The organism is Saccharopolyspora terrae (assembly GCF_004348435.1).
Taxonomy (GTDB): domain Bacteria; phylum Actinomycetota; class Actinomycetes; order Mycobacteriales; family Pseudonocardiaceae; genus Saccharopolyspora; species Saccharopolyspora endophytica.
In genome coordinates, this window is the sequence record NZ_SMKS01000047.1 from 1 (window position 1) to 46,440 (window position 46,440).

General features: G+C 70.8%; 41 protein-coding genes and 1 tRNA gene. 28 read left to right on the forward strand and 14 right to left on the reverse strand.

What is annotated here, in order from left to right; all coding sequences use genetic code 11:
* The first annotated feature begins 44 nt into the window (after nt 1–44).
* Entirely contained in the window at nt 45–1,847 is a 1,803-nt protein-coding gene (locus E1181_RS22345) for a gamma-glutamyltransferase family protein (protein WP_132677613.1), read from the forward strand.
* Between the two features lie 2 nt (nt 1,848–1,849).
* Here the strand turns inward: E1181_RS22345 and E1181_RS22350 are convergent, their stop codons facing one another.
* From E1181_RS22350 to E1181_RS22375, 6 genes are all read right to left on the reverse strand, one after another.
* The gene (locus E1181_RS22350; protein WP_132677614.1) at nt 1,850–2,986 is read right to left on the reverse strand and encodes a glycerate kinase family protein; all 1,137 of its coding nucleotides are present in this window, start codon (nt 2,984–2,986) and stop codon (nt 1,850–1,852) included.
* A 19-nt stretch (nt 2,987–3,005) separates the two neighbouring features.
* The gene (locus tag E1181_RS22355; RefSeq protein WP_235876954.1) at nt 3,006–4,427 is read right to left on the reverse strand and encodes an SLC13 family permease; all 1,422 of its coding nucleotides are present in this window, start codon (nt 4,425–4,427) and stop codon (nt 3,006–3,008) included.
* A 183-nt stretch (nt 4,428–4,610) separates the two neighbouring features.
* Nucleotides 4,611–5,513 (reverse strand): DMT family transporter, encoded by a 903-nt coding sequence (locus E1181_RS22360; RefSeq protein ID WP_165944718.1) that lies wholly within the window; start codon nt 5,511–5,513, stop codon nt 4,611–4,613.
* A gap of 164 nt (nt 5,514–5,677) precedes the next feature.
* On the reverse strand, nt 5,678–6,340 hold the full coding sequence (locus tag E1181_RS22365; RefSeq protein WP_132677615.1) for a response regulator transcription factor: 663 nt from the start codon (nt 6,338–6,340) through the stop codon (nt 5,678–5,680).
* Complete coding sequence (locus E1181_RS22370; protein ID WP_132677616.1) at nt 6,337–7,794, reverse strand: sensor histidine kinase; 1,458 nt, start codon at nt 7,792–7,794, stop codon at nt 6,337–6,339. The genes E1181_RS22365 and E1181_RS22370 overlap by 4 nt, the downstream gene beginning before the upstream one ends.
* The gene (locus E1181_RS22375; protein ID WP_132677617.1) at nt 7,784–8,086 is read right to left on the reverse strand and encodes a hypothetical protein; all 303 of its coding nucleotides are present in this window, start codon (nt 8,084–8,086) and stop codon (nt 7,784–7,786) included. Before E1181_RS22375 ends, E1181_RS22370 begins: the two co-directional genes overlap by 11 nt.
* Before the next feature lie 139 nt (nt 8,087–8,225).
* On the opposite strand from E1181_RS22375, the gene E1181_RS22380 reads away from it, so the two are divergent.
* Nucleotides 8,226–11,441 carry a glycosyltransferase gene (locus tag E1181_RS22380; protein WP_132677618.1) on the forward strand — a complete coding sequence of 1,072 codons (3,216 nt, stop codon included), beginning with the start codon at nt 8,226–8,228 and terminating at the stop codon, nt 11,439–11,441.
* A gap of 77 nt (nt 11,442–11,518) precedes the next feature.
* On the opposite strand, the gene E1181_RS22385 is transcribed toward E1181_RS22380, so the two are convergent.
* On the reverse strand, nt 11,519–12,769 hold the full coding sequence (locus E1181_RS22385; RefSeq protein ID WP_132677619.1) for a hypothetical protein: 1,251 nt from the start codon (nt 12,767–12,769) through the stop codon (nt 11,519–11,521).
* A 221-nt stretch (nt 12,770–12,990) separates the two neighbouring features.
* Here E1181_RS22385 and E1181_RS22390 point away from each other — a divergent pair, with 221 nt between their 5' ends.
* On the forward strand, nt 12,991–14,403 hold the full coding sequence (locus E1181_RS22390) for an acyltransferase family protein (RefSeq protein ID WP_235876955.1): 1,413 nt from the start codon (nt 12,991–12,993) through the stop codon (nt 14,401–14,403).
* Nucleotides 14,404–14,423: 20 nt separating this feature from the next.
* On the forward strand, nt 14,424–15,080 hold the full coding sequence (gene msrA / locus E1181_RS22395) for a peptide-methionine (S)-S-oxide reductase MsrA (RefSeq protein ID WP_132677620.1): 657 nt from the start codon (nt 14,424–14,426) through the stop codon (nt 15,078–15,080).
* A 210-nt stretch (nt 15,081–15,290) separates the two neighbouring features.
* On the opposite strand, the gene E1181_RS22400 is transcribed toward msrA, so the two are convergent.
* Both E1181_RS22400 and E1181_RS22405 read right to left on the reverse strand, forming a co-directional pair.
* Nucleotides 15,291–15,363 (reverse strand) — tRNA-Gly (locus tag E1181_RS22400).
* A 102-nt stretch (nt 15,364–15,465) separates the two neighbouring features.
* Nucleotides 15,466–15,864: a PPOX class F420-dependent oxidoreductase gene (locus E1181_RS22405; RefSeq protein WP_132677621.1), complete on the reverse strand. Its 399-nt coding sequence runs from the start codon at nt 15,862–15,864 to the stop codon at nt 15,466–15,468.
* 248 nt (nt 15,865–16,112) lie between these two features.
* Between E1181_RS22405 and E1181_RS22410 the strand changes: the two genes are divergently transcribed.
* From E1181_RS22410 to E1181_RS22480, 15 genes are all read left to right on the forward strand, one after another.
* Nucleotides 16,113–16,550, forward strand: a complete 438-nt coding sequence (locus E1181_RS22410) for a cytochrome d ubiquinol oxidase subunit II (protein WP_165944719.1) — start codon at nt 16,113–16,115, stop codon at nt 16,548–16,550.
* Between the two features lie 86 nt (nt 16,551–16,636).
* Complete coding sequence (locus tag E1181_RS22415; protein WP_132677623.1) at nt 16,637–17,488, forward strand: Fpg/Nei family DNA glycosylase; 852 nt, start codon at nt 16,637–16,639, stop codon at nt 17,486–17,488.
* 167 nt (nt 17,489–17,655) lie between these two features.
* Nucleotides 17,656–18,909, forward strand: coding sequence for a histidine kinase (locus E1181_RS22420; RefSeq protein ID WP_132677624.1), 1,254 nt, complete (start codon nt 17,656–17,658; stop codon nt 18,907–18,909).
* Nucleotides 18,910–18,918: 9 nt separating this feature from the next.
* Nucleotides 18,919–19,830: a S49 family peptidase gene (locus E1181_RS22425; protein ID WP_132677625.1), complete on the forward strand. Its 912-nt coding sequence runs from the start codon at nt 18,919–18,921 to the stop codon at nt 19,828–19,830.
* Between the two features lie 300 nt (nt 19,831–20,130).
* Nucleotides 20,131–20,967, forward strand: a complete 837-nt coding sequence (locus tag E1181_RS22430) for a LytR/AlgR family response regulator transcription factor (RefSeq protein ID WP_132677626.1) — start codon at nt 20,131–20,133, stop codon at nt 20,965–20,967.
* 10 nt (nt 20,968–20,977) lie between these two features.
* On the forward strand, nt 20,978–21,382 hold the full coding sequence (locus tag E1181_RS22435) for a hypothetical protein (protein ID WP_132677627.1): 405 nt from the start codon (nt 20,978–20,980) through the stop codon (nt 21,380–21,382).
* A gap of 268 nt (nt 21,383–21,650) precedes the next feature.
* Nucleotides 21,651–23,393, forward strand: coding sequence for a sodium/solute symporter (locus E1181_RS22440; protein WP_132677628.1), 1,743 nt, complete (start codon nt 21,651–21,653; stop codon nt 23,391–23,393).
* 316 nt (nt 23,394–23,709) lie between these two features.
* Nucleotides 23,710–24,060, forward strand: a complete 351-nt coding sequence (locus tag E1181_RS22445; protein WP_132677629.1) for a DUF485 domain-containing protein — start codon at nt 23,710–23,712, stop codon at nt 24,058–24,060.
* Between the two features lie 104 nt (nt 24,061–24,164).
* Nucleotides 24,165–25,688, forward strand: a complete 1,524-nt coding sequence (locus tag E1181_RS22450) for a solute symporter family protein (protein WP_235876961.1) — start codon at nt 24,165–24,167, stop codon at nt 25,686–25,688.
* Between the two features lie 179 nt (nt 25,689–25,867).
* On the forward strand, nt 25,868–26,224 hold the full coding sequence (locus tag E1181_RS22455) for a rhodanese-like domain-containing protein (RefSeq protein WP_408010419.1): 357 nt from the start codon (nt 25,868–25,870) through the stop codon (nt 26,222–26,224).
* Nucleotides 26,221–27,132 carry a DUF4328 domain-containing protein gene (locus E1181_RS22460; protein WP_235876956.1) on the forward strand — a complete coding sequence of 304 codons (912 nt, stop codon included), beginning with the start codon at nt 26,221–26,223 and terminating at the stop codon, nt 27,130–27,132. The genes E1181_RS22455 and E1181_RS22460 overlap by 4 nt, the downstream gene beginning before the upstream one ends.
* A 51-nt stretch (nt 27,133–27,183) precedes the next feature.
* Nucleotides 27,184–27,969 carry a glycerophosphodiester phosphodiesterase gene (locus tag E1181_RS22465; RefSeq protein ID WP_132677630.1) on the forward strand — a complete coding sequence of 262 codons (786 nt, stop codon included), beginning with the start codon at nt 27,184–27,186 and terminating at the stop codon, nt 27,967–27,969.
* A gap of 24 nt (nt 27,970–27,993) precedes the next feature.
* Nucleotides 27,994–28,941 carry a DUF5926 family protein gene (locus E1181_RS22470; protein ID WP_132677631.1) on the forward strand — a complete coding sequence of 316 codons (948 nt, stop codon included), beginning with the start codon at nt 27,994–27,996 and terminating at the stop codon, nt 28,939–28,941.
* Nucleotides 28,942–29,231: 290 nt separating this feature from the next.
* A complete protein-coding gene (locus E1181_RS22475) occupies nt 29,232–29,810 on the forward strand; it encodes a SigE family RNA polymerase sigma factor (protein WP_408010422.1) in 579 nt (192 codons plus the stop codon).
* The gene (locus E1181_RS22480) at nt 29,810–30,337 is read left to right on the forward strand and encodes a superantigen-like protein SSL4 (protein ID WP_132677633.1); all 528 of its coding nucleotides are present in this window, start codon (nt 29,810–29,812) and stop codon (nt 30,335–30,337) included. Before E1181_RS22475 ends, E1181_RS22480 begins: the two co-directional genes overlap by 1 nt.
* A 27-nt stretch (nt 30,338–30,364) precedes the next feature.
* Here E1181_RS22480 and E1181_RS22485 read toward each other — a convergent pair whose 3' ends face one another.
* From E1181_RS22485 to E1181_RS22495, 3 genes are all read right to left on the reverse strand, one after another.
* On the reverse strand, nt 30,365–30,925 hold the full coding sequence (locus E1181_RS22485) for a ferritin (protein WP_132677634.1): 561 nt from the start codon (nt 30,923–30,925) through the stop codon (nt 30,365–30,367).
* Between the two features lie 269 nt (nt 30,926–31,194).
* Nucleotides 31,195–32,412 (reverse strand): arginine deiminase, encoded by a 1,218-nt coding sequence (locus E1181_RS22490; protein ID WP_132677635.1) that lies wholly within the window; start codon nt 32,410–32,412, stop codon nt 31,195–31,197.
* Nucleotides 32,413–32,531: 119 nt separating this feature from the next.
* Nucleotides 32,532–33,341, reverse strand: coding sequence for a CPBP family intramembrane glutamic endopeptidase (locus E1181_RS22495; RefSeq protein WP_235876957.1), 810 nt, complete (start codon nt 33,339–33,341; stop codon nt 32,532–32,534).
* Nucleotides 33,342–33,475: 134 nt separating this feature from the next.
* Here E1181_RS22495 and E1181_RS22500 point away from each other — a divergent pair, with 134 nt between their 5' ends.
* The gene (locus E1181_RS22500; protein WP_132677637.1) at nt 33,476–33,853 is read left to right on the forward strand and encodes a hypothetical protein; all 378 of its coding nucleotides are present in this window, start codon (nt 33,476–33,478) and stop codon (nt 33,851–33,853) included.
* Between the two features lie 86 nt (nt 33,854–33,939).
* Here E1181_RS22500 and E1181_RS22505 read toward each other — a convergent pair whose 3' ends face one another.
* A complete protein-coding gene (locus E1181_RS22505) occupies nt 33,940–34,722 on the reverse strand; it encodes a DUF2470 domain-containing protein (RefSeq protein ID WP_132677638.1) in 783 nt (260 codons plus the stop codon).
* Between the two features lie 334 nt (nt 34,723–35,056).
* Between E1181_RS22505 and E1181_RS22510 the strand changes: the two genes are divergently transcribed.
* The 7 genes from E1181_RS22510 to E1181_RS22540 all read left to right on the forward strand — a co-directional run bounded on the left by E1181_RS22510 (nt 35,057) and on the right by E1181_RS22540 (nt 44,986).
* A complete protein-coding gene (locus tag E1181_RS22510) occupies nt 35,057–35,938 on the forward strand; it encodes a hypothetical protein (protein ID WP_268952492.1) in 882 nt (293 codons plus the stop codon).
* A complete protein-coding gene (locus E1181_RS22515) occupies nt 35,935–37,140 on the forward strand; it encodes a fumarylacetoacetate hydrolase family protein (RefSeq protein ID WP_132677639.1) in 1,206 nt (401 codons plus the stop codon). Before E1181_RS22510 ends, E1181_RS22515 begins: the two co-directional genes overlap by 4 nt.
* A 4-nt stretch (nt 37,141–37,144) precedes the next feature.
* Nucleotides 37,145–37,831: an IclR family transcriptional regulator gene (locus E1181_RS22520; RefSeq protein WP_132677640.1), complete on the forward strand. Its 687-nt coding sequence runs from the start codon at nt 37,145–37,147 to the stop codon at nt 37,829–37,831.
* A gap of 173 nt (nt 37,832–38,004) precedes the next feature.
* Complete coding sequence (locus E1181_RS22525) at nt 38,005–39,522, forward strand: cytochrome ubiquinol oxidase subunit I (protein ID WP_132677641.1); 1,518 nt, start codon at nt 38,005–38,007, stop codon at nt 39,520–39,522.
* Nucleotides 39,523–39,531: 9 nt separating this feature from the next.
* On the forward strand, nt 39,532–40,554 hold the full coding sequence (cydB, locus tag E1181_RS22530; protein WP_132677642.1) for a cytochrome d ubiquinol oxidase subunit II: 1,023 nt from the start codon (nt 39,532–39,534) through the stop codon (nt 40,552–40,554).
* Nucleotides 40,551–43,781: a thiol reductant ABC exporter subunit CydD gene (cydD, locus tag E1181_RS22535; protein WP_235876958.1), complete on the forward strand. Its 3,231-nt coding sequence runs from the start codon at nt 40,551–40,553 to the stop codon at nt 43,779–43,781. Before cydB ends, cydD begins: the two co-directional genes overlap by 4 nt.
* A 56-nt stretch (nt 43,782–43,837) precedes the next feature.
* Nucleotides 43,838–44,986: a GAF domain-containing sensor histidine kinase gene (locus E1181_RS22540; protein WP_132677643.1), complete on the forward strand. Its 1,149-nt coding sequence runs from the start codon at nt 43,838–43,840 to the stop codon at nt 44,984–44,986.
* Here E1181_RS22540 and E1181_RS22545 read toward each other — a convergent pair.
* Complete coding sequence (locus E1181_RS22545) at nt 44,983–45,378, reverse strand: Rv3235 family protein (RefSeq protein ID WP_235876959.1); 396 nt, start codon at nt 45,376–45,378, stop codon at nt 44,983–44,985. The two genes, E1181_RS22540 and E1181_RS22545, sit on opposite strands and share 4 nt — an antisense overlap.
* Before the next feature lie 111 nt (nt 45,379–45,489).
* On the opposite strand from E1181_RS22545, the gene E1181_RS22550 reads away from it, so the two are divergent.
* Nucleotides 45,490–45,873, forward strand: a complete 384-nt coding sequence (locus E1181_RS22550; protein WP_235876960.1) for an HAD-IA family hydrolase — start codon at nt 45,490–45,492, stop codon at nt 45,871–45,873.
* Nucleotides 45,874–46,440: the final 567 nt, after the last annotated feature.

The following is a 46,440-nucleotide window of genomic DNA, read 5'->3' on the forward strand; positions in this document are numbered from 1 at the left end:
GTCGAACCCTCGTCACGGGGGTGTCGGAGATCTAGGGTGGGCGGGTGTTCACGACTCGCCCGGAGCTCGCCGGTACTCATGGGATGGTCGCCTCGACGCACTGGCTCGCCTCGGCGGCGGGGATGGCGGTGCTGGAGGACGATGGGAACGCCTTCGACGCGGCCGTGGCGGCCGGGTTCGTGCTGCAGGTCGTCGAACCGCACCTCAACGGGCCGGGTGGTGAGGTCCCGGCGCTGTTCGCCACCGCCGCCGACCCGCGACCGCGCGCGCTGTGCGGGCAGGGACCGGCGCCGTCCGGGGCGACGATCGAGCACTACCGCGACGAACTCGGCCTCGACCTGATCCCGGGCACGGGACTGCTGGCCACCACGGTGCCCGGCGCCTGGGACGGCTGGCTGACGCTGCTGCGCGACCACGGCACCAAGACGCTGCGCGAGGTGCTGACCTACGCGATCGGCTACGCGCGCGGCGGATGTCCGATCGTGCCGCGCATCAGCGACACCATCGGCCTGGTCGCCGACATGTTCCGGCAGCACTGGCCGACCTCGGCGCAGCGCTGGCTCGACGCCGGCGGCTCGGTGCCGGAACCGGGTTCCGTGGTGCGCAATCCCGTGCTCGCCGACACCTGGGAGCGGCTGCTGTCCGAGGCCGAGTCGGTGACCGGCCGGGAGGCGCAGATCGACGCCGGGCGCCGGGCGTGGTCGCAGGGGTTCGTGGCCGAAGCCGTCGAGAAGTTCGCGCGGATCCCGCACCGGGACAACTCGGGCCGCGATCACGCGGGCGTGCTCACCGCGCAGGACATGGCGGAGTTCGAGACGACCTACGAGCAGCCGCTGACCGTCGACCTGCCGGGCGGATGGACGCTGGCGAAGTTCGGCATCTGGTCGCAGGGACCGGCGCTCGCCCAGCAGCTGAAGCTGCTGGAAGGCCTCCCGGTGTCCTACGTGGACGGTGTTCCGCCGGTCGACGTGGTGCACGCGGCGGTGGAGGCCACCAAGCTCGCGTTCGCCGACCGCGAAGCGTGGTACGGCGACTCCGCCGACCCCGGTGTGCTCGCCGACCTCGTCTCCGACGAGTACGCCGCGCAACGCCGGGACCTGATCGGCGCGACGGCGTCGCTGGACCTGCGGCCCGGTTCGCCCGGCGGACGCACGCCCGGGTTACCGGCGTTCGTCGCCGAGAGCCGCGGCGTCGGCGGGCTGTCGGATCCGAGCGGTGTCGGCATCGGCGAGCCGACCGTGCTGCCCAACGGGGAGAGCCGCGGCGACACGGTGCACATCGACGTCGTGGACCGCTGGGGAAACATGATCTCGGCGACCCCGTCCGGCGGGTGGTTGCAGTCCTCGCCGACCATCCCCGAACTCGGGTTCTGCCTGGGCAGTCGCGCCCAGATGTTCTGGCTGGAGGAGGGGCTGCCGAACTCGTTGGTGCCGGGCAAGCGCCCGCGCATCACGTTGAGCCCGTCGCTGGCGCTGCGCGGCGGCGTTCCCGCGCTGGCCTTCGGGACCCCCGGCGGGGACCAGCAGGACCAGTGGCAGCTGTGCTTCTGGCTGGCCCACGTCCACGGCGGGCTCGACCTGCAGGCCGCCATCGACGCCCCCGCCTGGCACAGCACCGCGTTCCCCCGCTCGTTCTACCCGCGCGAGTGGGAACCCGGTGCTGTGGCGGTGGAATCCCGCCTCGGTGCCGACACCATCGCCGCGCTGGAATCCCGGGGACACCTGGTGGAGGACAACGGCCCGTGGTCCCTCGGCCGCCTCTCCGCGGTGTCCAGGGATCCGGAGTCGGGCCTGCTCAAGGCCGCCGCCAACCCGCGCGGTGCCCAGGGGTACGCGGCGGGCCGCTGAGCTCACGCGGCCGGGAGGGTGGTCCCGAGCAGCAGCATCCGCAGGGTTCGCGCGGTCGCGTCGGTGATGAGCGCCGGTGCTCTGGTGATGGCGTCGGGCAGCGCCACCGGACCGGTGAGGATTCCGGTGATGGCGTCGATCCCGTGCTCGTAGCTGGTGTCGGCGCCCGGCCCGATGGTGCCGCACAGCGCGATGACCGGTTTGCCGTGCCGCTTGGCGCGGCGCGCGACCTCGGTGGGGATCTTGCCGAGCGCGGTGGACGCGTCGATGGCGCCCTCGGCGGTGATCACCAGATCGGCGGTGCGCAGCCGCTGCTCCAGATCGGTGCTGGTCAGGAACACGTCGAAGCGGGATTCCAGGCGCGCTCCGAGGACTCCGGCGAGCCCGGCGGCCAGTCCGCCCGAGGCACCGGCGCCGGGCAGCTCGGCCAGGTCGGGGTCCAGCAGCCGCGCCCAGTTCGACATCGCCGAGGACAGCAGCTCGACGTCCTGCGCCGAAGCGCCCTTCTGCGGGCCGTAGCGGCGGGCCACCCCGTCCGGACCGCACAGCGCGTTGCGCGGGTTGACCGCGACCGTCATGTCCACTTCGGACAACCGGGGGTCGAGGCCGGAGGCGTCGACGCGGTGGGCGCGCAGCAGCTCAGCGCCACCGGGCCCGATCTCCCGGCCGGCTTCGTCGGTGATCCGCACGCCCAGCGCCTGCAGCGCTCCGGCGCCGCCGTCGCAGATGCCCGAGTCGCCGCAGCCGACGACGACGTGCCGAGCGCCGGTTTCCAGCGCCGCGCGGATCAGCTCGCCGACGCCCCGGCTCGTGGTGCGGCCGGGATCGCGTCTGCTGGGCGGGACGAGCGATAAGCCCGCCGCGGCGGCCATCTCGACGAACGCGGTGTCGTCGTCGAGCAGCGCGAAGTGGGCCGTGACCGGATCGCCGATCGGACCGGTGACGGTCACCGGCACGAGCGTGCCGCCGGTGGCGCGGGCGAGCAGCCGGGCCGAACCCTCGCCGCCGTCGATCAGCGGCACGGTGTCGACCACGCTTCCGGGGATGACCCGACGGATGCCCGCCTGGATGGCGTCGGCGACCTGCTCAGCGTCCAGGCATTCCTTGAAACCGCTCGGCGCGACGACGATGCGGAACATTTCTTTCCTCCACGGTGGACTAGACGGACAAACCCAGCAGGGGCCAGACGAGCAGGGAGAACAGCAGCACGAGCGCGGCCGTCAGCGGCCCCAGGACGACGGCGAGCCTGCGCAGCTCGCGCGGCTCGTAGTGCTCGGCGAACATCGCGAGGGGCTTCGCCGAGGACGGCAGCGTGTGGCAGAAGCCGGCCGCCGCGGTCGAGGCGAACGCCACCGCCATCGGGTTGGCCCCGACGGCCAGCGCCGCGGGCACCAGCAGCGGGATCAGCACCGCCGACCGCGCCGACCGGGACGCGACCAGCAGGTGCAGCGCGGTGCTCAGCGCCACGACCGCGACCAGCAGCGTCACCGGGCTGTCGCCGACCAGCGCGTGACCGGCGATCCAGCTCGCCGCACCGGAGTCGGTCAGCGCGGTGCCCAGCGCACCGGTCGCGGCCATGAACAGCAGCAGCGACCAGGGGATCTCGCCGACGGCCGCCTTCATCGGCACGGTCCCGAAGCGGGGAGAGGTGACCAGCAGCGCCGCGCCCAGGGCGATCAGCGCGGGCGGCAGCCCGTGCCAGGATTCGGTGCTCCACAGCAGCACCACGACCCCCAGCAGCGCTCCGGTGCGGATCTCGGCCGGCCGCATCCGCTCGGGCACGTCCAGCTGGGCGCGCAGCTCGGCCACGTCCACGCGCAGCGGTGTCCGCCGGTCCGCACCGCCGGTCCGCAGCACCAGTTCGGCGGCCAGGTGCGAGCTGACCAGCGCGAACGGCAGTCCCCAGCACAGCCACCAGCCGAACGGGATGCCTTCGCCGGTGGTCGCCGCGAGCACCTGGCTGGTGATCAGGTGCGCTCCGGCGCCGGTGAGGGTGGCGACGGCGGACAGCAGGATCACCACCGGCACCAGCAGGCCGACGGTCCGGACCAACCGGTCCGGCAGGGCGGACGCCAGCCCCCGGTGCAGCGGCACGGCCATCGCGGCCCGGCCGCTGGTGCTGGGGATCAGCAGCGCGGTGCCGACCAGGCCGAGCGTGAGCAGGTGGCACAGCGACCGGGGCGATCGCGCCCGGCCGGCCAGTCCGAGGGCCAGCCGCGCGGGCAGTCCGGTCCGGTTGATCCCGGCGGCCAGCATGAACGCGGCCACCAGCAGCCAGATCTGGTCCTCGCCGAGCGCGGCGAACAGCCGCTCGGACTCCAGCACCCCGAGCACCGCGAGCACGGCGGCGGCCAGCAGCGCGACGAAGGTGTCGTCGACCTTCGCGCGCGTCCACCCGATGACGGCCGCGCCGAACACCACCAGCGTCAGCACCGCGTCGCGGCTCAGCGACCCGTCGAGCCCTTGGGCCGGGACGGTGAGCACGGCCAGGACCCCGAAGACGCCGACGCCGGCGAGGGTGAACGCCACGGCCCATCCCCACCCGGCGACCGGGTCTGCTTCCACGCTGTTGACCTGCACGAGGAAGACTCTCCGGGGTGGGCCTGAGACTTCCGTGAACCTCCGGTGAGAGCGCCTTCATCCAGGGTTTTCCACAAGCCTGTGGATGAAGTTATCCACAGGGCTGTGAGCTGCGCTGATAGGCACGCTCAGGCGTGGTTATGCACAGTTGTGGACAGACTTATCCACAACTGTGCACATCCGTCAGCGGCGCAGGCTCACCAGCACCAGCGCGAGACCGATCAACCCGATCCCGCACCACGCGCCCAGGCCGAGCCGCTCACCGACGACCAGCACGCCCAGCAGCGCCGCGACCAGCGGCTCCAGCAGGCTCAACGTGGTCGCCACGGTGGTGGAGGTGCGTCGCAGCCCGGCGCCGAAGAGCACGTAGGCCAGGCACATCGGCACCACCGCCAGGTACCCGGCCACCACCAGCCCGGAGGCCGAGGACAGCAGCGGGCCACCGGTGAAGGCCAGCACCGGCAGCAGCACCAGCGCTCCGGTCCCGAACAGCGCGCCCATGACGGCGCGGGAACGGCAACCGCGCCGCATCAACCGCGTCGCGGTCCACGAGTAGCCGACGTAGGCGGCGCCACCGAGCAGTCCGAGCAGCGACCCGAGCACAGTGGAGGTCGAGTCCGCGCCTGAATCGCCACCGGTGATCAGCACCAGCCCGAGCACGGCCAGCGACGCCGCACCGGCCCACCGGAGATCCAGCCGGATCCCGTCGGCGACCCTCTCCAGCACCGCCGCGAACAACGGCGCCGAACCCAGCGTCACCACGGTTCCCACGGCGACCCCGGCCAGATCCATCGACGAGTAGAACGCCAGCGGGTACACCGCCACCGACAACCCGCCCACGACCAGCGACGACCCGCCGGAACGCACCACGGCCAACGCTGACCGGCCACCGATGAGCAGCAAGAACAACCCACCGATACCCATGGTCGCGGCACCGATGGACAACGGGCTGGCGGCATCGGGAGCGAAGCTCGCCGCCGTCCCGGTGGTGCCCCACAGCGCCGCGGCCAGCAGCACGGGCAACGGCCCGAGCAGGAACGCGCGCCGGCCCGACACCGAGACGGCCTCAACAGACTCAACGGACAAGATGAACTCTTCCCCTCGAACGACCAGGACGCGTCGAACGGGAGGCGCCTACCCGAGCGAGAACCCGACGATTCTCACCGGAATCGTCGTGGAGGAACTGCGCCGCCCGTCAGCGGGCCGGCGGCGGGGTGACGCGGTGGAAGTAGGAGTTCACGGCCGACACCCTAGCCGCCGAGCCGGTAGCCCATGCCGCGCACGGTTCCGATGTGGCCGTTGCCGATCTTGCGGCGCAGCGCGCGGACGTAGACGTCGACGACGTTGGAACCGGGGTCGAAGTCGTAGCCCCAGACGTGGGAGAGGATCTGCTCGCGGCTGAGCACCTGGCCGGGATGCCGCAGGAACAGCTCCAGCAGCGAGAACTCGCGCGCCGTCAGGTCCACCGTGCCCGTGGGCACCTGGGCGCGGCGGGTGCGCAGGTCCAGCGACAGCTCCCCGTCGCGCAGCACCGTGATCTCCTCGGCCCGCTCCGCCGAGCGCAGCCGCAGCCGGATGCGGGCCAGCAGCTCCTCGAAGCGGAACGGCTTGGTCATGTAGTCGTCCGCGCCGCCCTCCAGACCGGCGACCGTGTCGTGCACGGTGTCGCGCGCGGTGAGGATGACCACCGGCAGCGTCGCCCTCTTCGCGCGCACCTCGCGCAGCACCGCGAACCCGTCGCGGCCGGGAAGCCCCAGGTCCAGCACGGCCAGGTCGTACCCGCCGTCGACCAGGTGGTGCAGCGCGGTGTCCCCGTCGGCGACGACGGTGGTGGTGAACCCGTTGGCGCGCAGGCCCTTCTCGATGAACGCCGCGATGCGCTCCTCGTCCTCGACGATCAGGATCTTGCTCATGCCTCGTCTCCCGTGGTCTTCGCGGGCAGTTCCAGCCGGAAGGTCGCTCCCGAGCCGGGCGCGGAGCGGACCACGACCCGGCCGTGGTGCGCGTCGGCGATCGCCCGGACGATCGCCAAGCCCAGCCCGGCCCCGCCCTTGCGGCCGCTGCCGTGGCTGAAGCGCTCGAAGATCTTCTCCACCTCGCCAGGATCGACGCCCGGCCCCTCGTCGCTGACCCACAGCTCGACGGTGCCGTCGCCGACGGCGGAGCCGATGCGGATCGTCGACCCGGGCGAGGTGTGCTGCACCGCGTTCTGCGCCAGCTGCACCATCGCCTGGGTGATCCGCTGCCCGTCGAGCGAGAACTCGCCTTCGCCCATCTCCGCCAGCACCCACCGCCGGTCGCCCAGCGACCGCACCTTCGCGTCGATGTCGCTGGTCAGCTCGGCCAGCGACACCTCGGTGGGGGAGACGAAGTCCGGCCGGTCGGCCTTGGCCAGCACCAGCAGGTCGTTGACGATCCGCGTCATCCGGTCCAGCTCGTCGGTGCACAGCCGCACCACCTCGTCGCGCTCGGCGGGATCGACGCCGATCAGCTCCAGGTTGCCGCGCACGATCGTGATCGGGGTGCGCAGCTCGTGGCCGGCGTCGTCGACGAACTGCCGCTGGATGCGGAACGCGTCCTCCAGCCGGTCCAGCATCGCGTTGAACTGGTCGGCCAGCGCGGCGATGTCGTCGCGGCCCTCCACCGGGATGCGCCTGGTCAGGTCGTGCTCGGTGATCTCGGCGGCGGCCTGCCGCACGGCCCGCACCGGCGCCAGGATCAATCCGGCCACCACCCAGGCGATCAACGCGGCCAGCACCACGCCCAGGGCGCTGACCAGCAGCAGGACCCGGACGCTGCGGTCGACCTCGGCGGTCTCGGCGGCGATGTGGTGCTCGACGACGAACCAGGCGCTGCCGCCCTGCGCGGTCTCGGCGCGCACCTTCACCCAGCGCACCGGGCCGGCCGCGGTGTCCAGATCGCCGTGCGCTCGCGGGTCGTCGATGATCCGCTGCAGCACCGCCCGGTCGTGCGCGACGGCCTTGATCGGCTCGGTCTGCTCCTGCGAGACGACGCCGAGACCGCCCGCGACCGGCCACGCGCCGATCAGCGCCTCGTCGGTGTCCGGGTACTGGTGGCCGAGGTAGTTGTGCAGCAGCGTTCCCGGGTCGCCCAGCATCCGGCCGCTGACCGGGTCCTGCCCGTTCTCGGCGAAGGCCACGAACTCCTTCGCCTCCTGCTCCAGCGAGTTGGTGACCCGGCGGTCGACCTCGTCGTGCAGGTACTCGCGGACGATCACGATGACCGTCAGCAGCACCAGGACCAGCACCAGCAGCAGCCAGCCCATGATCTGGGCCCGGGCGGGCACGCGGGTGCCGCGGCGACCGCCGAGCCTGGTGAGCGGGCGGGTGGGCAGATCAGTCGTCATGGCCGTCCGTCGCGTCATCGTCGTCGTCATCGTTGGGCGCGGGCGGCGGCAGCTCGGCGGGCGGCGGCAGCTCGGCCGGCGGGGGCGGCGCGTCGGACGGACCGGGGACGACGGGCACCGGCACGTCCGCCGACGGTCCGGGGCTGCTCGGGCTGGGCGTGCTACCGACGCGCACGCTCTCCGGGATCTCGGGCGAGCGCGCCCCGCCGGTCAGCGCGAAGCTGATCAGCACGGCGACGATGGGCAGTGCGAGGGCCGCGAGCAGCAGGACTCCCCGGGGAACGGAACGCATGGACCCACTCTGACCTCTCGGGGACAACCGCAGGTGAAACCGGGATGAGAAGGTCCTCATGTTCCTCTCCCGAACCGGCCGCAGCAGCCTGCCGAGGGGCGATAACCTGCGAGCGGATTCACAACTCGGTGAGGGGCGCATGGACGAGCGGCTGATCGACTGGACCGGGGAGCGCTGCGTTCCCTGGACCGAAGACGTGCAGGTGGTTTACGAGCACTACCACCGGTACGCCCTGGCAGCCCCGTTCGCGCGGGGCAAGCGGGTCCTCGACCTCGCCTGCGGCGAGGGCTACGGCGCCGCGCTGCTGGCCGCCGGGGGAGCCGAGGTCGTCGGCGTCGACATCGACGAGCGGACCATCGCGCACGCCCGGCACAACTACGCGGGCCGCGACGTCAGCTTCGAGGTGGGTTCGATCACCGACCCCGACCTGCTCGCCGACGCCAAGCCGTTCGACGTCGTGGTGTGCTTCGAGGCCATCGAGCACGTCTCCGACCACGCGGCGGTGCTGCGGCTGGTCCGGTCGCGGATGAAGCAGGGCGGGCTGTTCCTGTCCAGCACCCCCGACACCGCCGTCTACAGCCACGAGCACGGCAACGACAACCCGTTCCACGTCAAGGAGCTCAGCGCCCGCGAGTACGAGTCGATGCTGGAGGAGTCCTTCCGGCACGTGGCGGTGCTCAAGCAGAACGTCACCGTCGGATCGCTGGTGGTGCCCGCCGACCACGGCGACCGCGACACCGCGATCGAAGGCGTCCGGCTGCAGACCATCGAGCGCAACGAGGCCGGCGACTGGGCGGTCAGCCAGGGCGTCCCGCACACCTACCTGCTGGGCGTGGCCTCCGACAAGCACCTGCCGAAGCTCCCCGCGGCGGCGGTGCTCACCGACGCGAAGCTGACCCTGGCCCGCGCGGGCGACACGGCCGCGCTGATCGAGCAGCGCGACGAAGCGGTCGCCGACGTGGCCAAGCTCAACGAGCTCTACCAGCGCAGTCGCGGCGAGGCCGAGGAGCTCAAGGGCGCCATCGCGCGGCTGGAGGAGCTGCGCAAGTCCGAGGAGCAGCGCGCCGACGTCCACCACCGGGAGCTCGCCGAACTCCGCGAGCAGCTGCGCGAACGCGGCCTGCAGGCGCAGCGCGACGCCGCCCGCGTGGAGTGGCTGCGCGACACCGCCGCCCGACTCGAGAGCAAGCTCGCCGACGCCGAGAGCCGCGCGGAGCGGCTCACCGCCGAGAACGCGGAGCTGTCGGCGCAGAACTCGGCGCTGGTGCAGCGCGCGGTCGGCAAGTACCGCCAGGTCGTCGAGCGGGTCGCCCCGCGCGGCACCACCCGTCGCGACGCCTACGAGATCGCGCTGGGCCGCAAGCCCGGCGTCCCGGCGGTAGCCGAGCAGGCCGAGACCGGGCCTCTGCCGGTGCCCTTCAGCGATGCGCCGCTGGTCAGCGTGATCGTTCCGGTGCACGGCAAGTGGTCCTACACCCGCCAGTGCCTGCGGTTCCTCGGCGGCCACCTGGTGTCGGTGCCGTTCGAGGTGATCGTCGTCGACGACGCCTCACCGGACGACAGCGCCGAGAAGCTCGCCGCCTGCGAGGGAGTGCGGTTGGTGCGGGCCGAGCGCAACCTCGGGTTCATCGGCGCCTGCAACCTCGGCGCCGAGCACGCGCGCGGCGAGTACCTGTTCTTCCTCAACAACGACGCCGAGGTCACCGAGTCCTGGCTGGACGTCCTGGTCGACACCATCACCTCCGATCCCCGGATCGGGATGGTCGGCGCCAAGCTGGTGTACCCGGACGGGCGGCTGCAGGAGTGCGGCGGCATCGTCTGGGCCGACGGCACCGGCTGGAACTACGGGAGGGGGACGGACGGCAGCGGCGCGGAGTTCAACGTGCTGCGCGACGTCGACTACTGCTCCGGCGCGGCGATCCTGGTGCGCGAGGAGCTGTTCCGCCAGGTCGGCGGCTTCGACACGAGGTTCGCGCCCGCGTACTACGAGGACACCGACCTGGCGTTCGCGATCCGCGCCGCCGGCTACCGCACCGTCGTGCAGCCCAAGGCCGTGGTCGTGCACCACGAAGGCGTCTCCAACGGCACCGACATCGGTTCCGGGGTGAAGAAGCACCAGGAGCTCAACCGGCAGGTCTTCGCCGAGAAGTGGGCGGACGTGCTGCGCGCCGAGCACCTCCCGGAGGCGTCTCCGCGCAACCTGTGGCTGGCGCGCCAGCGCGGCGCGCGCGGTCACCACGGGCCGATCGTGCTGGTCAAGGACCACCAGGTGCCGCGACCGGACTTCGACTCGGGTTCGGTGCGGATCTTCCGGGTGCTGCAGCAGCTGGTGGAGCTGGGGTACCGGGTGGTGTTCTTCCCCGCCAACCACGCGCCGCTGCAGCCCTACACCGAGAACCTGCAGCAGATCGGCGTGACGGTGCTGCCGCAGCCGGAGCTCCAGCAGGCGTTCCTGCACGAGGCCGGGTCGGAGATCTCCCTCGCGCTGCTGTCGCGCCCGCAGGTCGCGTGGAGCCTGGTCGAGGAGCTGCGCACCCGCGCACCGCAGGCCGTCATCGCCTACGACACCGTCGACGTGCACTTCCTGCGGCTGGAGCGGGAGGCCGAGCTCGCCGAGCGGCAGGGCAAGACCGACCGCGCGGAGGCGCTGCGCCGCAAGGCGTTCGCGTCCAAGCAGATGGAACTGGGCCTGACCAGGGCCTGCGACGTGACGCTGGTGGTCTCCGAGACCGAGCGCACGCTGCTGGGCGAGCTGGTGCCCGAGGCCGACGTGCGGGTGCTGTCCAACGTGCACGAGATCGACCGCGCGCCCGTGCACGTCGAGGGGCGCCGCGACGTGATGTTCGTCGGCAGCTTCGACCACCCGCCGAACGTGGACGCGGCTCGCTGGGCCGCCCGCGAGATCATGCCGCTGGTCCGCGAACAGTGCCCGGACGCGGTCCTGCACGTCATCGGCAGCAACCCGACCGACGAGGTCCGCGCCCTGCAGGGGCCGGGGGTCGAGGTGCACGGCTGGGTCGAGTCGCTGGAGCCGCACTACGCGCAGGCCCGGGTCACGATCGCACCGCTGCGCTTCGGCGCGGGGGTGAAGGGCAAGGTCGGCGAGAGCCTCGCGGTCGGCGTCCCGGTGGTGGGCACCTCGGTCGCGATCGAGGGCATGCACCTCAAGCCGGGGCAGGACGTCCTGGTCGCCGACGACGAGGAGTCCTTCTCCGTCGCGGTGACCCGGCTCCTCACCGAGGACGAGACCTGGTCGGCCCTCGCCGAATCGGGTCGCACCGCCATCGAGGCCCAGTTCGGCCCGGCGGCGTCGCGAACGGCGCTCCAGTCGCTGCTCACCAAGCTCGACACCTGACCCGGAGTCGCGCCTGAGCAAGAAGAACGGCCGCTCACCTCGGAGTTCGAGGGGAGCGGCCGTTCCCGCGCTGCGGGTTATCCGGTGACCGTGGGCGGCGTCTGAGCGAGCTGCTGGTCGAGGACGGCCTTGAAGGACTGCTGGGCCGCGTCCTTCTGCTCCGGCGGGCCGCTGACGTCGATGATCACCGCGTAGTTGTGCGCCACGTAGGCGGTGCGGAACGTCGCGCCCGTGGAGACCACCGAAACGCCCTGGTAGGACAGGTCTTTTATCTCGGAGAGGCCCTGCTGCGCGGCCAGGTACTTCTCGACGACGGTCTGGGCGGCGTTGGTGTCGGGCATCTTCAGCGCGAGCAGCGTCGTTTTCGGCTGCGCGCCTTCGGTGCCGTTGAACCAGCCCTCGACCAGGCCGTTCTGGAACGCGGTGTCGAGCACGGTCTTCGGCTGCAGCAGTCCGCCCTTGGCGCCCTGCAGGTTGGGCAGGTCCAGCAGCCCGACCCACGGGTGCGCCGGGCCGTTCGCTGCCACCAGCACCTCCTGCGTCGTCGCCGGCGGCGCCTTGGCCGCGGGCGGTGCCGGCAGCTGCGAGGTGGTCGGCGCGGGCGGCGGGGGAGCGGCGGTCTCGCCCTCGGGCTGGCCACCGCCGCTGCTGCTGGTGAAGTAGAAGACCACCGCGACGATCACGACGACCAGCAGCACGGCACCGATGGACAGACCGGCGATCAGCTTGCCCTTGCCGGACTTGCCCGCGGATTCGAAGACCTCCGGGCCCTGCCGCATCCAGGACGCCTCGCCGGAGTCGCCGGAGCCGGGCAGGTCATCGCCCCACGGCGTGCCGGTGGTCTCCACCGGGCCCCAACCCTGCGGGCCCTGCTGCTGACCGGCCCACGGCGGCTGCGACTGGCCCCACTGCTGTTGCTGCTGCGGGGTTTGCGGCACGCTGACGATCTGGGTGCTGTTGGAGTCCGCGGGCGGCTGCTGCTGTTGCTGCTGGTGGAACGGGTTCGGCACGACCTGCGTGGCGTCGTCGCCACCCTGCTGCGGCTGCTGCTTGGCGGCGTCGCCCCAGCTGAACGCGGGCGGGAACGGGCTCGACGGCTGCTGTTGCTGCGGGGCGGGCTGCTGCTGCGGGAACCCCCCGGACGAGGGATCAGCCTGTTGTGTCTGGTCCTGCTGCGGGAACCCGTCCGGGTTCGACTGCGGTGGCCCGGTCTGGCCGCCCTGCGCCCTGCCCAGCACGGTGTCCCTGCGCTGTCGGTACTCTTCGGCGGAAATTCGTCCCGCCGCGAGTTCGGCGTCGAGGTTCTGCAACTCGTCTTGCCAGGTCACCGATAGCGCCCTTTCCGGATTTCCATGAACGCCGCTGCTGCGAACGACGCCATTCTGGCACTGGGCGACACGTTCGCGGTGCACCGGCCGAATAACGATACGGTCTGCGGTCTGGTCCGGACGGGTGTCCGGGTTGTAAAGGGTCCCGAACCGCGGGGGCCCCGGCTAGGCTACGCAGCGTTGACGTCCGAGTCGGGCGCGAATCGATGGGGTGATCCGGGTTGAGTGTTGCGCGCGTCGTGCACGCTCGCCCTGAGTTGTTCGCCGCCCCGAACCACGGCTTCGCCTGGATCCGCATGATCGGTGCGCTGCTGGTCATCTACGGTCACAGCTCCCCGCTGGTGGGCAGCGGCGAGCTGTTCCCGCCGGAATGGCCGGTGCAGCCCGACGAGGGCGTGCTGATGGGGTTCTTCGCGCTCAGCGGTTTCCAGATCACCGAGAGCTGGATGCGCGATCCGCACGCGCTGCGCTTCGCGGTCAAGCGGGTGCTGCGGCTGTGGCCGCCGATGCTCACGGTGTCGGTCGGCATGGCCCTGATCGTCGGACCGATGATCACCACGCTGCCGCTCGGCGAGTACTTCCGCGCGCACGAAACCTGGGGCTACATAGTCAACAACGCGGGTCTGCTGACGTTGCGGCACGACCTGCCGGGGGTTTTCGAGGACAACCCGTGGCCGGACGCGGTCAACGGCTCGCTGTGGACGCTGCCGATGGAGCTGCTGGCCTACGGCGGCCTGTTCGCGCTGCTGCTGCTGGGCACGGCCAAGAAGGACTTCCGCTGGTTGACGGTGGTCGCGCTGATCGGCCTGATCGCCTGGGACCGGCACCTGGAGCAGACCCCGGGCGCGGAGTCGGCGGGTTCGCTGCTGAGCGTTCCGGTCGAGTCGCTGGTGGCGTTCCTGGTGGCCTTCGCGCTGGGCGTGCTGCTGAACCTCTACCGGATCCCGCTGTCGCCGCTGGCCGCGGGCGCGGGCCTGGTCGTGCTGGTGGTGATGGGCAACAACATCACCGCCTCGGCGTTCATGGCCTTCGCGGTCAGCTACGCGGTGATCGTGGCGGGGCACTTCTGGCCGGCACGGCTGACGGTTCCGGGAGTGTGGGTCAACGGCAGCTACGGCGTGTACGTCTGGGGTTTCCCGGTGCAGCAGCTGCTGGCGATGGCCGGGATCGGTGACCAGTGGCTCATGCTGCTCTGCGCCGCTCCGATCGCCTACGTCCTGGGCACCCTGTCGTGGAAGTACGTCGAGGACCCCACGATGCGGCTGCGCCACCTTCTCGACCCCGCGCCTGCGAAGAAGCGCGAACCGGACCCCGTTCCCGAGGACGTCCCGACCGAGAAGTCCCTGCCCCTGCCCGAACCGGCGGTTCCGAGGGCACCGGAGAGGCCCGAGCGCCCGCGGCACGCGTCGCCGCGCCCGCCGGTGGGCGGTGCGCAGCGGCCGGTCGGGCCACCGCCGGGCCGGGCGTTCCCGCCGGACCGGGGATTCCCGCGTCGCCTGCCGCCGGAGGAGTCGCCGTTGTCGCGGCGGCTGTCCGGTGAGATCGACGAGCCGCCGCAGGGCAGGCACGCGCGCCGGCCGATGCCGCCGGAGGCGGGGCGCCGCGGCGATCCCAACCGGCTGGATCGCCGGTGACCACCGCGTACCCTGGAAACATGTTCGGTGCGAAGCTGAAGATGATCGACCCGTCGTCGGCGCTGCCCGGCCGTGACACGCCGATGCCGGTGGACGAGCGGCACGCGGTGTTCCCGGAGCGTCGCATCGTTCCGCCGTTCCCGGAGGGCCTGGCCACCGCGGTGGTCGGCATGGGCTGCTTCTGGGGCGCGGAGCGCGTGTTCTGGCAGACCGAGGGCGTGTGGACCACGGCGGTCGGCTACGCGGGCGGCTACACGCCGAACCCCAGCTACGAAGAGGTCTGCTCCGGGCTGACCGGTCACACCGAGGCCGTCCTGGTGGTCTTCGACACGAAGAAGATCAGCTACGCGCAGGTGCTCAAGGAGTTCTGGGAGAACCACGACCCGACCCAGGGCATGCGCCAGGGCAACGACCTCGGCACCCAGTACCGCTCGGCGATCTACGTCTCCGACGACCAGCAGCTCGCTGAGGCGGAAGCCAGCCGCGACGCCTTCCAGCAGGCGCTGACGGCGGCGGGCAAGGGCGAGATCACCACCGAGATCGCCCCGCTGAAGGACTTCTACTACGCCGAGAGCTACCACCAGCAGTACCTCTCGGACGCCAAGAACCCCAACGGCTACTGCGGCCTCGGCGGCACCGGCGTCTCCTGCCCGATCGGCCTCGGCGTCGAGAGCTGACCCGGCGGAGCCCAGCGGGGGCAGTGTGGTCCGAACCGCGTCGCCCGGACCGTTCAGACCACGACTGCCCGCTATCCCCGAAGCAGCTGTCCGGACGCGGGATCAGCGGTGCGCAGCGAACATCGCTGCGTTCCACTCGTTCCGCGATGGGTCCTCAGCCGTGAAAAAGCAGTGGGGCCGAGGTGGAAAAACCTCGGCCCCACTGCTGCGAGCGGATGACGGGACTCGAACCCGCGACCCTCACCTTGGCAAGGTGATGCGCTACCAGCTGCGCTACATCCGCGTATTCATCGCCTCCCGGTGACTTCCGCCCCGGTGGGCTGTTGGTGAATACTTTAGCCCACGGTTCGGAGGCCGTTCACCGGGGGGCCCCTTCCGCGTCCGGTCAGCCGACCGCGCGGGTGGGGGTGAGCCGAAGCAGCACCCGGTTCTCCGAGCGCATGGCCTCGCGGTAGGACTCCCAGTTCTCGTGCTCGCCGGAGATCGAGCGGTAGTAGTCCTCCAGCAGCGGCAGGGCCTCCGGCAGTTCGACGATCTCGACGTCGGCGTTGACCTGGAACCAGCGCCCGAAGAACGCGTCCGGCAGCACGCACAGCCAGGCGCGCGGGTCGCGGCGGAGGTTGCGGACCTTGCCCGAACCGGACTTGGTGCTGATCACCACCCGGCCCTGCTCGTCCACGGTCGCCAGGACCGGTGTCATCAGCGGTGTTCCGTCGGTGCGCAGGGTTCCCAGCACGGCGCGGTGCTGGTCGCGGATCAGCTCGCGGGCCTCGTCGACGTCCATCCGGCACCTCCCGAATCAGATGTGCTCGGAGCGTAGTGGTTCAGCCGGGTTGTTTCCGGCCCGGAGGGTTGGCTCGGGCCCCGGACATGATCGACAATGAGCGGGGTGTTGGTGGCCCGTTCCGTGCGTGCCATCACCCTCCGGGCCGATGACAGGAGCGGTACCGTGGCACCACGCTCGGTGACAGGTGTGGTTCGAGTGGCGAGTTGGCGTTCGAGTGACCAGCCCGGGTGGGCGGGGAGGCGACGATGAACCGGGTGGTTCGAGGCTCCGACGGCCGGGAGTGGACGATCAGGGCGAACCTGGAGTGGTCCAACCCGATCGTGGTGGACGAGTTCGAGCACGACGTCAACGGCGGTTCGACGCCGGCGATCGTGGTGGGCGCGGCGCTCGCGGCCCTGGTGGTGGTGTTCATCGCCTGGACGCCCGCCGAGGTCATCATCCCGACCTGGCTGATCGCGATCATCGTGCTCGCGATCCTGTTCTTCCCCATCCGCTGGGTGCTGCACCGCCCGTGGACCCTCACCGCGTCCACCCCGGGTGACGCGGACGAGAACCCGCCGGAGACCTGGGTGGGCGTCGTGCGCGGGTTCATCGAGGTGCGCACCGAGGTCTCGCAGGTGGCTCGCCACATCGAGCTGTACGCGGAGCCGGACATGAACGGCAGGCTCCAGCCGACGGAGTGAGGCTCCGGCGGTGCGGGCAGCGGACTCCGCGCGCCGCTGCCGGTGAACACCGCCGTTTCGCTCCTCTTCTGCGGCACACTGGGGTCGTGCCCGAACTTCCCGAGGTGGAGGCGCTGGCCCAGCACCTCCGCGACCACGCCGCGGGGCGGACGGTGGCGCGCGTCGACGTCGCCTCGATGAGCGTGCTCAAGACCGCCGACCCGCCGTGGACCGCGCTGCACGGACGCGAGGTCACCGGTGCGGTCAGGCACGGCAAGTACCTCGACCTGGACTGCGGTGGCCTGCACCTCGTCTGCCACCTGGCGCGCGCCGGCTGGCTGCGCTGGTCGGACAAGCTCGCCGCGACCCCGCCGAAGCCGGGCCGCGGGCCGATCGCGCTGCGCGTCAACCTCGGCGGCGTGGGCTTCGACCTGACCGAGGCGGGCACCCAGAAGAGCCTCGCCGCCTGGATCGTCGACGACCCGGCCGTGGTCCCCGGGATCGCGAAGCTGGGGCCGGACGCGCTGGAGCTCGACGCCGACGGGCTGGCCGCGCTGCTGGACGGGCGGACCGAGCGGATCAAGACCGTGCTCACCGAGCAGTCCACGATCGCGGGAATCGGAAACGCCTATTCGGATGAGGTCCTGCACGCCGCCAAGCTCTCCCCGTTCGCCACGGCCGGCAGGCTCGACGCCGCGGCCGTGACCCGGCTGCACGCCTGCGTCCAGGAGATCCTCCGCGACGCGGTGGAGCGTTCGCTGAACCAGGACGCCGCGCGGCTCAAGGCGGAGAAGCGGTCGGGGATGCGGGTGCACGGCCGCACCGGTTTGCCGTGCCCGGTGTGCGGTGACACGGTTCGGGAAGTCTCCTTCGCGGACCGGTCGATGCAGTACTGCCCGACGTGCCAGACCGGCGGGAAGCAGCTGGCGGATCGCAGAATGTCCCGGCTGCTCAAATAGTTGTCCACAGGTTGTGGACAAGTGCTGGGGTTGTGCACAGGCCGCACCTGCCGAACGGGCGAGCGGATTCCGCTGAATGGAACGGATCTGTACCGTTCACCGACGGAAACCCCGCACTGGCCGTAGCCGTCTTGATTCACAGCGTGCCGCTCGGGCAGATTGATGTTGTGGCGGAGTTGTTGACAGAGCGGACGGTCCTGACCACGCTGGCTGCGCTCGCCGTGCTGGGCATGTTCGTGCTGTTGTGCCGGGCGCGTCGGGTGAGCACTTCGGTGGAGGACGCCACGCTGGCGGCTCTGCACCGGGTGACCAGAGCGGCGCCCTACCTGCGCGAGGGCCTGAACCAGGAGTCGGCGGACAAGACCGGTCCGCATCTGCGGGAACTGCTGGCCTGCGTCGCCGTCGGCATCGTCGACGGCGATGGAACCCTGCTGACCTGGGACGGCGAGGCCAACCACCACTACGCCGACCTGCGCACCAAGATCGAGCAGGTGCTGCGCACCGGCAAGCGCGACTTCCTCGACCACGGCGACGTGGTCTGCGAGCAGCGGCCGTGCCCGATGCGCCACGCGGCCGTGGTGCCGCTGGAGGTCGAGGGCCACGTCCGCGGGGTCCTGACGGTCATCGCCGACGGCGACCGCAAGCGGCTCCTGCGCGCCGCCGCCGAGGTCGCCCACCACGTGTCCACCCAGCTCGAACTCGCCGAGCTGCAGGAGTCCAAGGAGCGCCTGGCCCAGGCCGAGGTGCGCGCGCTGCGGGCGCAGATCTCCCCGCACTTCATCTACAACGCGCTGAACACGATCTCCTCGCTGATCCGCACCGACCCGGAGCACGCGCGCGACCTGCTGCAGGAGTTCGCCGACTTCACCCGCTACTCGTTCCGCAACAGCGGGCTCTACACGACGCTGGCCGACGAGATCCGCAACATCGACCGGTACCTGACGCTGGAGAGCGCGCGCTTCGGCCCGGACCGGCTCAACGTGCAGCTCAAGATCGCCCCCGAGGTACTGCCGGTGGTGGTGCCGTTCCTGGCGCTGCAGCCGCTGGTGGAGAACGCCGTCCGGCACGGCCTGGCCAACAAGCCCGGTGGCGGGACGGTCTCGGTGACCGCCGAGGACAACGGCTCCGAGGCGCTGATCAGCGTTGACGACGACGGCATCGGGATGGATCCGGAGCTGCTGGACGCCGAGCTCGCCAACGCGCACCTCACCGGCGCGCACGTCGGTCTGGGCAACATCAACAACCGGATGCGCGCCACCTTCGGCAACGACTACGGGCTCGTGGTGGAGACCGAGAAGGGCGCCGGCATGAAGGTCATCATGCGCGTGCCCAAGTTCGCCCCCGGTGTCCGGCCCGAGCCGCTGGCGCCCGTGGACGAGCCCGGCGTGGGTTTGGCCGCCGGACCCGCCGCGGGCCGGTAGCGTCGAGGTATGGACGAGAAGGCACCCCAGAAGTTCGTCGACGCGGTCACGGCCAAGCTGCCCAAGGAGCTGACCGAGAAGTTCGGCGGAAAGCTGCCCGGCATGAACGAGCGCGGCCCGGTCGTGGCGGTGGTCAAGCTGCACGGCGTCATCACGCCGCAGCCGTCGCCGATGGGGCGGCCCTCGATCTCGCTGCAGAACGTGGACTCCGCGCTCAACCGGGCGTTCTCGCACGACCGCCTCAGCGCGGTGGTGCTGTCGATCAACTCGCCGGGCGGTGCGCCCACCCAGTCCGCGCTGGTCGCGGACCGGATCCGCGGCCTGGCGGCGGAGAAGGACGTTCCGGTGATGGCGTACTGCGAGGACGTCGCCGCCTCCGGTGGTTACTGGCTGGCCTGCGCCGCCGACGAGATCTACGCGCACCAGACCTCGCTGGTCGGCTCGGTCGGCGTGGTCAGCGCCAGCTTCGGGATGACCGGGCTGCTGGACAAGCTGGGCGTCGAGCGCCGGGTCTACACCGCCGGTGAGAACAAGGTGCGGCTCGACCCGTTCCGCCCGGAGAAGGCCGAGGACGTGCAGTGGCTGCGCGGCCTGCAGGAAGAGCTGCACGGGCAGTTCCGGGACTGGGTGCGCGAGCGTCGCGGCGACAAGCTGTCCGGCGGCGAGGAGGAGCTGTTCTCCGGTGAGGTCTGGACCGGCGCGAAGGCCGCTGAGCTCGGGCTGATCGACGGCGTCGGCACGCTGCGCGAGATCATCGAGCGCAAGTACCCGAACGCCCAGGTGCAGACCGTGGAGGGCCGCAAACCGCTGCTGGCGCGCCTCGGGATGTCCTCGGGCGTGTCCAGAAACCCCGTGGCGAACCTGGTTTCCGGGCTCGATGCGCTCGAACACCGCGCCATGTGGGATCGTTTCGGCCTGTAGAGGCTCGTGCTTCGGGTCCCTGCCGGGGAAGGCTCGGCGGGGACCCGTTTTGCGCGGTGTTGCGGACAGAACTGATCCGGTTCGGGTAGGGGTCATCGCTCGATCAGCCCCGCGCGTTGATCCATTCGGGCGAAAATCGGCTCCGCGAGACAGATTCTTGCCGCTGGCCCCTCGTGGAGAACCCTCGTGCTGCGCTAACAACTAGGGTTCTGCGGCCACGTTCGCGGGATCGGCGGGAGGCCGGATGGGACATCGGGACATGGACAGTGCGCCGAAGGCGCGGCACGATATGGCGTTGCATTGAGTACACGTGAGAACCCCGCCGGGCTCGTCGTCCTCGCAGTCGATGACGAGCGGGCCGGGCTTGACGAGATGAAATTCCTGCTCGGCAGCAACCCTCGCGTCGGGCGGGTGCTGACGGCGTTCGACGCCGCCGAGGCGCTTCGCCTGCTGCGCAGCGACGACCCGGAGCTGATCGGCCGCCGCGACGAGGACGAGTCCATTGTGGACGCCGTGTTCGCGGACGTCTCGATGCCGGGTCTGTCGGGGATGGAACTGGCCCGGGTGCTCACCGCGTTCCGCAACCCGCCCGCGCTGGTGTTCATCACCGGGCACGAGGAGAACGCCCTGGAGGCGTTCGAGGTCGGGGCGCTGGACTACATCATGAAGCCCGCCAACGCCGACCGCGTCGACCGCGCGCTGCGCGGCATCGAGAAGAACAAGCAGCAGTCCGGCAAGAGCGGCTCACCCCAGCCGCTCGAAGCCCCCACGCCCGAGGACGACGAGGTCATCCCGGTCGAACTCGCCGGCACCACGCGGATGATCCCGCGCAAGGAGGTCCGCTGGGTCGAGGCACAGGGCGACTACGCGCGGCTGCACACCACCGAGGGCTCCCACCTGGTCCGGATTCCGCTGGCGCAGCTGGAGGAGCGCTGGGGCGAAGCCGGGTTCCTGCGCATCCACCGGTCGTTCCTGGTCTCGCTCGCGCTGGTCACCGAACTGCGGATGTCCTCGTCCGGCTACTCGGTGGTCCTCGGCGGCGGGCCGCCCAAGGAACTGCCCGTGTCCCGCAGGCACACCAGGGAGCTCAAGGACCGCCTGGTGAAGGCGCCGCGCGACAACTGGGGCCAGCAGTGAGCGGAAACGGATGAGCCCGGAGGGCTTCGACGTCCGCGCCCGGCTGAGCGAGCACTCGCCCCGGCCGAGGCGCAAGCGCGTCGTGCTCGCCGACCGCCGCGGACCGCACGTCCCCCGGGTCCGCGTCGAGGTCGAGGAGCAGACCGGAGCGCTGGAGGGGCTGGTCAGGGACCTCGTCGAGAAGCAGCTGCGGGCGGCGTTGCTGCTGTCCGGCGTCGTCGGCGCGGTGCTGCTCGGCTTGCCGCTGGCGTTCTGGTTGGTGCCGTCCCTCGGTGATGTCGAGGTCTTCGGGCTGCGGCTGCCGTGGCTGGCCCTCGGCGTCCTGGCATACCCGTTCCTGGTGGTCGTCGGCCTGCTGTTCACCCGCAAAGCGGAGCGCAACGAAGAGGACTTCCTAGGAATGCTGGAGGAATAGATTTCCGATGTGCTCTCCTCCTGCTCAGCGGTGCGGGTAGCGGAACCTCAGACGTCCTCCGGCTCCGGGATCCGAGACTGATGTATGTCCAATGCACGGCGCTACGGCTGTCCTCCCCGGAGAACGTCTGAGAACCCGCGGCGGTGCGAGTTGCTCGGGTGGGGTGAGGAGAAAGCGACTTCGTCGCTTGCCTGACGGCTGCTTCGGGTGCGAACGCTGCTCTGCGTAAGGTGGGTGCGATTCTTCAGACGCCAGGTGGCGGGGTGAGATGTTCTCGAATCTGTGGTCCTTGGGCGGCGTCGTACTGATCGTCGTCGCGACGCTGGGCATCGGCCTGTGGGGCTCGCGCTCGGCCCGGACCACCGATTTCTCCGCTGCTCGCAAGCCGGTTCGGGAAGAGCGCAACGCCGCGGCCATCTCCGGCGAGTACCTGTCGGCAGCGTCGTTCCTGGGCGTGGCGGGCCTGGTGCTCAAGGACGGCGTCGACGCGCTCTGGTACCCGATCGGTTTCGCGGCCGGCTACCTGGCGCTGATGCTGTTCGTCGTGGCGCCGATGCGCCGATCCGGCGCCTACACGATGCCGGACTTCGTCGAGGCGCGGCTGAACTCGCTGGACCTGCGCTCGTTGTCCACGGTGATCGTGGTGGTCATCGGCTGGCTGTACCTGGTGCCTCAGCTGCAGGCGGCCGGGATGACGCTGGGTGCCATCGTCGGGTTCGAGTACCACGCGGGAATCGTCGTGGTCGCGGTGATCGTGCACGTCAGCGTGGTCAGCGGCGCGCTGCGCGCGGTGACGCTGGTGCAGGCGTTCCAGTACTGGGTGAAGCTGTTCGCGATCACGCTGCCCGCGTTCGCGCTGCTGATGGTGTTCCTGGTCGGCGGGCAGCAGCAGGCGCTGGACGAGCCGCGCACGCCGTTCTTCCAGCAGGACACCACCGTTCGCGTCGAGACCGACGTGGTGCTCCAGGTGAGCGAACCGGTCTGGCTCACCACCGTCGAGGGCTTGGGGCAGCCGGGCGCGATGTACCTGCAGCGGGGCGAGCACCCGGTGCCGGCGGGAAGCGAACTGCGCTTCCCGGCGGGTGCGGCCGTTCCGGTGGTGACCGGGGCGGTGCCGGACAACGCGAGCTGGCTTCGACCCCAGCAGGACGGGCTGACCGGACTGCTGGAGACCTACTCGGTGCTGATCGCGACGTTCCTGGGCACGATGGGCCTGCCGCACGTGCTGGCCCGCTTCTACGCCAACCCGTCGGGCGCGGGCGCGCGCCGGACCGCGCTCTACGTGCTGGGACTGCTCGGGGCGTTCTACCTGTTCCCGACGATCTTCGGACTGCTGTCCCGGCTGTACGTGCCGCAGCTGCTGGTCACCGGCCAGACGGATGCGGCGGTGCTGCTGCTGCCGCACGCGATGCTGGGCAACTGGGTCGGCGGGCTGCTGGCCGCGATCACCGCGGCGGGTGCGTTCGCGGCGTTCCTGTCCACCTCGTCGGGCCTGGTCATGAGCCTGGCCGGGGTGCTGTCCGCGCGGGACGTGCTGTGGGGCCGGACGATGCGCTTCCGGTCGGCGGCGGTGCTGTCCTGCGCGGTTCCGGTGGTGCTGGCGCTGGCGTTCGACGACCACGACCTCGCGCGCAGCGTGGGCCTGGCGTTCGCGATGGCCGCGTCGACGTTCTGCCCGGTCCTCGTGCTGGGCATCTGGTGGCGCGGGCTGACCGCGGCCGGAGCGGCGTGCGGCATGGTCACCGGCGGATCGCTGGTGCTGATCTCGGCCTCCGCCTCGCACTTCGCCGGGCACACCGGCTGGTGGGCCCAGCTCGCGTCGCAGCCCGCGCTGTTCACGGTGCCGCTGGCGTTCGCGGTGACCTACCTGGTCAGCCTGGCGACCCGGGCTCGTGTGCCGGGCGGTGTCTCGCGGCTGATGCTGCGGCTGCACGCGCCGGACCGGCTGGGCTTCGTCGACAGCAGGCCGACCTCCGAACCGGTTTCCAAGCACGGCCGCCACGAGCGCTGAGGCCGCGGAATCAATTGCTCCGCTGAACGCTGCCCATGCGGCCAACCGTGTAGTTGAGGACGCAATTTCATTACTTTCCGTCGATCTTCTCGGCGGAACTCCGGACGATCAATACTCCGTACGAATGAAAAGCTTCCCAATCGGCACAATTCGATGCCTCCTGTTGAGGCGTCAACTTCACTCGATCGTTAGCACGCATACTCCCAACGGGCCTACCCAGCGCTACGTCAGGTTCCGTAGCGTTCCGGCGTTGTGTGATTCAGGCTCATGCTTGGCGATAACGCGAAGCTGAGCCTTTCTTTGTGGAAGGAGAGCCGTGAGCGCCACGGACCAAAACGGGTCCGGGTCCGGTATTGACGCCGAAACCTGGGCCGCTGCGCAAAGCAGTCCCGAATTCGCCCAACTGCGCAAGCGACTGCGCAACTTCGTGTTCCCCGTGTCGGCGTTGTTCCTGGTCTGGTACCTCGTGTACGTGTTGCTCGCCGACTACGCGCACGGCTTCATGAGCATCAAGCTGGTCGGCAACATCAACGTCGGACTTGTGCTCGGCCTGCTTCAGTTCGTGTCCACCTTCGTGATCACGACCTGGTACGTCCGCTACGCCAACAAGAACCTGGACCCGGTCGCCGAAAAGATCCGGGAAGACGTTGAGGGGGGCGGCAAGTGAGCACGTTCCAAGCTGTTTCCGCCGCCCAACCGATCGCTCAGGAAGCGGCCGGTGGCAACTCGCTGCTGAACATCGGAATCTTCGCGATCTTCGTGGCGGTCACGATGGTGATCGTGTTCCGGGCGAGCCGGAACACCAAGACCGCCTCGGACTACTACGCCGCCGGGCACGCGTTCAGCGGGCCGCAGAACGGAATCGCGATCTCCGGCGACTACCTGTCGGCGGCATCCTTCCTCGGCATCGCGGGCGCCATCGCGGTCAACGGGTACGACGGGTTCCTGTACTCCATTGGCTTCCTGGTGGCCTGGCTGGTCGCCCTGCTGCTGGTGGCGGAGCTGCTGCGCAACACCGGTCGCTACACGATGGGTGACGTGCTCAGCTTCCGGATGCGGGAGCGCCCGGTGCGCACGGCGGCCTCGCTGTCCACGCTGGTGGTGAGCTTCTTCTACCTGCTGGCCCAGATGGCCGGTGCCGGTGGCCTGATCGCCCTGCTGCTGGGCATCACCGACAAGGGCGGACAGGCCATCGTGATCGCCGTGGTCGGCGCGCTGATGATCCTCTACGTCCTGGTCGGCGGCATGCGCGGCACGACCTGGGTGCAGATCATCAAGGCGGCGCTGCTGATCGCCGGTGCCTTCGTGATGACGATCTGGGTCCTCGGCCTGTACGGGTTCAACCTCTCGGCGCTGCTCGGCCACGCGGCCGAGGTCGCCGGCGACAAGGTCCTCAACCCGGGCGCGCAGTACGGCAAGACGGAGACCAGCAAGCTGGACTTCATCTCGCTGGGCATCGCCCTGGTGCTGGGCACCGCCGGTCTGCCGCACGTGCTGATGCGCTTCTACACCGTGCCGACCGCCAAGGAGGCGCGTCGTTCGGTGGTCTGGGCGATCTGGCTGATCGGCCTGTTCTACCTGTTCACGCTGGTCCTGGGCTACGGCGCCGGTGCGCTGGTGGGACCGGACGCGATCAAGGACGCCCCGGGCGGGGTGAACTCGGCGGCTCCGCTGCTGGCCTCCTACCTGGGCGGTCCGCTGCTGCTGGGCTTCATCTCCGCGGTCGCCTTCGCGACGATCCTGGCGGTGGTGGCCGGTCTGACGATCACGGCCTCGGCCTCGTTCGCGCACGACATCTACGCGAACGTGATCAAGAAGGGCAAGGTCGACGACAAGCAGCAGGAGGTCCGCGTCGCGCGGATCACCGCGGTGGTCATCGGCGTCGTGTCGATCCTGGGCGGCATCGCGGCCAACGGGCAGAACGTGGCCTTCCTGGTCGCGCTGGCCTTCGCCGTCGCGGCCTCGGCGAACCTGCCGACGCTGCTGTACTCGCTGTTCTGGAAGCGGTTCAACACCACCGGTGCGCTGTTCAGCATCTACGGCGGTCTGGTGATCACCATCGTGCTGATCATCTTCTCGCCGGCGGTCTCCGGTGACAAGGAAGCGATGTTCCCGTCGATGGACTTCGCGCTGTTCCCGCTGAAGAACCCGGGCCTGGTGTCGATCCCGCTGTCGTTCCTGCTCGGTTACATCGGAACGATCCTGAGCAAGGACGAGAACGGCGGCGAGAAGTACGCCGAGATGGAGGTCCGCTCCCTCACGGGCGCGGGCGCGGAGAAGGCGGTCCAGCACTGACCCGATCCACCTCCTGACGAAGCGCCCCGGACCTGCCCAGGTCCGGGGCGCTTCGTTCGAGGCAGGGGCGGTTCTGGTCCGAACCGGCCGGGCGAACGCGACATCGATCATGATCGGTTCGGAACACAACCGGCCGCACCCTCACACCGAAGAGACGCCCGGCGTGGCAGCATCGGGGCGTGACTACTCCACCTCCTGGACAGGTGCCCGGCGTCGAGCCGGCGGAACTGCCCGAGAAGCTGCCGCAGGGCAGCGTGCTGCTGGACGTCCGCGAGGACGACGAGTGGCAGGCCGGGCACGCCCCCGAGGCCGTGCACATCCCGATGAGCAAGCTCGTCGAGCGACTCGACGACATCCCGGAGGCCGACCAGCTCTTCGTGGTGTGCCGCTCGGGCGGTCGTTCGGCGAAGGTCACCGCGTACCTCAACGCCAACGGCTGGGACGCGGTCAACGTCGAGCGCGGCATGAACGGCTGGTCGGCCATCGGCCGCCCGCTGGTGTCCGATGAGTCCGACGGCGAGCCGTACGTGCTGTGACACCTCCGCCCCAGCACGACCGGATGGAGTGGGTCGCCACTCCGCCCGGCGGTCCGCGCCGCGCGAGGCAGCGGCGACGGCCGCGCCCGTACACCGGCCCGCCGTCCTATCCGGCGCCTCCGCGCTGGGGTTTCCCGCTGCTGGCCTGGCGCTGGCCGCTGGCGCTGCCCACGAACAGCCGGGTCGACCAGGCCGAACGCGCCGGGACCACCGCCGCCACCGCGATCGCCGCCCTGTGGGTGACCGCGGGCGTCGCGGCGCTGGCGACCTTCGCCGAGGCGTGGCGCTACGTGCTGCTGCTGTTCAGCAGGGGTGAGGCGCTCTCGCGGACCGTGCTGGCGATCTCCGACGCCCTGGTCGGCACCACGGGCTTGATCCTGGTGCTGATGGGCGTGCTGACCGGTGTGTTCGTCGTGCTGTGGGGCCTGCGCGCGCGGGCCGCGGCGGCCGAGCGGATCGGCGTCCGCAGCGCCCGGCCGGACTGGCAGGTCGTGGCCGGGGTGCTGATCCCGGGCGCGAACCTGCTGATCCCGGGCGCGGCCGTGGCCGAGCTGGAGCACTCGCTGCTGGTCGCCGAGGGCGATCGTGAGAAGGACGCGCGCCCGTGGCCGAGCCTGCGGGTCCGGTTCTGGTGGGCGCTGTGGGCGGCGACCGTGGTGGTCGGCCTGCTCACCTTCGGCTGGACGTTCCGCGACGGGGTCCAGGCCCTGGCCGACGGCGTCGTGCTGCACGCGGTCAACAACGCGCTGGTCACGGTGCTGGCGGTGGTCACCGCGCGGCTCATCGACCACTTCATGCGGCTGCTGCTGCCGCCGGACCCGGCCGAGCTGAGCCGGCAGCGGGTCCACGCGGTCCGCGCCGCTCCTCCGCCGCCGCGTGCCGCGCGCCCGGACACGGCCCGCCGCTGAGGTGGGTCACAAGTGACGGCGGTGTTCGCATCCGGTCCGGATACTGGTGGTGTGGCGGAGATTCCTGAGGTCGTCGCGCACCGGGGCGCGTCGGCGGACCGCGCCGAGCACACCCGGTCCGCCTACGAGCTGGCGCTGGAGCAGGGCGCGGACGCCCTGGAGTGCGACGTCCGGGTCACCCGCGACGGTCATCTGGTCTGCGTGCACGACCGCCGCATCGACCGGACGTCCAGCGGACGCGGCGTGGTCAGCGCCCTGACCGTGGCCGCGATGGCGGAGGTCGACTTCGGCCGCTCCGCCGCCGAGTACGGCGTGCTCACCCTCGACGAACTGCTCGGCATGGCGCGCGCGAGCGGGCGCCCGACGAGGCTGTTCGTGGAGACCAAGCACCCGGTCCGCTACGGCGGTCTGGTCGAGCACAAGCTGGTCGCGCTGCTGGCCAGGCACGGACTGGCCGCGCCGGACGACCCGCGCGACTCCCCGGTCTTCATGATGTCCTTCGCGCCCGCGGCGGTCCGCCGCTTCAAGGAGGCCGCGCCCCGGGTGCCGACGGTGCTGCTGTTCTCGCGGTTCACCGGGACCCGCCGAGGTGGCGTGCTGCCGCCGTGGGCGGACCTGGCCGGACCCGACGTGCGGCTGCTGCGCGACGACCCGGGGTTCGTGTCGCGCGCCGCCGCGCTCGGCCGCGACACCTACTGCTGGACGGTCGACGCGCCCGCCGACATCGACCTGTGCCGGAGCGCGGGCGTGCGGTACCTCGCGACGAACTCGCCCGGGGGAACCCGGCTCCACCTGGCTGATCCCGATTCCGCCCAATTCGGTAGCGTCACGGGGTAGTCACCGCCAGCGATTGGAACAGCCGTGTCGAAGCGAGCCGCGACCAAGCCAGCCCAGCCCGAAGGCGCCGTCGGTCCCCGCCAGCCCTGCCCGTGCGGGTCGGGCAAGCGCTACAAGGCCTGCCACGGCAAGGCCGGTGGCTCAGCGGACGTGATCGTGACCCGGCCGTTCGAGGGCCTGGCCGCCGAGTGCGAGCTGGTCGCCCTGCGCGAGTTCGTCCCGTCGGCGATCGCGAAGCTGCCGATGCGCGACGGCTCGGAGATCACCCTGGCGACGGTGCTGCCGATGGCGGCCGCCGCGCTGCACCGCAACGACGGCGTGCGCTTCGTGGGTCTCCAGGTGCAGACGCACTCCGGCGACATCAGCCGCGACGTGGCCCGCGCGATCGAGTGGGTGAAGGAGGCCGAGACCGGCCAGTCCCTGTCGGTCGTGGGCCCGGAAACCGCCGAGGTGGGCGCCGTTCCGACCCGGCTGCAGGACCTGATCGACCCGGACGCCGCCCTCGACGTCGAGCTGCACGCCGACTTCGGTTGGTGGCTGCCGGAGGACGTGGACCCGGCCGGTGAGGTCGCGCTGTCGCTGGAACGCGCCAACGCCGCGATCATGCCCACCGACCGCCTCAAGGGCGTGACCTCGGCCTACTGGGTCGACGCGGGCGAGAAGGCGCACCTGCGCTGGGTCCGCCCCGAGCCGGAGGAGCAGCTGCTGGCCGCGCTGGCCCGGCTGTCGGCCCGCGGTGAGCTGGCCCTCGGCGAGGAGAGCCGCTACGCGGGCTCGTTCCGCGCGCACGGCCTGCTGGTCCCGGTCTGGGACCTCGACCGCGAACTGCACGCCCGCGAGTGGGACGAACCGGCGGTCGCCCTCGGCCAGCGCATCGACGAAGCCCTCGCCTCCCTGGAGAACGAGCCGCTGACCAGCTCGGAACGACGAGCCCGAGACGGACTACGAGGCCGCCAGGTCACCATCCGCTGACGGTTGCGCTCGTCTTGCTCAGCGGTGCGGGTGGGGGAACCTGAGCGGCTCCGTGGACTCCGCGCGCCACTTCTGATGTATGTCCAACACGGCGTCGCGGCGTGCTCGCCACGAAGCCGCTCAGAACCCCCGGCGGTGCGAGCTGCTCAGGTGGTGAAAGAGAAAACGGCTTCGCCGCTTGCCTGGCGTCACGTGCTCCGTTCGAGTGATCTCGGTTGCGGGTGGCAACGAAGTGGCGGCTACTTGCGTATCCCTCCACAGTGGTACCCGGCGTCGAGGGGGGTGGAGGGGTGACCGCGCACTCGCCTGCCGTGCCGGCCGCTGCCGAGGCGTCCGGAGTACCTGTGGGGCAGGCGCGCCGGGGGGACATGGCTGCGACAGAAGACGATTTCGCCGAATTCGTCCGGGTGGCTCTGCCTGGGCTGATGCGCTACGGCCACGCGCTCACCGGCAATCCGCACGACGCCGCGGACCTGGTGCAGACGGTGCTGGAGAAGGTCGGCGCGCGCTGGAACAAGATCAGCCGCACCACCGACGACCCCACCGCCTACGTGCGCAAGGCGATGGCGAACGCGCACATCAGCCGCTGGCGCCGCACCCGTCGCGAGACCCTGCTCGCCGAGTTCCCCGACGTCCCGGCCATCCCGCAGCAGGACCGGCTGGAGAACGAGCCGGTGTGGCAGGCGCTGCGGGATCTGCCGCCGAGGCAACGCGCGGTGGTCGTGCTGCGTTACTACGAAGGTCTTTCCGAACTGGAGATCGCCGACACCCTCGGCGTCAGCTGCGGAACCGTGAAGAGCCAGGCGAGCAAGGCGCTCACCTCCTTGCGGAAGCGGCTCGGCGAGACCGTCGAGGGAGGTGACGTGTGATGGATCTGGACGATGAGCTGCAGCGCCTGCTGCGCGACGACCGGCTGGACGTTCCGGTCCGCACCGGCGCGGAGTGGTCGCTGGTCGCCGCCGCGCGTCGTCGCCGCCAGCGCAACGGGGTGCTCGCCGCCACGGCCGCCGCGATCGGATCGGCGCTGCTGGTGGGCGGGGGAGTGGCGCTGGTCAGCCACGAACCCGCGCCGCTGCAGCCCGCCCGGCCGCCGGTGGTCCAGCAGCCCGGCCCGCAGGTGCCGCCTCCGCTGCCGTCGAGCGGGTCGGTCGCGCCGCCGCCCAGCGGGCACGTCCTCCCGCCGCCGTCGCAGCCGGACACCCGGTGGCCGCAGTCGAACCCGCAGGAGCCGGACCCCTCGGTCAGCGAGTCGTTCGACCCGTCGATCCTGCGCACCGCGCCTTCCCAGACGGCGGATCCGGAGACCTCCCAGCAACCGGACCCGGAGACGTCTCAGCAGCCCGCGCCGTCGGAGCAGAGCCCGCCGAGCGAAATGCACATCACCCCGAGCGGCTGAGCCACCCGGGGTGATGGGGACGGGGCGTCAGAGCGCGCCGCCGGCGGCCTTGGGGGCCGTGGGGTCGGTGCCCTCGTCGCCCACCGATTCGCGGGCGAGGAAGTTCTCGACGTCGAAGAGGTTGCCCTTGGAGCGGTCCACGACGTTGAGCAGCGTGGACATCGAGGCGACCTCCTCGACCTGCTCCTTGAGGAACCACTGCATGAACTGCTCGCCGAGGTAGTCGCCCTCATCGCGGGCGGTCTTGGCCAGCGTCTCGATCTCCCGGGTGACCTCGCGCTCCTGCTCCAGGGCCAGCGCGATCAGCTCGCGGGTCTCGGAGAAGTCGTTGCGGACCTGCTCGATGGCCGGAATCTGCGGCTTGATGCTGTTGTCCATGAGGTACTGGACGATCATCATCGCGTGGTTCCGCTCTTCGAGCGCCTGCTTGTAGAAGTGCGACGCCAGCCGCGGCAGATCGTTGTCGTCGAACCAGACCGCGACCGCGATGTACTGCTGCGAGGCGGTGAACTCGTTCTTGACCTGTTCCTGCAGCAAGTGTTCGAACTTCGATTCCTTGTGCTGAATCTTCTTCGCGGTGACAGCCATGCCACCAATATAACCTTGAATTGGTCCAGTTACATTCCAGGCGAACCTAATTATGATATGGGTAGCCTTAGTTCTCGGGCGGCCGAAGAAAGGCTACTCAATTAATCAAGCCAAGCCATACCTTGCTGTTTGCGCTGGTGGGAGCGCTGCTAGCAGGGAAGATGCGGGAAGTTGTCGATTCGGCGGCCGAGTGAACGCATACGCGTCCGCGAATCTGTCCGCCGAAGATCTTCGACTTGTTCTCGATCACACCCGAAATGTTCGCCCGATCAGGTGGCCGGGATTCCCGTGCCGCTCAGTTGCGCCCTGCTGATCGGACACGACATGCACCGCGGGCCGCCCCGGCCGGAACCCAGTTCCGAACCGCTGATGCGCAGCACCTCGATGCCGGCCTCCTCCAGCCGCGCGTTCGTCTCCGCGTTGCGCTCGTAGGCCACCACCACGCCGGGCGCGACCGCGAGGGTGTTGTTGCCGTCCTCCCACTGCTCGCGCTCCGCGGTGACGGGGTCGAGCCCGGTGTCGATGACCCGCAGCCGGTCGATGCCCATCGCCTCGGCCGCCGCGTCCAGGAACGGTTCCGGGCCGGACACGTCCAGCTCGCCGTCCTTGGGGCGCAGCGCGTAGGCGCGCAGCGAGTGCTGGATCGCCGGGTACATCACCACGGCGTCCCGGTCGACCATCGTGCACACCGTGTCCAGGTGCATCGACGCGCGCGTCTGCTCGATCGGCACCGCGAGAACCGTGTGCGCGAGGTCGTCGGCGAACATCGAGCGGGCCAGCGACTCGGCGCCCGCGGGGGTGGTGCGCTCGCCGACGCCGATCGCGACCACGCCGGGGGCCAGCAGCAGCACGTCGCCGCCCTCCACCGGCGCGGAGTGGGCGCCGTACGCGCGGGCCGCGTGCGAGAACCTCGGGTGGTAGGCGTAGATCAGATCGGTGATCGCCGACTCGCGCCGCCGGGCCGGCATCGCCAGCGCCGCGATCGCCACCCGGTCGCCGATCCACACCGACGAGTCGCGGGTGAACAGCAGGTTCGGCAGCGGTTCGATCGCGAAGTCGTGCGGGCGGTGCATCCGCCGCACCAGCGAGCCTTCGGCGTGGGGCAGCTCCTCGAAGGTCATGCCGCCGATGAGCACCTCGGCCAGCGTCGCGTCGGTGGCGCCGGACAGGTGCGAGCGCAGCGCGTCCGCCACGTCGCCGCCGAGCCTGAGCTCGTCGACACCGGCGTGCACGGCCGCGGCTCGCGCGCGGGCGTCGGCCAGCGCCTCGGTGAGCAGGTCGCGCAGCAGCAGCACCTCGACGCCGCGTCCGCGCAGCGCCTCCGCGAAGGCGTCGTGCTCCTCCTGCGCCCGGTCGACCCAGGGGATCGCGTCGAACAGCAGCTGGTCGTTGTTGCGCGGGGTGAGGCGCTTGAGCTCGGAACCGGGCCGGTGCAGCACCACCGAGTTCAGCGGTCCGACTTCGCTCTGGACATGCGGTCGAGTCACATCCCGAAGCCTAGCCCGGGCGAACAGAATCGTCGCTGATCACGCACATTTTCGATGGAACATGAACTTTCTCGGCCACTGAACCATCGATGTGTTGCGTCTGGTGCGGGATTCCAAGATCACGGGAGCCATCCGACGTGGCCGCGCAGCGCCGAGTAGCCGACGAACGCCACGACGTCGATCAGCGTGTGCCCGACGATGAGCGGGACCAGCCGGTTGGTGCGCTGCCAGATCCGCCCGTAGACCAGGCCCATCACGACGTTGCCCACGAACCCGCCGAAGCCCTGGTACAGGTGGTAGCTGCCGCGCAGCACCGCCGCCAGCCACAGCGACCGGTTCTCGCTCCAGCCGAGCTGCCGCAACCGGGTCAGCACGTAGCCGACGACCAGCACCTCCTCGGCGAAGGCGTTGCCGAACGCGGCGAGCGCGAGAACCGGTGCCCGCCACCACGCGTCGGTCAGCGTCGAGGGCTGCACGGTCAGGCTCAGGCCCAGCGCGTGCGCCAGCAGGTACAGCCCGAGGCCGGGAACCCCGATGAGCGCGGCGAGTCCGGCGCCGCGCAGCACGTCCCCGCCGAGCCGGGTGCGGTCCAGGCCGATCCGCCACAGCGCCATGCCGCCGCGCCACAGCAGGAACGCGCCCAGCGCGCCCCACGCCACCAGGCGCAGCACGTTGACCAGTTGCGCCAGCATGTCGAGCAGCCCGAGATCGGCCTGCGGCTGGTTGATCGCGACCTGCTGCTGCGCCAGCGGCGTCGTCTGCAGGAGCGCGTCCAGCAGCGAGATCAGGCTCTGCAACCCCGACATCCCCAGGGTCACCGCGAACACCACGAGCAGTTCGATACCGATCGCCTTGCGCTCCGCCGGATCGGTGAACTCCTCGGGATCACCGGGGCGTGTTGGGCTCAGCCAGGCGCGCAGGGTGCTCACCGGACGAACCGTACCCGTCGTCGTGTTGCCGCCACCCGGATGTCGCGCCGCGTAGTGGAGGGAGAGATTTCGGTTGGAACCGCGGGAGGCCCGCATCCCGTCGTACGAGTGGTCGCCGACGCCGGAGGGTGGGCGTGGACGTTTACGTGTGGGGCACGCAGGAAGCCGAGCCCATGGCCGAGACATTGCCGGCACTGGCCATGCGCGTGCTGCGGGAGGTTCGGGAGTTCGATTCGATCAACTGCGCGCTGGGCGTGACTGATTTCTTCGGGATCCGCGACGGCGTGTTGGTGGAGTTCCAGTACGCGGATCCGGGCGGCCTGCAGGTCCGCTTCTCCGACGGGCTCCGCGAGGGCCGGGCGTGGTCGGTGGCGCACGCGTTCCTGTGGCTGGTGACGCGACAGACCCAGGTCGCCGAAGCCGTCCTCCTCGGCGGGGACGACGGTTCGCTGCGGTTCCGCCACGGGCGGATCACGCGTGCGGCGACGTGGTTCTCGGACGAGCTCTCCTGAGCGCGGGGCGGTTCTCGGTCCGAACCGATCGTGGTCGAAGTCCACTTCGTCCGGTCGATTCGGACCGGCACCGCCCGCTGCCGAGCTCAGGAGCCCTTGCGCTGCTCGGCGAGGAAGGGGCAGCCGACGAGGCGGCGGAGTTCGAAGCCGAGGCGCTCGGTGGTGTCGGCCGGGCGGGAGAAGCCGAGCCGGACGTCGTGATCGCCGTCGGAGGACTCGACGCGCAGCCGCAGGCCGTAGCGGTCCAGGCCGAGCGGGCGGATGTGCCCGCCGCGCAGCTGTTCCGGCAGGTGCCGGGCGAGCAGGCCGACGACGTCGCGGTGCGAGAGCTCCAGGTGCCGCAGCCAGTCGTCCTCGAAGGTGCAGAACGGGTCGGGGGTCGCGGCCTGGAACTCGGTGGAGTCCACCGAATCCGTTCCCTCGGCGTCGGCCAGCACGATCGAGGCGGATTCCAGCCGCAGCACGCTCGCACCGTGGCCGGCGTCCAGCAGCCGCGGGTCCGGGCGGTCGTCGACGATCGACAGCACCTCGTGGTGCGCCTCTTCGAGGTCCAGCACCCGCAGCCAGCCGGTCAGCCACAGCAGTCCGCGGACCGGTTCCCGCAGGCGCACCGGGGTCGGGTCGGCGACCTCGATGACGGCGGCGAGCTCGCCGCGCGGCGCGTGCCAGCAGGCCGCGATCAGCGGGTGGTCATCGGCGAGCAGCACGGTCGCGCTGCCGTCCGGGTGCACGTGGTGCAGCAAGGGGGCGACGCGAGCCGAGACCTCGCCGGACGGCAGCAGTGCCGCCTTCCCACCACGTTTGGCAATGCTCCTGGCTCGTTCCGCGACACTGGGTCTGGCCGGCTTGCGGATCGTCTTCTCGCCCACCTGCTCACCTCCTACTTAGGCAAGCCTAACTTAAGTTTGAGCGCGGCGAAAGTCCCCGGTCCGGTGAGCGGATCGCGGATCTCGCGGACTTCCCACGCGATGCAACGCCCTTACTACCAGGTGCGACGACGCGATGGGGAGCCGACCGGAGTAGTGAGCGGAGGGCCGTGCGGGTGGTATTTCGGGCCGAACCACCCGGGTGGTGGGTGCGCTGACTACGCAGGGGTGCATGATGTCGGCCAAACTCGTCCCAGGGAGCCGCATATGACCCGGTCAGACGTCCGTTTTTCGGGCATCTTTGTTCACTGGCCGCAACGGCACTAGCGTGTCCACCGTGTCAAGCGCTGTTGAGCTTCGCGCGCCAGGTCCGCGCGGCATCCCACCCCTGTTCGCCCGACTGGTCGATGACGCCGCGCTGTTCCCACCCGGCAACCGCAACGAGGTGGCCACTCCGGTGCCGCAGGCGGTCGCCGAGCACCTGGACGCGCGGGCCGGTGAGTTCGCAGGTCTGCTCGGCCCGATGCTGTGCCAGGCGTCGCGGCTCGCCGAGCTGATCACCGAGCTGGCCAAGACCAAGCCGTCCTCCCCGGTCCCGCTGTCGCTGGTGTGCGACACCGGCCTGGGCGGGGTCCCCAAGGCGCTGTCGATCATCGAAGGCCGCCAGGAGCTGCTGGCCCTGCGGATGGTCGAGATGCCCGCGCCGTCGGACGTCGACGACATCTGGCTGGAGCGCGTCTCGGAGTTCGTGCCCGAGGACATCACCCGCGTCGTCGAGCCGCGCCGAGGAGGCGAGGGCTGGCTGGACGGCGTTCGCCGCGTCGCCGAGCACGGCTGCTGGCCGAAGCTGCGCACCGGCGGTCAGACCGCCGAAGCCGTCCCCACCGTCGACGAGGTCGCCGAGTTCCTCGCCGTCGCCGGATCGCTCGACGTGCCGTTCAAGGCCACCACCGGCCTGCACGCCGCCGTCCGGGGCGAGGATCCTGAAACCGGGTTCACCCATCACGGTTTCCTCAACCTGCTCGTCGCGACCGGGCGGTCCCTTTCCGGGAAGGATGTGCGGGCGGCGCTGGAAAGCACCGATGGTGCTGCGCTGGCCGAGGAGGCCCGCTCGCTGTCCGACGACGCGGCCAACGCGGTGCGCGACGTCTTCGCCTCGTACGGCTCGTGCTCGCTGAAGGACCCCGTCGCCGAACTGGAAGGATTGGGGTTGCTTTGACCTGGATCGAGGACGCGGAGTTCACCCCGGACAAGCCGTTCGGCCCGCAGACCCTCCCCTACGGGGTGCTGGTCACGGGCAACGGTCCGGTGGTCGCCGTGCGCGTCGGGCGGCACGCCCTGCCGCTGCGCGGCATCGCGGGTGAACTCGGTCCTCGCCTGGCGGAGCTGATCTCCGGTGACTCCCTCGACCCGCTGCTCGCCGCGGGCCGCGACGCCTGGCGCGAGCTGCGGGAGCGGCTCACCGGCATCGTGACCGCCGACCGCGCGCCCTCCGGCGCGGAGCTGGTGCGCACCGACTGGCACACGCTGTCGATGCCGTTCACCGTCGGCGACTACGTCGACTTCTTCGCCTCCCGGCACCACGCCGAGAACGCCGGCCGCATCCTGGCGCGCGGTTCGGCGCCGCTGCCGGAGAACTGGACGCACCTGCCGGTCGGCTACCACGGTCGTTCCGGGACCGTCCACGTCTCGGGCACCGACGTCCACCGGCCCAGCAGTCAGCGCAAGGCCGCCGGTGACGCGCACCCGGCGTTCGGCCCGACCCGGCGGCTGGACTTCGAGGCCGAGGTCGGGTTCGTCTGCGGCGGCGAGGCCGCCGCGCAGATCCCCACCTCCGAGTTCGCCGATCACGTCTTCGGCGTCGCGCTGGTCAACGACTGGTCGGCGCGCGACGTCCAGGCGTGGGAGTCCAAGCCGCTCGGCCCGTTCCTGGCCAAGTCCTTCGCCACCTCCATCGCCGGCTGGATCACGCCGCTGGAGGCGCTCGAGGAGGCCAGGATCGCCGTCCCGCCGCCGGAGCAGCCGTTGCAGCAGTACCTGGTGGAGCACGAGCCGTGGGGTCTCGACCTGCGGCTGGAGGTGCGCTGCAACGAGACCTTGCTGTCGCAGCCGAGGTTCGCCGACATGTACTGGTCGCCCGCCCAGCAGCTGGCGCACATGACCGTCGGCGGGGCACCGGCCCGGCCGGGCGACCTGTTCGCCTCCGGCACCGTGTCCGGGCCCGAACGCGACCAGCGCGGGTGCCTGCTGGAGCTGACCTGGGGCGGATCGGATCCGATCACTCTCTCCGACGGCGAGCAGCGGACCTTCCTCCAGGACGGCGACCGGGTGACACTGAGTGGCAGCGCGCCGGGTCCCGGCGGTTCGGTCGTCGGGCTCGGCGAGGTGACCGGCACGGTGCTCGCGGCGGCTCGGAGGTGACGCGATGGCCATACCGGATCCGGCGCACGCCGCCCCGCGCCTGCAACCCGAGGTGCCCGCGGGCACCAAGGAGAGCTCGCTGACGCTCGAACGCGGGCTGAGCCTGCTGCAGGCGGTGGCCGACGCGGAGAGCGAAGCGCCCACGATCAGCGACCTGGCCGCACGCATCGGCGTGAGCCGCGCCGCGGTGTACCGGCTGCTCGGACCGCTGCAGAGCCGCGGGCTGGTGCGTCGCGAAGGATCTCGGGTCCGGCTGGGCCTGGGCGTGCTGTGGCTGGCAGGACGGGTCCTGCCGCAGCTGCGGGTCGCCTGCACGCCCGCGCTGCGCGGGCTGGCCGAGAAGGTGGGCGCCACCGCGCACCTGACCGTCGCCGACGGCAGCGAGGCGCAGGCCGTCGCGGTCGTCGAACCGTCCTGGACCAGCTACCACGTGTCCTACCGGGTGGGCACGCGTCATCCCGTCCAGCGCGGTGCCGCCGGGCAGGCGGTGGACCTGCCGGTGGGCTCTCCGCGGTGGATCTCCAGCAGCGGTGACCTGCAGCAGGGCGCGTTCGGCGTGGCCGCGCCGGTGCGCGGGGTCCCGGGGCTGCGCGCCAGCGTCGGGGTGGTGGCGCTGCAGCCGATCGCGGCCGACGAGATCGGGCCGCTGGTCGTCGAGACGGCCGAGGCCGTGGCGGAAGCCCTGCGGTGACGGTCCGCGTCTTCTCGCCCACCTGATCGTTGGGGAAGGTCGTTCCGGGCGGGTGGCCGAGGTCGCGCTGCGTCGAGGGGGACCTTGGTCCCGCTGAAACCAGGACGCTCGACCGGGCGATTGGGGGGCCCTTGCCTCTGCGCGCGCGAGTGCGCGGACGGCAGTGTGGTGTTGTGGATCTGCTCGACATCGCGCGCTGGCAGTTCGGGATCACGACCGTCTACCACTTCCTGATGGTGCCGCTGACCATCGGACTGGCGATCTTGGTCGCCGGGATGCAGACGGCCTGGTACCGGACCGGGAACCGCCGATACCTGAAGATGACCAAGTTCTGGGGCAAGTTGATGCTCATCAACTTCGCCATGGGCGTGGTCACCGGGATCGTGCAGGAGTTCCAGTTCGGCATGGCCTGGAGCGCCTACTCCCGCTTCGTCGGTGACGTCTTCGGCGCGCCGCTGGCGATGGAGGGCCTGCTCGCGTTCTTCGTCGAGTCGACCTTCCTCGGCCTGTGGATCTTCGGCTGGGACCGGCTGTCCAAGGGCGTGCACCTGGCGTGCGCGTGGGCGTTCTCGCTGGCCACCGTGCTGTCGGCGTACTTCATCCTGGCCGCCAACTCGTGGATGCAGCACCCCGTCGGCGTGCGGATGGTCGACGGCAAGCCGGAGCTGATCTCGATCTGGGCGGTGCTGACCAACTCGACGGTGCTGGCCGCGTTCCCGCACACGATCTTCGGCTGCTTCGCCGTCGCGGGCGGATTCCTCATCGGCATCGCGGCCTGGCAGATCGCCCGACAGCGCAAGCAGGCCGACAAGGCCGGGGAGCTCGTCGACGAGGAGGACCGGCGGACCTGGCACGGGTCGATGCGGCTCGGCGCCTGGGTGGCGGTCGTCGCCTTCGCCGGCCTGGCCATCAGCGGCGACGTCCAGGGCAAGCTGATGTTCGACCAGCAGCCGATGAAGATGGCATCCGCGGAAGCGCTGTGCCACAGCGAGGCGCCCGCCAGCTTCTCGATCTTCGCGGTCGGCGACGTCCGCAGCCCCAACTGCGAGGACGTCAAGAGCCTGACCGTGCCCTACATCCTGTCCTACCTCGCCGAAGGTGACTTCACCAGCGAGGTCGATGGGGTCAACGAGCTGATCCCGAGGTACCAGGCCGAGTACGGCACGCACTACCCGAACGACCCGAGGCTCGGGCAGTTCGCCGGCCAGCCGATCGACTACCAGCCGCTGCTGCCGGTGACCTACTGGGGATTCCGGTTCATGATCGGCTTCGGCGGGCTGGCCGCGCTCGGCGGTCTGGTCGTGCTGTGGCTGACCCGCAAGCAGCGCTTCCCCAAGGGCAAGCTGTGGGCCCCGCTGGCGCTGCTGGGCATCGGAGCGCCGTTCGTCGGCAACATCTCGGGCTGGGTGTTCACCGAGATGGGGCGCCAGCCGTTCGTGGTCGCGCCCAACCCGAACCCGTCCGGTGTGGACGGAGTCTTCATGTACACCGCTTCGGCCGTGTCCTCCGGCGTCACGCCCGGCGAGATGCTGACCTCGGTGATCAGCCTGACCGCGCTGTACGGAGTGCTGCTGGTCGTGGAGGTCTTCCTGATGATCCGCTTCGCCCGTGGAGGCTTCGCGGCCGTGATGCCACCGGAGAAGGAACCGGGCGAGTCCGACTCCGACGAAGCCCTGTCCTTCGCGTACTGAGAGGTCGAGATGGATCTGCCCACCTTCTGGTTCCTCGTGATCGCCCTGCTGTGGCTGGGATACCTGTTCCTGGAGGGCTTCGACTTCGGCGTCGGCATGCTGCTGCCGATCTTCGGGCCCCGGCGCAGCGAGCACGGCAACACCGACCGCAGAGTCATGATCAACACCATCGGCCCGGTCTGGGACGGCAACGAGGTCTGGCTGATCGTGGCCGGTGGTGCCACCTTCGCCGCCTTCCCCGGGTGGTACGCCTCGCTGTTCTCCACCGCCTACCTGCCGCTGCTGTTGCTGCTGCTCGCGCTCATCGGCCGCGGGGTCGCCTTCGAGTACCGCGGCAAGGTCGACACCGACCGCTGGCGCCGCACCTGGGACACCGTGATCGTGCTGGCGTCCTGGATCGCACCGGCGATGGTGGGACTCGTCCTGTCCGCCAACGTCTTCGGCCTGCCGCTGGACGCCAACGGTGACCGGGTCGGCGGCTGGTGGACGATCTTCACCCTGCCCAGCGTCGTCGGTGCGATCGCCGTGGTCACCTTCTCGATGCTGCACGGAGCGGTGTTCCTGGCGCTCAAGACCGAGGGCGAGATCCGGCTGCGGGCCCGGCGGTTCGCGCTGCGCGCGGGCGTGCCGCTGCTGCTGCCGGTGGTCGCGCTGGTGCTGCTCGCCCAGTTCCGCGCGGGCTCGGCCTGGACCTGGATCCCGCTGGTCATCGCGCTGGTCGCCGGACTGCTCGGGGTCGCCCGGGTCGCCGCCGATCGCGAGGGCCAGGCGTTCTTCCTGCAGGCCGTCGCGCTGACCGGCGTCGTGGTGACCCTGTTCGGAGCGCTGTGGCCGAACGTCATCCCGTCCACCGTGGACCCGGCGTTCTCGCTGTCGATCTCCGACACCGCCGCCAGCGACTACCCGTTGATGATCATGACGTGGGTCGCCGCGTTCGGAACCCCGGCCGTGATGATCTACCAAGGCTGGACGTACTGGGTGTTCCGCAAGCGCATCGGCACCAAGCACATCCCGCCGGTGCACGCCCCGTGACCGGGCCGCTCGGCGCGCTGCCCCGGCTGTCCGGGGCGACCCGGCGCGCCCTGGTGGTCGCGGGACTGCTCGCCGCGGGCAACGCGATCGCGCTCATCGCGCAGGCGTGGGCGATCGGCAGCGCGCTCGCCGACGTCGTCGTGCGCGGCGTGCCCGCGGTCGAGATCGGCGACCGGCTGGTGGTCCTGGCCGTCGCCGTGATCGCCCGCGCCCTGCTGAGCTGGGCGACCGAATCGGTGTCCGCCCGCGCCGCCGCCGGGGCCAAGGAGGAGCTGCGCGCCCTGCTGCTGGACTCCGCCCTGCGGCGCGGCCCCGAGTGGATCGGCAGGCGCGGTCCCGCGGAGCTGACGGCGCTGGCCACCCGCGGTCTGGACGCGCTCGACGCCTACTTCACCAAGTACCTGCCCGCGCTGGTCACCGCCGCGATCGTGCCGCCGCTGGTCGGCGCCTGGATCCTCTGGTCGGACTGGGTGTCGGCGCTGGTCGTGGTCCTGACCGTGCCGCTCATCCCGCTGTTCGCCTGGCTCGTCGGCCGCTTCACCGAGCAGCGCATCGCCCGCGCCACCGATTCCGAGCACCGGCTGTCCGCGCGCCTGCTGGAACTGATCCGCGCGCTGCCGGTGCTCACGGCCTTCGGCCGCGCGCGGGCGCAGCGCGAGGTCGTGCGCCGCGTCAGCGAGGAGCACCGCCGCAGCACCGTCGCCACGCTGCGGATCGCGTTCCTGTCCGCGCTGGTGCTGGAGCTGTTCTCATCGCTGGCGGTGGCGATGGTCGCCGTCGGCATCGGTCTGCGGCTCGTCGCCGGCGATCTCGACCTGACCACCGGGCTGTTGGTGCTGGTCCTGGCCCCGGAGTGCTACCTGCCGCTGCGCGCGGTCGGCGCCGCGCACCACGCCAGCGAGGACGGTGTGGAAGCCGTCCGGCGGGTGGACGAGATCGTGTCCGCGCCCGAGGAGAAAGGCTTCGCGATCACCGGCTCTCCGGACGACGCCCCCGGCGTGCTGCGGGTGTCCGGACTGCGCGTGCGACGCCGCGACGCCTTCGTGCCGGACGGTCTGAGCTTCACCGCGCGCCCCGGAACCGTGGTGCGGCTCGCCATCGGCGACGTCGGCCCCAGCGGCAGCGGGAAGTCCACCACCTTGTCGGTGCTCCTCGGCTTCACGCGCCCCGACTCCGGCACGGTGACCTGCGGCGGAACCACCCCCGACGTCGCGGAGTGGCGTCGGCGGGTCGCCTGGGTCCCGCAGCACCCGACCTTCACCGGGGGAACGGCCCGCGACGAGCTGCTGGTGGCCACCGCCGATCAGCCGGACCTGGCCGAACACCTCGACGAGGCGCTGGGCGAGGCGTTCGCCGGCCACCTGCGGGACCGCCGCATCGACGAGCTGTCGGCCGGCGAGCGGCAGCGCGTCGCCGTCGCCCGCGCGCTGCTGCGGCTGCGCGGCTCGGCGACGTTCCTGCTGCTCGACGAACCGACCGCGCACCTGGACGCGGCCAGCGCGCAGCACGTCGACGCGGCGATCGAACGCGCCGCGGCATCGGGCGCGACCGTCGTCCTGGCCAGCCACCGCCCGACCGGTGACGGCGCCGAGGTCGAGATCTCCGCTCCGACCGTCGAAGCCCAGGCCGAGGAAGCGGCGACCGGCCGGGGACGGCTGCGCGACCTGATCAGCCTCCGGATGCTGGCCGGCGCGGGACTCGGGGCGCTGTCGCTGCTGTCCGGTCTCGCGCTCACCGCCGTGTCCGCCTGGTTGATCGCTCGCGCCTCCCAGCAACCCCCGATCCTCACGCTGTCCGTCGCGGTCGTCGGTGTCCGGACCTTCGCGCTCTCGCGTGCCGCGCTGCGCTACGTCGAACGTCTCGTCACCCACGACGCCGCCTTCCGCACTGCCGGTGACCTTCGGGAACGCCTGTGGTCCGGGTTGGTCCGCCGTGGACCCGTCCGCACCGCCGGACTCCGCCGCGGCGAAGGGGTGGCGCGGCTCGTCGACGACGTCGACAAGGTCCGCGACCTGATCCCGCGCGTCCTGCTGCCGCCCCTGATCGCGTTCGCGGTGCTCGTGGCCGCCGTCGTCGTCCAGGCGCTGGTGTTGCCCGAAGCCGGTCTCGTGCTCGCCGCCGCGCTGGTCGTGGCGAGCGTGGCGACCCCCGCCGCAGCGGTGATCGCCGAACGCCGCGCCAGCGACGCGGTCGCCGAGGGCCGTCGCGTCGTGGCGGCACGGGTGCTGGCGCTGCTCGACGGCGCCGCCGAACTGCTCGCCTTCGGCGCGCACACCGGCCGCCGAGCCGAACTCGCCGCTGCGGACACGCGGCTGGCTGCCCGCGCGCGCCGCGCCGCGTTCGGAACGGGTGCCGCGACCGCCGTGCACACGCTGCTGATCGGCGCCGCGGTGCTCGGCAGCGCCCACCTCGCGGCCATCGCGGTCGCCGAAGGGCGCCTGGCCCCCGAACTCGCACCGCTGCTCGGGCTCGTCCCGCTGGCCGCGGCCGAAGCCGTAGCGCTGCTGGCGCCCGCCGCGCAGCAGTGGCGGTCGATGCGCACCGCCCACGACCGGATCGCACCGCTCCTCACCAGCCAGGACGCCCAGGCGACGCCGACCCGCACCGGAGGCGAGATCGAACTGGTCGACGCCGACATCTCCTGGCCCGACGGCGAACCGGTGCTCACCGGCGTCGACCTGAACGTGCCCGCGGGATCGCACGTGGCCGTCGTCGGTCCCTCCGGAGCGGGCAAGTCGACCCTGCTCGCGCTGCTGCTCGGCTTCATGCCCGCCTCGCGCGGCTTGGCCCGGGTGCCCGAGCGCGTCGCCTGGTGCCCGCAGGACCCGCAGCTAGTGACCACCACCATCCGCGAGAACCTGCGGCTCGCCGCCCCACGCGCGTCCGACGCCGAACTCGCCGAAGCGCTCGACGCCGCCGCGCTGACCGGCTGGGACCTGGACACACCGGTCGGCAGCGGCGGAACCGAGCTCTCGGGCGGCGAAGCCCAGCGGCTCGCGCTGGCCCGAGCCTTGCTCGCCGACGCCGACCTGGTGCTGCTCGACGAACCCACCGCGCACCTCGACGCCGAGACGGCCGATGCGCTGCTGACCCGGCTGCGCACCGACCTCCGGGACCGGACCGTCGTGCACGTGACGCACCGGATCACCGAGACCGCGGGCGCCGACCTCGTGCTGCGGGTCGACGGCGGCACCGTCTCAGCCGTGACCACGGCGGATGTGTCATGAACCGCAGTCGCGACTCCCTTCACCGCGTGTACGGGCGCTATAGCCTCGAAAGCGTCATGGATTCCACTCTCGCCAGACGGATGCTCACCGCGTCCACCGAGATCACCAGAGTGGCGCTGTCCGCGGAAGACCCCGAGACCGTGCTGCCGCTGGTGGTCCGCCGCGCCGCGGAACTCGCCGAAGCGGACCTCGGCGTGGTCACCGTCCGCTCCGACGACGGCAGGCTCACCGTCGAAGCCGCCTACGGCGCACCGAGCGCGACCGGTCCGCTCGCCGACCCCGTCGGCACCGTGCTGTCCTCCCGTTCCGCGGCCGCCCGCGTCGCGCGCAGCGGCGTTCCCGTGGTCGTCGACGACCTGATCGACGACCCGTTGACCGCCCCGTACGTGCCCGCGTCGCTGCGGGTCTACGGCCCGTTCGCCGTCGCTCCCTTCGGCACCCGCGAACGACGTCTCGGCGCGCTCGCCGTCTACCGGCGGCGGGGCGCCTCGACCTTCAACCGCGTGGCCGTCGACGTGCTCACCTCCTTCGCCGCTCAGGCCGGGCTCGCGCTCGTGCTCGCCGAGGGCTCCACCGCTCGCCAGCGGATCGCCGTCTACCAGGAGCGCGAACGCATCGCCCGCGACCTGCACGACGTGATCGTGCAGCGCCTCTACGCCGCCGGTGTGCAGCTGGACGTGCTGCAACGACGGGTCGCGGGCAGCCTCGACACCGCCGACGCCGACCGGCTGGCCGAGACCGTCGAGCAGATCGACCAGGCCATCGCCGAGGTCCGGGCCACGGCCCGCACGCTGCGCTCGGCCGACCCGGAGACGCCCACCCAGGCACCCGCGCTCGACGACTCGATCCGCTCCGAGGTGCAGATCGCCGGCGAGCTCCTGGGGCGGCCCCCGAAGCTGGAGATCGACGGCGACCTCACCGACGTACCGGTCCCGGTCGCCGATCACGCACGAGCCGCGCTGCGCGAGGCGCTGTCCAACGTCGTCCGCCACTCCGGTGCCCGCACCGTCCTGGTCCGGGTCCGCCGGTCCGAGCCCGGACTGCGCTTGCAGGTCGTCGACGACGGCTGCGGTATCCCGCGCGACGTGAGCAAGCGCGGACTCCGCAACCTCGAAGAACGCGCCGCCGCAGCCGGCGGCCGCTGCACCCTCACCTCCTCCCCGGACAGCGGCACGACGGTCACCTGGGAAGTCCCGCTCTCCTAGATCGCGCTCCGCTCGATCGGGGACAAGCGGGTGCACACCCAGCGCTCCGCCCGCCGTTCGAGCCGCAGCGCCAGCGCGCGGATCCGGTGCGCGCCCACGACCAGGCACGCCTCCACCGCCGAGTCGCCGATCGCGCAGGCGTGCACCGAGCGCAGCCGGTACTCCGGGTGGTGCGCGCCCCGAAGCCGGAGGCCGAGGAGGTTGCCGAACACCGCGGCGGTCAGGTGCTCGCGCACGTTCTTCGCACCGGAACGCCCGGCCAGCACGTCGAAGACCTGCCCGCCGATCACCGAGGCCACCGATACCGCCGTGCGCTGAGCGGGATCGGGAATGGCCGGCTGCGGTGGATCGGTGCGGGGCAGCAGGGCGGTGCTGGGTTGGACTGCGGTCATGGGGCCTCCCACGTCGTTGATGTCGCCTTCGACGTGGAAGAGGCGCGAGACCCCCTGTTTCGGTCACTTTTCGGCCAGTACCACTCGATCGTGTGGCCTACGGTGCTTCACGTGGATCTGCGAGGACTGTTGCTCGACTACGCCGGGGTGCTCGACGAACCGGGGATGGACGCGGTGGCGAGAACCGTGCGCGGCGCGGGAGTGCGCACCGCCGTCGTCTCCAACGCCGACCGACTCGCGGATCCGGCATTGCCGGACGCATTCGACGCGGTCGTGCTCTCCGGTGTCGTCGGATACGCCAAACCCGATGCCGAGATCTACCGGCTCGCAGCGCGCCGTCTCGGACTCGAACCGGGGGAGTGCGTGTTCGTCGACGACCTCCGCCGCAATGTCGATGGCGCGGTCGCCGCGGGAATGGTGGGCATCCACCACTCCGACATCGAATCCACGGTCATGGAGCTCCAGGCCCTCTTCGACATCGAACTGGGCCTCTGACCTGGTGTTTCACCCTTAAAGGGGGGGTGGTGTTCACGGGGTTTTTCGGGGTGCGTAAAGTATTCCAAGTCAGAGCGACACGGGCCGGGAAAAACCGGGCCGGGCCTGACGGGGCCCCGAGAACCTCGCTTAAACCTTAGGGTGTTAGTGTGGTGGGGCCCGAGAAAAACGGGTAAGACCTTTTGATAATGTGAATACCGATTGAGCGGTTGTTTCGCTTGATGTCGCCGGGTACGGGGCTTGCTTGAAGGTCACGGAATGGCGACGGACGAGAATGAGACCCCCGGTTTGACCGAGGAAATCAGGATGGTCTAGAGTGGGAAACACCGCGAGAGCGGGAATCACCGAGGAAATGACTCCCCGGAGTTCGCGGCCCTGGAAAAGGGGGTTGTGGCGATGGTGTGGGTGTGTTCTTTGAGAACTCAACAGTGGACTGTTTTGTTAGTGTTCTTTTATGCCCCTGACCAGTTGTCTCTTCGGAGATGGTGGTTGGTGGTTTCTTTGAGTATCACGCTCCGACCTTTGGGTTGTTGAGTGTGTGCTGGGATTGTTTCAACAAGGCATTGT

Bases quoted from the DNA above. Each gene is read 5' to 3' on its own strand.
- E1181_RS22350 (WP_132677614.1), bottom strand. From the start codon at position 2,986: ATGTTCCGCATCGTCGTCGCGCCGAGCGGTTTCAAGGAATGCCTGGAC.
- E1181_RS22365 (WP_132677615.1), bottom strand. From the start codon at position 6,340: ATGAGCAAGATCCTGATCGTCGAGGACGAGGAGCGCATCGCGGCGTTC.
- E1181_RS22370 (WP_132677616.1), bottom strand. From the start codon at position 7,794: ATGACGACTGATCTGCCCACCCGCCCGCTCACCAGGCTCGGCGGTCGC.
- E1181_RS22375 (WP_132677617.1), bottom strand. From the start codon at position 8,086: ATGCGTTCCGTTCCCCGGGGAGTCCTGCTGCTCGCGGCCCTCGCACTG.
- E1181_RS22380 (WP_132677618.1), top strand. From the start codon at position 8,226: ATGGACGAGCGGCTGATCGACTGGACCGGGGAGCGCTGCGTTCCCTGG.
- msrA (WP_132677620.1), top strand. From the start codon at position 14,424: ATGTTCGGTGCGAAGCTGAAGATGATCGACCCGTCGTCGGCGCTGCCC.
- E1181_RS22405 (WP_132677621.1), bottom strand. From the start codon at position 15,864: ATGGACGTCGACGAGGCCCGCGAGCTGATCCGCGACCAGCACCGCGCC.
- E1181_RS22410 (WP_165944719.1), top strand. From the start codon at position 16,113: ATGAACCGGGTGGTTCGAGGCTCCGACGGCCGGGAGTGGACGATCAGG.
- E1181_RS22425 (WP_132677625.1), top strand. From the start codon at position 18,919: ATGGACGAGAAGGCACCCCAGAAGTTCGTCGACGCGGTCACGGCCAAG.
- E1181_RS22435 (WP_132677627.1), top strand. From the start codon at position 20,978: ATGAGCCCGGAGGGCTTCGACGTCCGCGCCCGGCTGAGCGAGCACTCG.
- E1181_RS22440 (WP_132677628.1), top strand. From the start codon at position 21,651: ATGTTCTCGAATCTGTGGTCCTTGGGCGGCGTCGTACTGATCGTCGTC.
- E1181_RS22450 (WP_235876961.1), top strand. From the start codon at position 24,165: ATGGTGATCGTGTTCCGGGCGAGCCGGAACACCAAGACCGCCTCGGAC.
- E1181_RS22480 (WP_132677633.1), top strand. From the start codon at position 29,810: ATGGATCTGGACGATGAGCTGCAGCGCCTGCTGCGCGACGACCGGCTG.
- E1181_RS22485 (WP_132677634.1), bottom strand. From the start codon at position 30,925: ATGGCTGTCACCGCGAAGAAGATTCAGCACAAGGAATCGAAGTTCGAA.
- E1181_RS22520 (WP_132677640.1), top strand. From the start codon at position 37,145: ATGGCCATACCGGATCCGGCGCACGCCGCCCCGCGCCTGCAACCCGAG.
- cydB (WP_132677642.1), top strand. From the start codon at position 39,532: ATGGATCTGCCCACCTTCTGGTTCCTCGTGATCGCCCTGCTGTGGCTG.
- E1181_RS22540 (WP_132677643.1), top strand. From the start codon at position 43,838: ATGGATTCCACTCTCGCCAGACGGATGCTCACCGCGTCCACCGAGATC.
- E1181_RS22545 (WP_235876959.1), bottom strand. From the start codon at position 45,378: ATGACCGCAGTCCAACCCAGCACCGCCCTGCTGCCCCGCACCGATCCA.